This window comes from Burkholderia sp. Bp9016 (genome assembly GCF_003857765.1).
Taxonomy (GTDB): domain Bacteria; phylum Pseudomonadota; class Gammaproteobacteria; order Burkholderiales; family Burkholderiaceae; genus Burkholderia.
In genome coordinates, this window is sequence record NZ_QTPY01000023.1 from 57,672 (window position 1) to 98,628 (window position 40,957).

Sequence of the window (40,957 nt, forward strand, 5' to 3'; positions counted from 1 at the left end):
GATCCTGACTGAGCGCGCGTCGCGCCGAGTGCGATCCGTGCTTCAGCGTTCGGGTTCGCGCGGCGTCCCGTACGCGACGAAATCGCGCTCGACTGCCGTTGCCTGTTCCGGCGCATTTGCACCTGTGGCTGGCGTGCAATCGACAGAAGCCGCAGAAGGTGCGGAAGGTGCGATATGTCCATCGATCAACGCCTGCAACGCGTCGCGTTCGAGCACTTCGCACTCGAGCAACCGTCGCGCGATCCGCTCCAGCACATCGCGACGCTCGCCCAGCGTCGCCGCGACACGCGCATGCGCGTCGGTCAACAGCGTGTGCACTTCGTCGTCTATCATCCGCGCGGTATGCTCGCTGCACCGGCCGTCACCCGCACGCCATCCGCCCGGCATGCCGGCACGCCCGTCGCCGTCGTCGAACGTCGCGAGCCCGATCTTCTCGCTCATTCCATACTGCATCACCATGTGACGCGCCATCGCGGTTGCGCGTTCGAGATCGTTCTGCGCGCCCGTCGACACGTCGCCGAACACGAGTTCTTCTGCCACACGCCCGCCGAGCAGCGCATCGATGCGATCGAGCAGCTCGCTGCGGCGCAGCACGTAACGATCCTCGGTCGGCACCTGCTGCGTGTAGCCGAGCGCCGCCACGCCGCGCGGAATGATCGACACCTTCTTCACCGGATCGCAATGCGCGCGGCTCTCCGCGACGAGTGCGTGACCGGCTTCGTGATACGCGATCGTCAGCTTCTCCTGCGCGTTCATCACGCGGCTCTTGCGCTCGAGGCCGGTGAGCGCGCGATCGATCGCCTCGTCGAAATCGTCCATCCCGATCGCCGGCTTGCCCAGTTCGGCCGCATGCAGCGCGGCTTCGTTGACGACGTTCGCGAGATCGGCGCCGACGAATCCCGGCGTACGCGACGCGAGCTCGCCAAGATCGATGTCGGTCGCGAGCTTCACGCGCTTCACGTGCACGCCGAGAATCTGGCGGCGGCCGTTTACGTCGGGCCGGTCGATCGCGATGTGACGATCGAAGCGGCCCGGGCGCAGCAGCGCCGGATCGAGGATTTCCGGCCGGTTGGTCGCGGCCATGATGATCACGCCGGAGCCGGCCTGGAAGCCGTCCATCTCGACGAGCAACTGGTTGAGCGTCTGCTCGCGCTCGTCGTTGCCCGACATCGGGCCGATGCCGCGCACTTTGCCGAGCGCATCGAGCTCGTCTACGAACACGATGCACGGCGCCTTCTGCTGCGCCTGCTCGAACAGGTCGCGCACACGCGCGGCGCCGACGCCGACGAACATCTCGACGAACGCGGAGCCGCTGATCGAGAAGAACGGCACGGCCGCCTCGCCGGCCACCGCGCGCGCCAGCAGCGTCTTGCCCGTACCCGGCGCGCCGACGACGAGCACGCCCTTCGGGATCTTGCCGCCGAGCCGCTGGTAGCGATCGGGGTTGCGCAGGAACGCGACGAGCTGCTGCAATTCGGCCTTTGCTTCGTCGATGCCGGCGATGTCGTCGAACGTGATGCCGGTTTCCTGCTGCACGTACACGCGTGCGCGGCTCTTGCCCATCCCGGTGAAGTCCTGCAGCCCGCCGCGCTTGCGCAGCATCAGGTTCCAGATGAACACGAACGCGACGAGCGGCACCAGCCACGACGCGAGCGCCGTGATCCAGCCGGTGTCGGACGCGCCGTGATAACGGATGCCGGCGGCGGTCAGTGCATCGATCAGTTGCGGGTCGGTCACGCGATTGGTCGAGAAGCGCCACGGCGTGCCGGCCGACTTCACGGCCTCGACCTCGGACGCCGGCAGCATCGGGCCGGCCTGCGGCATCTTCAGCGTGCCCGAGATCGACGTCGAGCCGATCTCGAGATCGTCGACGAGCCGTGCCGCGACGAGCCGGTGGAAGTCGCTGTACGCGATCATCGTGGACGCCGGCCGCAGCATCAGCAACTGCGCGGCGAACAGCACGAAGAAGCCTGCCGCGATCAGCAATCCCGCGTAGTCGAGTTTCCTGTCCATCGCCTCGGGCCGGCTGCGTGCACCGTACGGCGCGCTGACGCGTGCACGCGCGCCCGGCCGGCACACGGCATCGGCAGCCAGGCGCGCACCGCATGCATACGCGCCATCGTCGCCTCGTTTCGTCGCATGAATGACACCGCGGCGGCACCGTCGGCCGAGCCGCCGGGCGACCTTCTCCAGGGCAGCGCCATGACGCGCCGCCCTTCATTCAAGTCTAGTTCGCGCGCGCGCGTCGCGCAGCGTCCGACAAACACCTTTCGTCGGTACGGCCGGCCGCGGTATAGTCGCATTCGTGACATTTTTATGACAATTGCATAGCGTCGCGCAATCGCCCATGCGGTTGTTGCGTCCCGTCTCGCGTCGCGGCAGGCTGTGCGACGCTGCCGCACATCGAACGACAACCGCCCATTCGAGGAGCACACGACGTGAACGACACCCCCGATCGCCCCGACGACCTTCCCGTTGATCCCGACCGCCGCCGCGTACTCGGCGGCCTTGCCGCGCTCGGCGCGGGCGTCGCGCTCGGCGGCTGCGAGACCGTGCCGGGCGGCGCGCCGCGTTCCGCCGCCGACCAGCGGCTCGACGAAGCACTGCGCCGGCAGGTGCGCCACATCGTCGTGATCTATGCGGAGAACCGCAGTTTCGCGAACCTGTACGGCGATTTCCCGGGCGTGCGCTATCCGCTGAGCGACGTGCAGCCCGCGCATGCGCAGCAGCTCGATCGCGACGGCAAGACGCCGCTGCCGGTGCTGCCGAAGATCTGGGGCGGGCTCGTGCCGCAGGCGCAGGAAGTGGACGGCAAGCGCTACGCGATCGCCGAGCGCGACATCGACCAGTTGCCGAACGCGCCGTTCCGGCTCGCCGACACGCAAGGCAAGCCGCTGCCGAACGGCGTGATCACACGCGACCTGTGGCACCGCTTCTATCAGAACCAGATGCAGATCGCGGGCGGGCGCAACGACCAGTTCGCCGCGTGGGCCGATTCGGGCGGTCTCGTGATGGGCCACTACCGCAATTCGGCCGACACGTTGCGGCTGTGGAATCTCGCGCGGCAATACACGCTGTGTGACAACTTCTTCATGGCGGCCTTCGGCGGTTCGTGGCTCAACCACATGTTCCTGATTTCCGCGCAACCGCCGATCTATCCGGATGCGCACAAGCAACCGCATGCAGGAAAGCTGCTGTCGAAAGTCGATGGCGACGATCCGGCCGGCATGCGCCTGACGCTCGCCGCCGATTCGCCGGCATCCGCACTCGACGGTCCGCCGAAGTTCGTGAGCGACGGCCCGTTGACGCCCGACGGCTACGGCGTCAACACAATGGCGCCGCCGTACCAGCCAAGCTACGTGCCGCCGCCCGACCCGGGCAACGCCGCGTATGCGGACCCGTCGGATCACCGCGTGATCCCGCCGCAGGCTCATGCGACGATCGGCGATCGCCTGTCGGAAAAGAACGTCGACTGGGCGTGGTACAGCGGCGCATGGCAGTACGCGCTCGACCATCGCGATACCGGCACCGTGCCCGATTTCCAGTACCACCACCAGCCGTTCAACTACTTCGCGAATTTCGCGCCGGGCACCGACGCGCGCCGCCGGCACCTGCGCGACGCCGGCCTCGGCGACGAGCCGTCGACCAACCACTTCATCGCCGACATCGACGCGGGCCGCCTGCCGGCCGTCACGTTCTACAAGCCGCAGGGCAACCTGAACATGCATGCGGGCTACGCGGACGTCGAATCGGGCGATCGTCACATCGCGAACGTGATCGAGCACATCCGGCGTGGCCCGCAGTGGGCGAACACCGTGATCGTGATGACGCACGACGAGAACGGCGGCTGGTGGGATCACGTCGCACCGCCGGTCGGCGATCGCTGGGGCCCCGGCTCGCGGATTCCGGCGCTGGTGATCTCGCCGTTCGCGAAGAAGGGCCACGTCGATCACACGCTGTACGACACGAATTCGATCCTGCGCTTCATCAGCCGCGTGCACGGGCTCGCGCCGCTCGACGGCGTCGCCGCGCGCGACAAGGCGTTCGCGTCGCGCAATGCAACGCCGCCGGGCGACCTGACCAACGCGCTCGATCTCGCGTGACGGCGCGATGATCGGCGGACGTCTGCGTGACGTCGGCATCGAACGACGACGCCCCGGTGCAACGCAGCTGCCCGGGGCGTCGTGTTTTTCCGGATGAACTACGCCGCGCTGCGCAACGCGTCGGTCATCGCATGCGCCGCGTGGCGGCCGGCCTGCCGGCCGAAGAACGTCGCGTCGGCCAGCGAGAGCCCCGAGCTGTATCCGGCGCCCCAGCGGGGCAGCCCGCAACTCGTGCGGCCGGCCGCATAGAGGCCCGGCACCGGCGTGCGCGTCGCGTCGAGCACCTGCCCGGTCGGCAGCGTATCGAGCCCGCCCAGCGTGAAATGCGGATAGAACGCATAGTCGATCCGGCAATCGAGCGCGACGAACGGCGGCTCGATCAGCGGCTTCAGCCATTTCTTCGCCTTGTGGAACAGCGGATCGACACCTTCGGCCGCATGGCGGTTGTACACGTCGACGGTCGCCGTCAGCGTGCCGGCCGGCATCTGCAGGTCGCGTTCGACTTCCTCCCAGGTCTCGCCCGCCGCCGCGATGCCGATCCGGGCGATGTCAGGCGGCGCCTGGTAGGTCGCCTGATCGACCAGCAGGTAGATCCGGTCGTCGGCCTGATGGAACGCGTGATGGCCCGTGCGACCGTGATAGCCGTCCTCGTTGATGAAACGCTGGCCGCGCGCGTTCACGAAGATCCCGTGAATCAGCGATTCGGGCGCGTAGAACGGCAGGCTGACGAAGCCCTGGTCCATATGGATCGCCGCACCACCCGCGCTCTGGCCGAGCAGGATGCCCGAACCGTCGTCGCCGGGACTGCCGATCGGTTCGTCCGAGCGCAGCAGTTGCGGCGCGTGCCGGCGCACCATGTCGCGGTTCATCGCAAAGCCGCCGGCGCACAGGATCACCGCGCGGCGCGCGCGCACGCATGCCGTCTCGCCGTATGCGCGCAGTACGACGCCGCACACCGCGCCGGTATCGTCGACGATCAGCGCGAGCGCCCGGGTGTCGTAGCGCGTCGCGACGCCGAGCGCCTGCACGCGCTCGGCCAGCACGCGCATCAGCATCTGGCCGCCGCCCCAGCCCGGCCATTGCGGCGTGTGGCCGCGCGGACACGGTTTCGCGGCGTCGCTGAACGGCCACGCTTCCTCACTGCCGGACCAGATCAGGCAGTCGTCGGTTTCCGGCTCGACGATCCGCTCGGGGATGAACGTGTTCTTGTACGTGAGGCCCTGCGCGACCAGCCAGTCGTGGTGCGCGAGGCTTTCGTCCGCATAGGCGCGCACCTTCGCTTCGTCGGCGTCGCGGCCGCCGGCGAGCATCAGGTAGCGGTACAGGTCCTCGGTTTCGTCGACGAAGCCCGCCCGGCGCTGCGCCGGCGTGCCGCCGCTGCCGCCGAGGTAGATCTCGCCGCCGGACAGCGCGCTCGTGCCGCCGTAGCTCGACGCGCGTTCGACGATCAGCGTGTCGGCGCCGGCGCTCGCGGCTTCGATCGCCGCGCATGCGCCGGCCGAGCCGAAGCCGACGATCACGACGTCGTGTTCTGCGTCCCAGCGATGCACGTCGCGGGCGTTCAGGGGGCGGGTCAGGGAGTATTCGGATGACATGGGCATGGATAGGCGTGAACGGAATGCGTGAAAGGCGATGGTCGGGATGGCGGCTGGCCTGGCTGCGTTGCGCCCGGATAAGAGCGTCGCCACGTCGCGGATGCCGATCCGGGCGGGAGGCGGCACGAATGCGGGCCGCGGCGTGATATCGCGCGGCGGCCGGGCGTCGATCGACGGGAGGCCGGATCGTCGATGCGATCCGGCCGATGCACAGCGAATGCGCGATGCGCCTTCGCGCAGTCCGTCCGCACGCCGCCGCACCGTGTCGCAGCGGGGTCCTTCCGACACGGCGCACGGCCGCGCCGGCCTCACATGCCGCGCAACGCGGCGAAACCGAAGTGCGACGGATCGATCGGCACGCAACCGGTCGGCAGGCCGCTCTGGTCGACCGAGCGGCATTGCAGGATGCCGGCAGCATATGGCGGCGACGGAACGCGATCGACGCCGTATCGCGCCATCGCCATCGCGGCGAACGTGCCCATCGCCAATACGCACAGCTTGCGAGTCGTGAGTCTCATGATCGTCGTCCCCTTCGGTTGACCGCTCCCGCGGTTCGAATCCGGCTCGGTGGCAACAGCACCGGATGACTGCACGGTAGCCAGCGCCGGGCCCGCGGCCATCGTCCATTTCGACTAGGGGCAAACGCGAGGCGGGCATTCGAAGCCGTTGCGCGTCGCAACATCGCGCCCGGGAAATCGTCGGGACGATTGGAAAAGGCCTGGGCGGCGGCGCCGTCGGGACGGGCTCGCCATCCGCCGACAAAGGCCCGATCGCCGCCGCCGCATCGCAGCATAGAACGGTGCACGGACATCGTTCCCGGTGTTTTCCCCGAGCCGCACCCTGCTCCGTATGGACGATGAGGATCGACCGGTCCGGTGCGAACCTGCGCATCGACGTCGCAATGCCGCCGCGTCCGTGTGTGCGGCGCGGCCGCTCTTTCCGTTCATCCACGGAGTACCGCATGACCGATTCGAATTCCCGCCACGCGCTGTACGAGCTCGCGTGCCGTTACGCGCAAGCCGTCGACCGGCGCGACTGGCCACGCCTTGCCGCCCTCTTCACCGCCGACGCGCAGCTCGACGGCCCCGGCTTCCGCTTCGCCGACCGCGACGCGATCGTCGCCGGCATGAGCGCGATCGAGCGCTACGAGACGACCCAGCATCACGTGCACAACCAGCTCGTCACGCTCGACGGCGGCGAGGCCGACGTCGAGACGTACAGCGTCGCGTGCCACGTCTATGTGCGCGACGGCGTGAAGCGCAAGCTCGACTGGGGGCTGCGCTATCGCGACCGCTGCGTGTTCGACGGCGCGGCGTGGCGCTTCGCCGCGCGCACGCTGCACGTCGACTGGTCGCAAGACCTGCCGCTGGAGGGCTGAACGATGCACTCATCACGCCCCCTCGCCGGCCGCACCGCGCTCGTCACGGGCGGCGCAGGCGGCATCGGCGCGGCCTGCGCGCACGCGCTCGTCGCCGACGGCGCAGCCGTCGTATTGATGGGCCGCCGCCGCGACGCGCTCGAACGCACGCAGCGGCAACTGACCGATGCGGTTCCCGGCAGCCGCGTCGCGGTCCACGCCGGCGATGCTTGCGACGAAACCGATCTGCAGGCTGCGCTCGACACCGCGTGGGCGCTCGACAGCCGTCTCGACATCGTCGTGCCGACGGTCGGCGGCGCCGGATTCCGGCCGCTGCTGATGCACGACGCCGAGAGCTTCCGCGCCGAAATCGACCTGAACCTGCAGAGCGCATTCGTTGCGATCCGGCATGCCGCGCCGCGGCTCGCCGACAGTGGCGGCGGCGCGATCGTCTGCATCTCGTCGACCGCCGCGCAAATCAATTTCCGCTGGCTGTCCGCGTACTGCGCCGCGAAGGCCGCGCTCGAAGCGCTGGTGCGCGGCGCGGCCGAGGAACTGGCCGGCGCCAGGATTCGCGTGAACGCGGTACGCCCGGGCCTCACGCGCTCGGAAGCGACCGCACCGATGTTCGCCAACCAGTCGCTCGTCGACAGCTTCCTCGAACAGATTCCGCTCGGCACGCTCGGCGAACCCGAAGCGATCGCGCATGCGGTGCGCTATCTCGCGGGCCCCGAATCGGGCTGGGTCACGGGCCAGAGCTTCGCGGTCGACGGCGGCCATGAACTGCGCACCAACCCGCGCGTCGACGACACGATCGCGCAGATCTACGGCGCGGCCGCACTCGACGCGGTCAAGGCCGGCCGCGCCCCGGGCGCGGCATGAGCGCCCGCCTTCTTTCAACGTCAAAGGAATCCGACAGGACATGAATCGAGTCGCAAACAAGGTTGCGCTGATCACCGGCGCGGCAAGCGGCGTCGGCCGCGCGGATGCGCTGTTGCTCGCCGCCGAAGGCGCGCGCGTGGTGCTGACCGACATCGACGGGGACGCGGGCCTCGCGCTCGCGCGCGAGATCGGCGACGCGGCGCTGTTCGTGCGCCACGACATCGCCGACGAAGACGGCTGGCGGCACGCGATCGCGGCGACGCTCGAGCGCTTCGGCCGCCTCGACGTGCTCGTCAACAACGCGGCGATCTGCCCGGTCGGCTCGATCGAGGACACGAGCCTCGATACGTGGCGCCGCGTGATGCGCACCAACGCGGACGGCTACTTCCTCGGCTGCAAGTACGCGATCGGCGCGATGAAAGGCAACGACACGCCGGGCTCGATCGTGATGATGTCGTCGGTCGCCGCGCTCGGCGGCCTGCCCATGATGTGCGCATACACCGGCTCGAAAGGCGCGGTGACGGCGCTCGCGCGCAGCGTGGCCGTGCACTGCAAGCGCAGCGGCTACCGGATCCGCTGCAACTCGATCCATCCGGACGGCATCTGGACGCCAATGACGCAGGCGCTGATGCCCGGCCTCGACCCGGCCGAGCTCGGCATCGGCAACGATCCGATGGCGCGCATGTGCGATCCGCAGGACGTCGCGAATCTCGTGCTGTTCCTCGCGTCCGACGAATCCCGTTTCGTGAACGGCGCGGAACTGCGAATCGACAACGCGCAACTCGTTTCGTCGCTGTGACGCGACGCGCGACTTTCCCCATCCCAGGAGTGTTCCGATGATTTCATTCACCGGCAAGACCGTGCTCGTCACCGGCGGCGGCGCGGGTATCGGCCGCGCATGCGCGGAGGCGTTCGGCGCGGCAGGCGCGCGCGTCGCGGTCGCCGAGATCGATCCGGCCCGCGCGCAGGACGTGCGCCAGGCGCTCGAAGCGGCGGGCGTCGATGCGCTGGTCGGCACCGTCGACGTGACGCGTCGCGACGAAGTCGAGGCGTTCGCGCGTACGCTCGATGCACGCTTCGGCGGCCTCGACGTGCTCGTCAACAACGTCGGCGATTTCCTGCAGATCGCGAAGCCGTTCGACGACTGCACCGACGACGACATCGCGCGGCTTTTCGACGTCAACCTGCGACAGGTGTTCCTCGTCACGCGCGCGATGCTGCCGTTGCTGCGCAAGCGCGGCGCAGGCAGCAGCATCGTCGGCGTGTCGTCGATCGAGGGCTTTCGCGCGATTCCGAACTGCACCGTGTATGCGTCGTTCAAGGCGGCGCTGACCGGTTTCACGAAAAGCCTCGCGCTCGAACTCGGGCCGGCCGGCATTCGCGTGAACCAGATCGCGCCGGAGACCACCGAGACGCCGCAGGTGCCCGTGAGCGCGATGGTCGCGGCCGAGCATCAAGATCACATTCCGCGCTGGATTCCGCTCGGGCGCTTCGGCGCGGCCGGCGACATCGCGGGCGCCGCGCTGTTCCTCGCGAGCCCGCTCGCCGCATGGGTCACCGGTACGACGCTGCACGTCGACGGTGGCGCCCTCGCCGCGGCCGGCTGGTATCGCGACCCGAACGGCTTCTGGACCAACATGCCGGTCGTCACCGGCAACGGCTTCAATTTCTGAGCAGCATCCGTTCATTTCATGCGGCGCGCGAGCGCCGTCACCGGAGACACCATGAAAATCCTGATCATCGGCGGCACCGGCCTCATCGGCGGCCACGCGGCGCTGCACCTGCACGCGCAGGGCAACCACGTGACGCTCGCCGCGCGCAAACCGCCCGCCCCGGGCAGCGCGCTCGCGCAATTCGACGTGCTGCAGCGCGACTACGTGGCCGGCAACTTCACGCGCGACGATCTCGCGCCGTTCGACGCGATCGTGTTCGCGGCCGGCAACGACATCCGCCACCTGCCGCCGGGCACCGACGAAGCCGCGCACTGGGAACGCGCGAACGTCGAAGCGGTGCCGCGCTTCTTCGCGCTCGCGCGCGAGGCCGGCGTGAAGCGCGCGGTGCTGGTCGGCAGCTTTTATCCGCAGGTCGCGCCTGCGCTGGTCGACAGCGTGCCGTACGTGCGCTCGCGCCATCTCGCCGACGAACGCGTGCGCGCGCTCGCGTCGCCGTCGTTCGCGGTGTGCAGCGTCAATGCGCCGTTCGTGGTCGGGTCGGTGCCGGGGCTGCGCAACGAGATGTTCGCCGCGTACACGGGCTATGCGCAGGGCAAGCTCGCCGGGTTGCCCGTGTACGGGCCGGCCGGCGGCAGCAATTTCATCTCGACGCAATCGCTGTCGGAGGCGATCTGGGGTGCGCTGCAACGCGGCGAAACCGGCAAGGCCTATCTCGTCGGCGACGAGAACCTGAGCTTCGCCGAGTACTTCGCGGCGTTCTTCCGCGCGGCCGGCAATCCGCAGACGGTACCGTCGCTCGACCAGGAGCATCCGCTGCTGCCGGACCTCGCGATCTATACCGGGCGCGGCAACGTCGTGTCGTACGAGCCCGATCCTGCCGATACGGCGCTGCTGCGCTACCGGCGCGGCGATGTGCAGCGCGCGGTGAACGAAGTGGTCGCGCATTGCGGCGCGTAAGCACACGGCGCGACACACGCGAAACAAGGCGCGAAGCGTAAACGACGACGTCCCGCCGCCGGCCATGCATGCCGGCGGCGGGACGTTCGGGTGTCGACTGCGCTACTTCGTTGCGTCGAAGCGGAGCGTCAGCCGCCGATGCGCTGTTCGATCTTGTTCATCGTGTCGGTCAGCTCGGCAGGCAGACGCAGCTTCAGCGTGTCGAACAGCTTCGCGTGCAGCTTCAGCTCCTCGCGCCATTCGTCCGCGTTCATCGACGTCACCGCATCGAACTGCTCTCGCGTGAAGTCGAGTCCCTCCCAATGCAGGTCGTCATACGCCGGCGACACGCCGAACGCATGCTCGCCGCCTCCGCCGTTGCCTTCGAGGCGATCGAGCATCCACTTCAGCACGCGCATGTTCTCGCCGAAGCCCGGCCACACGAACTTGCCGTTCGCGTCCTTGCGGAACCAGTTCACGCAGTAGATCTTCGGCAGCTTCGCGCCCGCGCCTTCGAGCTGCTTGCCAAGCTTCAGCCAGTGCGCGAAATAGTCGCTCACGTTGTAGCCGCAGAACGGCAGCATCGCGAACGGGTCGCGTCGCACGACGCCCTGCTGGCCGACGGCCGCGGCGGTCGTCTCCGAGCCCATCGTCGCGGCCATGTACACGCCTTCGACCCAGTCGCGCGCTTCGGTCACGAGCGGCACGGTCGTCGAGCGGCGGCCGCCGAAGATGAATGCATCGATCGGCACGCCGGCCGGATTCTCCCAGTCGGCGTCGATCGACGGACATTGCGACGCCGGCGCGGTGAAGCGCGAGTTCGGATGCGCGGCCTTGCGCCCCGTTTCCTTGCCGATTTCAGGCGTCCACGGGTTGCCCTGCCAGTCGGTCAGCTTTGCCGGCGGCGTGTCGGTCAGCCCTTCCCACCACACGTCGCCGTCTTCCGTCAGCGCGACGTTCGTGAAGATCACGTTTTCCTTCAGCGTCGAGATCGCGTTCGGGTTGGTCTTCACGCCGGTGCCCGGCGCGACGCCGAAGAACCCGGCTTCCGGGTTGATCGCGTACAGGCGGCCGTCGCGGCCCGGCTTCAGCCACGCGATGTCGTCGCCGATTGTCGTGACCTTCCAGCCGTCGAAGCCCTGCGGCGGAATCAGCATCGCGAAGTTGGTCTTGCCGCATGCGGACGGGAATGCCGCCGCGACGTGATACTTCTTGCCGGCCGGCGAGGTCACGCCGAGGATCAGCATGTGTTCGGCGAGCCAGCCCTGGTCGCGGCCCATCGTCGATGCGATGCGCAGCGCGAAGCACTTCTTGCCGAGCAGCGCGTTGCCGCCGTAGCCGGAGCCGAAGCTCCAGATCTCGCGCGTCTCGGGGAAGTGCACGATGTACTTCACCGGGTTGCACGGCCACGGTACGTCCTTCTGCCCCGCTTCGAGCGGATGGCCGACGCTGTGCACGCACGGCACGAACTCGCCGTCCTCGCCGAGCACGTCGTACACCTCGCGGCCCATGCGCGTCATGATTCGCATGTTCACGGCCACATACGGGCTGTCGGACAGCTCGACGCCGACGTGCGCGATCGGCGAGCCGAGCGGGCCCATCGAGAACGGCACGACGTACAGCGTGCGGCCGCGCATCGAGCCGCGGAACAGCCCGTTCAGCGTCTCGCGCATTTCTTCCGGCGCGATCCAGTTGTTGGTCGGGCCGACGTCGTCGGCCGATGGCGTACAGATGAAGGTGCGGTCCTCGACGCGCGCGACGTCCGACGGATCGGATTGCGCGAGATACGAGTTCGGGCGCTTCGCCGGGTTCAGGCGCGTGAGCGTGCCCTGGTCGACCATCGCCTGGCAGAGTGCGTCGTTTTCTTCCTGCGAGCCGTCACACCACACGACGCGTTCGGGCTCCGTGAGCTCGGCGATGCGCGACACCCAGTCGATCAGCTTGCGATGTTTGACGAATGCCGGCGGAGCGATCAGCGAGCCGCGTGTTGCTTCGGCCATGGTGTTTTGCGACATGGGAATGTCTCCAGATTATTGGGCAGGGATGGGGGTGCGGGGCGAGCCCGCGAGATGAGGAATGCGATCGGAGCGCAGGATGCAGCGACGCGCAAGGCGGGACGCGCGAGCGGAGCGCGTGTCGATGCCGCGATGCGGGCGAGAGAATGTGATGTCTCGAATGAGCGTGCGAACGCGAGTTTCGCCATGCAAGCAACCTGCCGTACAACTCCATGCCGGCCAGCATACCATCGCCGTTATCGGGCGCGCGTTGCGTTGCAACAAGAAACAACTGTGACGCCCTGCCGGCATGGCGCTTGCCGGCAGGTTCTTTTTACTGCGCGCACGCGGTCGCTTTGGGGACGAATCCGCTGGAACGTCCGCCCGGAAAGGGTTTCGCGAAAACGGAAAAAACAGCGCGACGCATTCGTGCGTGCGCACGCGAACCCGCGCGGCCCGAATTAGCGTTTTCGCTATTCAGGCAAACCCCGAATTAGGTTGCGTACACAAACATCCGGCATGAATGCGTTGCGTACGCTACCGCTCAAAACGGCGCGCCCGGCAATCCGGGGTAATACGCGCCCGCCGCCATCCCGCCGTCGACGGACAGTTCTGCGCCGTTGCAGTACGACGCCTCGTCGCTTGCGAGAAACAGCGTCGCGCCCGCGATTTCTTCGGGCAGGCCGACCCGCTGCAGCGGCACGTGCGTGTAATGCTTGTTGACCTCGTCGAGCGGCGCGCCGGCCGGATTCGACATCGCGGTGTTCACGCCGCCCGGATGAATCGAATTCACGCGCACGCCCTGGTGCCCGAGTTCGAGCGCCGCAACCTTGGTGAGTCCGCGCACGCCCCACTTGCTCGATACGTACGCGGCCAGTGCGTTCACGCCGCGCAGCCCGTCCACCGACGAGATGTTGACGATCGAGCCGCGCTTCTGCGCGATCATCCGCGGCGCGATCGTGCGGATGCCGACGAACGTGCCGACGAGATTGATCGACACCGCACGCTCGAAATCGCGTTTCGACAACTCGGTGATCGCGCCGAACATCAGCACCGCCGCGTTGTTGACGAGCACGTCGATGCGGCCGAACTGCTCGACGGCCGCGTCGGCCACGCGCTGCCAGCTCGCTTCGTCGGCCACGTCGAGCCGCATGAAGCGCGCCGCGTCGCCCAGTTCGCGCGCGAGCGCTTCGCCTTCCGCATCGAGCACGTCGCCGATCACGACGCGCGCGCCTTCCTCGACGAACAGCCTGCACGTCGCCGCCCCCATGCCGCGTGCGCCGCCCGTGACGATCGCCACCTTCCCTTCCAGTCGACCCATGTTGTCCTCTTTCAGATTGTTCCGATGCTTTCCGATTCCGGGTTGCCGGCCGCGATGCGCGACGGTGCGCACGCGTGGGCGGCCCGTGTCTGGCGATGCGCGCATCCCGCGCTCGCCGTCATCCCCAGTACGCCTGCCCGCCGTCGAGCGGCAACGTCGCGCCCGTCAGATACGCGGCGTCGCGGCTCGCGAGAAACACGATCGCGCGTCCGATGTCCTGCTCGCAGTCGCCGACGCGGCCGAGCGGGATCGTGCGGAAGAACGCGGCGGCTTCGTCCGGGTTCGCATCGACCCAGCCCTTCAGCCCCGGCGACAGTGCATGCGGCGCGACCGCGTTCACGCGGATGCCGTCGGCGCCCCATTCGCAGGCGGCCGCACGCGTGAGCGCGCGGATCGCTTCCTTGGTCGCCGCGTATGCGCCGTAACCGGACGTATCCCAGCGCACTGCGGCCGACGACGCGAAATTGACGATTACGCCATCGCCCTTCAGATGCGAATGACATGCGCGCATCATCCGTAGCGTCGCGATCGGCCCGGATTCGAGGCCCGCGAGAAAATCCGCGTCCGTCACGTCGAGCAGGCGGCCAAGCGGCACGACCTGCGCGTTGTTGATCAGGATCTGCACGCCGCGAAACCGCTCGACGACCGCATCGACGCACTGCGCGATCTGTTCGGCGTCCATCACGTCGCAGACGAACGGCTCCGCAACACCGCCGCGTGCGCGAATCGCCTCGCACGTCGCGACCAGCTTGTCGCGCGTGCGGCCGACCACGGCCACCGCCGCGCCTTCGGCCGCGAGCGCCTGCGCGACGCCTTGTCCGACGCCCTGCCCCGCGCCCGTCACGAGCGCGACCTTGCCTTCAAGAATGCCCATGCGCGCTCCTTACGCCACGATCGCCGGATGCGCCTGCACGGGGCCGCCGAGCATGTCGCGATACGACGGCGGCTGCTTGCCGTCGAGATCCGCGATGCCGTACCGCAGCGCGGCTTCCGCGCCGACCAGCACCTGCCCCGACAGCGCCATGCGTTGCGGATCGGCGTGGATTGCCTGAATCACGCGGCCGGTGAATTCCGGGCTTTCGGCAACGAGCGAGAATTCCTTGTACAGATCGGGATGCTCGTCCCACACGCGCGTCGTGCGCTCGGTGCGCAGCGGGCCCATCCAGATGGATACCGCTGCAACATCGAACGGTTTCAGGTCGACCGCCATGTCCTTCGCGAACTTGTCGACGCCGGACTTCTGCGCGCCGTAAGCCGCGCCGTGCATGTAGCAGCTCGCGCCGAACGACGACGTGAATGCGATCAGCCCGCTGCGGCGCTTCGCCATCAGCGGCGCCGCGTACCAGCTCGCCACGTAGGCCGAGCGCAGCCCGACGTCGAGGATGTTCACGAGGTCGAGCGACTTCTCCCAGAACGGGCCGGGCAGGATCAGCTGATCGTGCAGATAGGTCGCGTTGTTGACGAGGATGTCGAGCCGCCCGGTTTCGCGTTCGACCCGTTCGAACAGCGCCTTCACCTGCGCGTCGTCCGCGTGGTCGCACGCGACCGCGATCCCGCGGCCGCCGAGCGCGTCGATTTCGCGCGCGGTCTCGTGGATCGTGCCGGGCAGCGGCGCGTCGCCTTGGTTCTGCGAGCGGCCCGTCACGTAGACGGTCATGCCGGCCGCGCCGAGCGCGCGCGCGATGCCCTTGCCCGCGCCGCGCGATGCGCCCGTCACGACGGCGACCGGCGCCTCGTGGGTCTGTGTCATGTTCGATGTCTCCTGGGAAATATTCTCGACCGGCGTCGGGGTGCGCGCGGTCATGCGGCCGGCGGCTGCGCGCCGGCGAACAGCACGCCGGGCGCGTCGCCTTCGTAGCGGGCGGACAGCGTCGACGTGACGACGCAGCGCGTGGCCGCGATCTTCCATTCGCCGTCGACCTTCCGGTATTCGTCGTCATAGGTCGCGCCGAGCTGCGTGAGCGTGCGCGCGTTCGTATCGAGCATCTGGTAATGCAGCCCCCACGTGCCGCGTGCATGCGTGTCGTCGAGCACGGCGATGTCGGGGTTCACGCCGTGGTGCATCTCGACGATGTGCGGGTGGCAGCCGAGCCGCTCGAACACGTCGACGAGCGCATCGCGATGGTCGAACGTGCCGATCCGGCCGTAGTCGATGTGCACGGTGCCGGGCGCGAAACAGTCGCGCATGCCTTGCGGATCCTTCCGGTCGCAGCACGTGAAGTAGCGGGCCTTCAGGCGGCGGATCGCATCGGCGTCCTCGAGCCTGCGCACGCGTACTTCCATTCGTTCGATCGGGGTCATGCCGTCTCCTTGGTCTCGTGTACGCGGATCGAAGCCGCGTCGACGCCACGTTACAGGCGCACGAGATCGCGGCCATCACCTGTTTGGATGAATTCGGTGGTCTGTATCGGCGGGCGCCGACGATGCCATCGCCGCGTTCGTCCGAACAGACGATGCGACGCAGGCGGCTTCGTTCCTACCATCGAACGACACCACCACGAGATATGGCGATGGACGATACGACCCGCACGCTCTTCGAATACGAGCAGATCCGGCAGTTGAAGTACCGGTATTTCCGCGCGATCGACACGCACGACTGGTCGCTGCTCGAACAATGCGTGACCGAGGACTGCGAAGTGCGGCTGCAAGGCGGCCGCTATGCATATGACGGCCGCGACGCATTCGTGTCGAGCCTGCGCGCGCTGATCGGCAAGCCGAGCTTCCTGACGATGCATCACGGCCATCACCCCGAGCTCACGCTGGTGTCCGCCGATCACGCATGCGGCGTGTGGTTTCTCGAGGATCACGCGATCAATCTCGAGGACAACTACCTGGTGCACGGCACCGCGTTCTACGACGACCAGTACGTGAAACGCGACGGCGTGTGGCGCATTCACGCGACGCGCCACGAGCGACTGTTCGAGACCGTCACGTCGCCGATTCCGCCGTCGTTCGCGCTGACCGAGAACCGCTTCGCACCGCGTACGCACGATGCGGCCGCTTCAGCGGCTTCGGCCGAATCGGCCGATTCCACCCTCAACGCTTCCTGAAACCCGGCGGCAGCGCCGCCGATCCTGTCATTCCCTCTGGAGCCGGAGTAATGGAGAAAGTCATTTACGTGTTGTGGCGCGATGCGCAGGTCGCGCCCGATCAGTGGAGCCGCAGCGTGCGCGCGCAGCTCGCGGACAAGCTGCTGTCGCTCGGCGCGCACGGCGTGCAGGCGAACGTCGCCGACGCCGACGTCGCGCCGGCCGCCGCGCTCAAGCAGACCAATACGCACCCGGGCATCGACGGAATCGTCGCGGTGTGGCTCGACAGCGCGAACCCGATGTTCCGGCAGCCGTTCGACGATGCGGTGCGCGCGGTCGTCCCGCACATGGCCGCCTATCTCGTCACCGAATCGCAGCCGATTCCGAACACGCGCTTTCCCGCGCGGCCCGGCGAACGCACGAGCGGCTTCTCGCAGCTCGCATTTCTGAAGCGCCCGCCACGGCTCACGCACGAAGCGTGGCTCGACGTGTGGCATGGCCATCACACGCGCGTGGCGATCGATACGCAGGACAATTTCCTGTACGTGCAGAACGTGGTCGTGCGGGCGCTCACGCACGCGGCGCCCGGCTACGACGCGATCGTCGAGGAATGCTTCCCGGCCGCGGCGATGACCGACCCGCATGCGTTCTTCGACGCAGTCGGCGACGAGGAGAAATTCCAGCGCAATGTGGCGGAGATGATGGACAGCTGCGGACGCTTCATCGATTTCGACAAGATCGACGTGGTGCCGACGAGTCAGTATGTCGTGAAGGCGGTGCGGGGGTAGCGCGACCGTCGCCCGCGCAAAAAAAAAAACGCCAACCCGAAACGGGTTGGCGTTTTGCCTCGTCCATGCCGATTACGAGAACTGGTTCATCGTGTTGTCCTTGCCCGCCGCCTTCAACGCTGCTTCGCCGCTGAAGTATTCCTTGTGGTCGTCGCCGATATCCGAGCCGGACATGTTCTGGTGCTTGACGCACGCGATGCCCTGACGGATTTCCTTGCGCTGCACGCCGGCCACGTAGCCGAGCATGCCCTGGTCGCCGAAGTATTCCTTGGCCAGGTTGTCGGTCGACAGCGCAGCCGTGTGGTACGTCGGCAGCGTGATCAGGTGGTGGAAGATGCCTGCTTCACGCGATGCATCGGCCTGGAACGTGCGGATTTTCTCGTCGGCAATCTTCGCCAGCTCGGTCTCGTCGTACTCCACGCTCATCAGGCGTGCGCGGTCGTACGCCGACACGTCCTTGCCTTCGGCCTTCAGCGCATCGTAAGCCTGCTGACGGAAGTTCAGCGTCCAGTTGAATGACGGGCTGTTGTTGTACACCAGCTTCGCGTTCGGGATCACCTTGCGGATCTCGCTGACCATGCCGCCGATCTGCGCGATGTGCGGCTTTTCGGTTTCGATCCACAGCAGGTCGGCGCCGTTCTGCAGCGACGTGATGCAATCCAGCACGCAACGCGCTTCACCCGTGCCCGGGCGGAACTGGAACAGGTTGCTGGGCAGGCGCTTCGGACGCAGCAGCTTGCCGTCGCGCTTGATGACGACGTCGCCGTTGCCGAGCTGGTCTGCCGACAGTTCCTCGCAGTCGAGGAACGCGTTGTACTGGTCGCCCAGGTCGCCCGGGGTGCTGGTCACGGCGATCTGCTTGGTCAGGCCGGCGCCGAGCGAGTCGGTACGGGCGACGATGATGCCGTCGTCCACGCCCAGCTCGAGGAACGCGTAGCGGATCGCACGGATCTTCGCGAGGAAGTCCTCGTGCGGCACCGTGACCTTGCCGTCCTGGTGGCCGCACTGCTTCTCGTCGGACACCTGGTTCTCGATCTGGATGCAGCATGCGCCTGCTTCGATGAACTGCTTGGCCAGCAGGTACGTTGCTTCCGCGTTGCCGAAGCCGGCGTCGATGTCGGCGATGATCGGCACGACGTGCGTCACGTGGTTGTCGATCTTTTCCTGGATCGCGGCCTTGGCAGCGGCATCCTTGGCGGCGTCCAGTTCGCGGAACAGGCCGCCGAGCTCACGGGCGTCGGCCTGGCGCAGGAACGTGTACAGCTCGCGGATCAGCGCGCTGACCGAGGTCTTTTCGTGCATCGACTGGTCCGGCAGCGGGCCGAACTCCGAGCGCAGTGCGGCGACCATCCAGCCCGACAGGTACAGGTAGCGGCGTTCGGTGCTGTTGAAGTGCTTCTTGATGGAGATCATCTTCTGCTGGCCGATGAAGCCGTGCCAGCAACCCAGCGACTGCGTGTACTTGGCCGGGTCGGCATCGTACGCAGCCATGTCGGCGCGCATGATCTTCGCGGTGTACTTGGCGATGTCCAGGCCCGTCTTGAACTTGTTCTGGGCACGCATGCGGGCGGCGGATTCCGGATTGATGGCATTCCACGCGCTGCCTTGCTTCTCCTTCAAACCAGCCACTGCCTTGATGTCGTCTTGATATTGGGACATGTCTATCTCCTGGGAACGAAGCGCATTTGAGTAAAGATTTCAGCTTGCCCGCCCCGTGTGACGAAGCGAACTGCATGGACTTAATAGTAACGCCGCGCGACGCGCCGTCGGTCAACTCTTATATAAGACATAAGATATAAATTTCTCTTTTTTTTCAATGAGATAAGCACGTCGTTTTGCGATGCAAAACAGGTTTTCAAGCGGCGGAAAGGCCGCGCGACGGGAATTCGGCGCGCGTTTCGCGATATGAAACGGCCTTTCGGCAGTTGGTGGGAAGACAAGCATCGCGATGCATGCTTCCGGCTTTTGCCACCCGCATGACAAAACGTCTATACTTGGACAATCTATCGACAGCGCGGCACGATGCGCCGTCCCCCGCGTATCGCAATGCGCGCCCTCTTGCCCGCAACGACATGAGCGACTACCCCGTTTTCGACGCGCTGTGCGATCTGCTGAATACGTGCGACGCGCGGTTCCGCGTGCTGGAGCATCCGGCCGAAGGCAAATCCGACGTGATCGCCGCGATTCGCGGCACACGCCCCGAACAGGGCGCGAAGGCGATGCTCTGCACGTTCAAGGACGGCGGCGACGCCACCGCGCTCGCGGTGATCCCCGGTCATATGAAGATCGATTTCCGGAAAGTCGCCGACGCGCTCGGCCGCCGCAAGGCGACGCTTGCGCCGCCCGAGCAGGCGGCCACCGTCACGCGCTGTGTAATGGGCGCGGTGCCGCCGTTCGTGTTCGACGCGAACGTGACGCTCGTCGTCGATCCCGCGCTGATCGAACGCAACGACGAGATCGCATTCAACGCAGGCCGCCTCGACCGCTCCGTCGTGCTCGACGCGTCCGACTACGTGCGCATCGCTCGCCCGCTGCTGGCCGACATCACGCGGCCCGAAACCACCGACGCCCCCACGCTCCAGGCCAGCGCATGACCACGCCCCGCAAAACGCCGCAATCGGAACAGGCGTCGCTGATCGAACAGGTGCAGCGTATTGCCGAAGGGCTCGGCGCGATGCTCGCGCCGTTCACCGAGGTCGTCGTGCACGACCTGCGCACGCCCGAGCATGCGATTCTCGCGATCCACAACAATCTGTCCGGCCGCGCGGTCGGCGATCCGGCGACCGAGCTCGGCCTTGCGCGCATCGCCGACGACGGCTTCCCGCAGGTGCTCGCGAACTACGCGAACCGCTTCGCCGACGGCCGCACCGCGAAGAGCACGTCGATCGGGATCAAGGATTCGAGCGGCCGCTACGTGGCCGCGCTGTGCCTGAACGCCGACGTCACGCTGTTCCGCGGCTTCCAGGGGATGCTGAACCAGTTCTGCAGCACGGAAGGCGAACCGGTCGCCGAAACGCTCGACCCGGCCGGCGCGGACGCGATCCGGCAGCGCATCGATGCGTTCGCGACGCGCCTCGCGACCACGCCGCGCGAACTGAAGACCGACCAGCGCCGCGAGCTGATGCAGGCGCTGAAGACCGACGGTTTCCTCGAGGTGCGCCGCGCGATGGAAATCGTGTCCCAGCATCTCGGCGTATCGCGCGCCACCGTCTACAACGATGCGAAATGAACAAGCGCATGCGCACTCCGTTTACCTGTTGACCGACCCTCCCGACGAGCGACTCATGAACACTCCGACCCTCCCCACCTACGACGACGTCGCGGCCGCGGCGGCGCGGCTCGAAGGCCACGCGCACCGCACGCCCGTGATGACGTCGCGCACGATCGACGAAGCGCTCGGCGCGCAAGTGTTCTTCAAGTGCGAGAACCTGCAGCGCATGGGCGCGTTCAAGTTCCGCGGCGCGTTCAACGCGCTGTCGCGCTTCGACGCGACGCAACGCCGCAACGGCGTCGTCGCGTTCTCGTCGGGCAATCATGCGCAGGCGATTGCGCTGTCGGCGCGCATGCTCGGCATTCCGGCGACGATCGTGATGCCGCAGGACGCGCCGGCCGCGAAGATGGCCGCCACGCGCGGCTACGGCGGCAACATCGTGACCTACGATCGCTATGCCGAGGACCGCGAGCAGATCGGCCGCGAACTCGCGCAGAAGCACGGGCTCACGCTGGTCCCGCCCTACGATCACGCGGACGTGATCGCGGGCCAGGGCACCGCGGCCAAGGAACTGTTCGACGAGGTCGGGCCGCTCGACGCGGTGTTCACGCCGCTCGGCGGCGGCGGCCTGCTGTCGGGCACGGCGCTCGCGACTCGCGCGCTGTCGCCGCATGCGAAGCTGTACGGCGTCGAGCCGGAAGCCGGCAACGACGGCCAGCAGTCGTTCCGCTCGGGGTCGATCGTCCATATCGACACGCCGCGCACGATCGCCGACGGCGCGCAGACGCAGCATCTCGGCAACCTGACGTTCCCGATCCTGCGGCGCGACGTCGACGACATCCTGACCGCGACCGATGCGGAGCTGGTCGACTGCATGCGCTTTTTCGCGACCCGTATGAAGATTGTCGTGGAGCCGACCGGCTGCCTGTCGTTCGCGGCCGCGCGCCGGATGAAGGACGAACTGCAAGGCAAGCGCGTGGGCATCGTGATCAGCGGCGGCAACGTCGATCTCGAGGCGTTCTGCGCGCTGGTATCCGCGGCGGCATGACCGCCGCGGCGCGCGGATGACGTCATGAAGCGTCCGTCATCCGTGCGCCACTGCACCTTCACGTCGCGTTAAGTTTCGCGACCTAGACTCATTGCGTGGTCCCGCAGTCAGTCGTGAAGAAGGAGTCACCATGAACACGCACGCGATCGTCGCTGCCGCCCTCGCGGCCGCATCCCTCTCGGCGTTCGCTCAACCGGGCGTGACGTCATCCGGTTTTCCCGCCGTCTCGCCGCGCGACGACGCCGCGCGGCCCGCTCACCGTTCGCCCGCCGCGCTGCCGCACGCCGGCTTCGTGCTCGCGAAGATCGATCAGAACAATACGCCGCCCGATCGGGGCAGCGATCCGTCCGGCCGCACGCGCGGCAGCACGCATATGTAATGCCGTGTGGGCCGGCCGCGTCGGCCAGCCGGCCCGCATCGCGGCATCACCGCATCACCGCATCACAACGACGGCAGCGACGGATCGCGCGCGGCGAGGATGTCGGCAGTACGCCGCTGCAGCGCGCCGTCGATCGTCTCCGGCTGCGGAATCAGCCAGTAGCGCCCGTCGCGAATGCCGTCGAACACCCGCACGGCGAACGTGTCGGGCGTGAGTCCGTGCGCGTTCAGCATCGCGCGCATCGTGTCGACGAAGCCCTGTACTTCCGGCCGGTCGTGCGCGGCGCCGAACGGGTCGTTGAAGATGCCCGTCTGCACCGGCCCCGGCGCGAGCAGCGACACGCCGACCGGCGCACCGAGCATCTTCAGCTCGCCGTACAGCGATTCGGTCAGCGCGACCACCGCGAACTTCGTCGCCGAGTAAGGCGACATCAGCGGGCTCGGCAGGAAGCCGCCCACCGACGCGGTATTCACGATGCGCGCCGGCACGTTGCGCTCCAGCATGCGCGGCACGAAGCTGCGGATCCCGTTCATCACGCCGTGCACGTTGATCGCGAAGCTGCGCTCGAACCGTTCCGGCGTGATTTCCCAACTGAAGCCGGTCGCCATCACGCCCGCGTTGTTGAACAGCAGGTCGACGCCGCCGAAGCGCCGCCACGCGGCGTCGGCCAGCGCGTCGACGGCTTGCGGCAGGCTGACGTCGGTCGGCACGCACAGCACGTCGGTGTCGAGCGTCGCGGCAAAGGCGTCGAGCTTCTCCGGGTCGAGGTCGGCCAGCACGACGCGCATGCCGAGCGCGGCCGCGTGGCGGGCGAGCCCGCTGCCGATGCCGCTGGCCGCGCCGGTGATCACGGCGGTGCCGCCGTCGAAGCGAATCGAGTTCGTCATGTCAGAGTCCTGTCGGGTCGATGTGGGGATGGGCATACGCGGGAATCACGGGCGGCGGCAACGGCGTGCGGCCGTCGAGCGAACGCACCGCGAGCCCCTGCGACAGCGGGAAATGCAGGCTGTGCGCGACGAGGCCCGTGCGTTCGCGCGCCGGCAGGCTGCACAGCGCCAGCGCGGTTTCCGCGAGATACGCGACGTCCTCGGTCGGATAGCCTTCGGGGATATAGCGTGCCGCGCCCGGCGTGCGGATCGCGGTGCTAGGCGCGACCAGGTTCACCGCGATGCCGTCCGCTTCAAGTTCGGCCGCGAGCCCTTGCGTGAAGCGCGACAGCGCGGCCTTGACCGCCGCATAGACGGTCGCGCCGCCCACGCGCGAGAAATCGTCGAACGGCCGCAGCGGCGCGAGCGCCGTGACCGACCCGACGTTGACGATCCAGCCGGCGCCGCGTGCGCGCATCAGCGGAATCGCGGCCTGGGCCAGCGCGAACGGGATGCGCAGATAGTGTTCGATCGTCGTGTCGAACATCGCCATCGGCATCGCGTCGACGCATGCATAGTCGGCCACGCCCGCATTGTTCACGAGGATGTCGAGGCCGCCGGCCGCCCGCGCCGCGCGCGCGACGAGCGTGTCGCGCTCCGCCGCGTTCGACAGGTCGGCGGCGAGCGCGATCGCGCGGCCGCCCGCCTGCTCGATCAACGCGACCGTTTCGGCGAGCGTGCCGGCGGTCGTGGCCGATTGCGTGAGGCTACGCGCCGTCACGACGACGGTCGCGCCTTCGGATGCGAGGCGCTGCGCGATCGCGCGGCCGATGCCGCGGCTCGCGCCCGTCACGAGCGCGCATTTGCCCGCGAGTTGCGCGGTTCTGGGGTCGGTCATGGTGTCTCCGGTGAAGGGGGATTCGGGGCGAAGCGCTCGGTTTCAGCCCGCGATATCCGCAACGTGCAGCACGAACTTGGTTTTCGCGTCGCCCGTTTGAACGAGATCGAGCGCCCGCGCGGCCTGTTCGAGCGGAAAACTGTCGAAGCGCGGCACGCGCAACGCGCGCCGGCCGAGCCGTTCGGCAATCAGGTCGAGCGTCGCGCCGCTGGGCATCCGGCTGTAGGTCATCGCGGTGCGCAGGCCGCGCTTGCCGGCCTCGGCCGCCGTCGCGGCGAGCCGCTCCGCGTCGCCGGCCGCGAGCGTCATGATGTTGACGAGCGTGCCGCCCGGCGCGAGCAGGTCGAGCGCGGCGGGCAGCGTGTCGCCGCCGACCGCGTCGAGCACGAGGTCGACGCCGACCGGCGCCCACGCCCGCACGGCCGCGCCGATGTCCCCGGCGCGATAGTCGATGCCCAGCGCCGCGCCGAGCGATTCGACCGTCTCGCGATTGCGCGCCGAACACGTCGCCGCGACGCGCGCACCTGCCTGGGCGGCAAGCTGGATCGCGAACGTGCCGACCGCGCCCGCGCCGCCGTGAATGAGCACCGTCTGCCCGGCGCGCAGCCCGCCGTCATCGAACAGGCCAGCCCACGCGGCCAGCGCGGGCGTCGGCGTGGCGGCCGCTTCCGCGAAGCCGACTGCGTCGGGCAGGCACACGACCGAGTCGTGGCGCACCGCGACGTATTCCGCATAGGAACCCCAGCGCCCGGCGCCGACGTCGGTCTGCGCGAACACGCGCATCCCGGGCGTGAAGCCTTCGACACCCTCGCCGACCGCTTCGACCACGCCGGCGGCATCGAAGCCGATCACGAACGGGAACGCGATCTGCATGAACGCGCCGAGATAGCCTTCCCGGCATTTCCAGTCGGCGGGATTCACGCCCGCGTACGCAACGCGGATCAGCACGTCGCCGGGGCCCGGCTTCGGCACGGGAACGTCGGCCAGTCGCAGCGCGTCGGAATGGCCGACGCGGTCGATCAGCAAGGCTCGCATGGTGGTGTCTCCTGTATTGATACTTGATATGGCGTATGGATCGGGATCGGTCGCCGCGCGTCACGCCGCCGTATCGGCCAGCAGGCTCGACGCGAGCGGACAGAACGCGTGCGAGATCGCATCGACGGTCCACTCGGGGCTTTCGGCGTCGAACCGACGGTCGACCCAGCCCCAGTGGTATGGATGCAGCAGATATTCGCCGAGCAGATCGCCGACGTGCGCGAATTCCTGTTGCCAGACATGCGTCCACGCGCCCGGCGTCACGATCCGGCTCAACCGCCAGTTGCGGATGCCGGGCATGAACGCGGGCATGCGCAGCAGTTCGCGCTCGAGAGCGGCAACCTGCGTGTCGTCGGCCTGTGGCCGCACGCGCAGCATCAGCGTGCGCCAGACGCCGTCGCGCAGCGCCGGTTCGCGCAGGCCGCCGCCGATCGCGCGGCACCCGGCGCCGTCGATCCGCACGACGCCCGGCAGCCCGGCCAGCGCGGTGAAATCCGTCGCGTGACCGATTGCTCGTCCGTCGCGCAGCACGTCGAGCGTGTAGTCGCCCGCGCCCCAGCATCCGTCGAGATTGCGCTCGAGCGACACACGGGTGGCGCCGTGCAGCGCGTGCGCCGCATCGCGCAGCGCGCGCTCGGTTGCGCCGGTGTCGGCAGTGGCGGAAACGAATACCTGCGCCGTGTCATGCCGCATGGTCGACCTCCGTCAGGGCCGGCAGCGGCGCGTCGGCGTCCGTCATCACGTGGCGGCGGCGCGCGTCGCACAGCGCATCGACGGCGATCCAGAACGCAACCACGTCGGCATCGGTCAGGGCGCGCATCCGGTAGTACGCGGACGCATCGGCAACCTGCCATGTCAGCCACAGCGTGCTCGACTGCCCCGGCACCGCGACGGGCGGCGACACCCAGCGGCCGGCCGCCGTCAGTCCGCGCGCCGCGTGGCCCGGTAAATAGCGGTCGCGCAGCAGTGCAAGCACGTCGGGAATGCGCTCGGGCGCGAGCGTGATTTCGTCTACGATCTGGATCATTCGCGTGTCGTCTCGGGTGGTTCGTGGCGGAATGCGATGCCGGCCGCCTACGCCGTTCCGGCGAGGCCGGAAGCGGCCGGCGTGGATAGCATTCTTGCGTGGCGACGGTCGGCGAGCCCCTATCGGTCCGCTCACCGGCCCCTGTCGCAACGCTCAGATCGGGAGGCAAATGAAACAGCGCGCATTGCCGGCACGCGGCCGCGTGCTGCCGGGCCTCGGCGCACGCCTGCTCGACGAACTGATGCGCAGCGGCGCGCCGTCGGCGCAACCGCACACATTGCCCGCCGTCGCGGTTGCCGCCGCGACGCCCGGCGGCTTTGTCGCGCTATACCGAGACGCGATCGAACGGCTCGAAGCGCAGGTCGCGCGCGGCAACGGTCATCCGCCGATGCGCAAGCAGGAAGTCGACCTGATGTGTCGTTGCCTGCTCAGCTGTGCAACGCTCGCCGATGCGATCCGCTGCGCGGCCGAGTTCTGCGAGATGCTGACACCGCGTGCCGGCATGCTGTCGCTCGCGGTGCGCGACGGCCGCGCGACGTTCCGGATGGATTCGCTGCGTCGCACCCGCAGCCCGGCCGCGTGTCTCGTCGACCTGACCGGCCTGTTCTGCTATCTGCAACTGTTCGGCTGGCTCATCGGGCAGCCGCTGCGGCCTGACGAAGTGTGGCTCGGCCATCCGCGCCGCGACGACGCGATGCCGCTGCTCGGGCTGTTCAATGCACCGGTCGACGTCGGCCGCAAAACCTACGGCTTCGCGTTCGACGCAGCGCGGCTCGATGCGCGTGTGATCCGGCAGCCGGGCGACCTCGACGCATTTCTTGTCGACTTTCCGTTTCGTCTGATCGATGCGGCACCTGCCGTCGTGTCATGGGCGCAGCAGGTACGCGGCTTTCTCGACGCGGCGCTCGCGCGCGAGCAGACGGTGCCGGCGCTCGCGGAGCTGGCGACGTGGCTCGGCGTCAGCTCCGCCACGCTACGGCGGCGGCTGGCGGCCGAAGGCAGCGGCTATCACGTGTTGCGCGAGCAATGCCTAGCCGATGTCGCGCGGCGCTGCCTGCGCGAGTCGGACTGGCCGATCGCGCGGATTGCCGCGCATCTCGGCTTCGGTGGCGAGGAAGCGTTCCGGCGCGCGTTCGTGCGGTGGACGGGTGTGGCGCCGAGCCGGTTCCGGCGCATTTGCGTCGCCGCCGACATGCCGTTTCACCAGACGTGAAGCCCGATTCGCGCGCTCCGGGAGAAAGGATTTTGAAAGAACAAGGCAGAGAGTGACGTTTTTTCGCATCCTCCTTCGCACCGGCAATTGACGCGCCGGAGCGCGCGCCATTACGCTTGCGCGCTGATGGTTCCCAGAGACGGGATCAAAAGGGAACGCAGGAGAGGCCGCGCCTCGAATCTGCGGCTGCCCCCGCAACTGTAAGCGGCGAATCCGCGCCACCGCATGCCACTGGGTAAACCGGGAAGGCCGGCGCGAATGACGACCCGCGAGCCAGGAGACCTGCCATCGACCCGAGGTCCAAGCAGCCGCACCGGGCGGGGTGTCCCGATGCGCCACGCGCCGCCTTTGGCGGTCGCTCGTTGCATGGACGGCCCGACCTCAGGACCCATCCGATGTCCCATCTTCCCGAATCCGCTTCCATGCCGGAAGCGTCGCGCCGACATGCCACCGGCATGCGCGGCGTGTCCGCGCACGTCTGCCGCGTCGTCCTGCGCGACGACCGGCCACGCTGTCCGGTCTCGCGATAAACCCACAAGATCGAACGCGGTACTCGCCGCGCCCCGCTTACGCTCGCTGTACGCAACACCATCACGCTCGCTGCCTTATGAACCTTCGCCACCTCCTTGCCACGTCCGCCGCCACGGCGCTGCTCTCCCCGATCGCCCACGCCGCCGGCGACACGGCGACCCCGCAGCCGCCGCAGACCACGGACGGCGCCGACCTGCCGTCGATCAGCGTGACCGACACGCGCCATCTGCCCGAGTCGTTCGACCAGCGTTATGCATCGACGCAGGTGCTCACGCGCACCGACCTCGACCGGCTGTCGCCGAGCGATCCGAGCATCACGCAGGCGCTCGCGACACTGCCGGGCGTCACCGTCTCGCAGAACGGCGGCCCGGGCTCGTCCGCGTCGGTCAGCATCCGCGGCTCGTCGGCCAGCCAGGTCGCAGTGTTCATCGACGGCATCCGGATCGGCTCGCCGACCACCGGCATCGCGCCGTGGGCGGACCTGCCGACCGAGGCATTCGAGCGCGTCGAAGTGATTTCGGGGCCGGCCGCCGCGTCGTTCGGCGCGAACGCGATGGGTGGCGTCGTGCAACTGTTCACGCGCCGCGCGGCCAACCAGCCGAACCAGACCACCGTGTCGTTCGGCGGTGGCTCGAACAAGACGTTCGACACGCAGCTGCGCACGTCGGGCACCGTGCCGTCGACCGGCCCGCTCGCGGCACTGGGCGGCCTCACGTATTCGCTCGGGCTGCACGACTACAACACGGCCGGCATCGACGCGACGCGGCCCGTGTTGCCGTACCACGAGGACGGCCGCAATCCGTATCACGCGCAGGACCTCGATGCGCGCCTCGGCTACGCGCGCGACAACTGGTCGATCTCGACGTTTGCGCTGTATCACCGCTCCGACCTGTCCTATGACAACGCCGGCTATGCGAACCGCCAGCTCGATCATCAGCTGACGACCGGCATCGCATTCCATCTCGACATCACGCCCGATACGCAATTCGACCAGTCGTTCGCTTATGCGAACGACCGCCAGTTCCTGTACGCGAGCGCCCCGACCATCCCGACCGACCAGATCAACTCGCAGCGCATCACTTCGTCGACGTCGCTGACCCGTCAGGAGCACGGGTTCCAGCTGTTCGGCCTGCCGCTGTCGGGCGAGACGAAGCTCGCCTACGACTTCACGCGCGAACAGGCGTTCCTGCCGATCGATATTCCGGACGGCGTACCGACGCGCAACGACTCCGCGTTCTCGCTGCATCAGTCGGCAACGCTCGGCAACGTGACGATGTTCGTCGCGGGCCGTCATGAAATCATCGCCGGCCAGTCGGTAAACACCGGCAACGCGGCCCTGTCGTGGGCGATCACACCGGTGTACACGGCGCGGGTGTCGTACGGCAACGCGTTCCGCCTGCCGGCCTTCAACGACCTGTACTACCCCGGCTACGGCAATCCGGACCTGAGCCCGGAGCGCAGCGATTCGATCGAGGCCGCGCTCGACGCGAACACGTCGTACGGCACGTTCACCGCCGCGATCTACGACACGCGGGTGCACAACCTGATCGCGTACAACCCCGCGACGTTCTCGCCGATGAACATCGGCCGCTCGCATATCCGCGGCATTGACCTGTCGTACAAGGGGACGATTGGCCGCTACACGCCGGTCAGCATCGCGATCGGCCTGCTGGACCCGCAGGACGAGACCAACGACAGCTGGCTCAACCGCCGGCCGCGCCAGACGGTCAGCGTGAGCGTCGACCACACGTGGGACGAACTGCACCTGCACGCGCTGAGCACGGGCGCGTCGCTGAACTACGGCGGCACGACGTTCGACGACCCGGTGAACACGACCTACCTGCCGTCGTACCTGACGGTGAACCTGCGCGCGTCGTACAGGATCAACGCGCACCTGACGGTATCGGCGACGCTGTCGAACCTGTTCGACCGCCAGTACATGACCGCGTACGGCTACAACACGCTCGGCCGCACCGCGTTCGGCAAGGTCAGCTACACGTTCTGACGCCCGGCTGCCCACGCATCGGCGCCCGCGATCACGGACGCCGATGCGGAGCCGTTCAGATGGATCGAATGCGTTCGCAGCGAACCGCAGTCGACCTTCACGACCCCACGACGCCGCGCACGCCCGCAATCAACTGGATCGCGCCGAACCCCGCGATCACGACGGCCGACACACGCGACAGCCCGTGCATGAACGCGCCGGACATCTTCGTGCGTAACGCGGCGGTCGCACCGCTCAGACACAGCCACCACGCCGCCGACCCAGCGAACACGCCGGCGACCATCGGCGCGACGGACATCCGCATCGCGCCTTCCCGAGCCGCCGACAGCGGCCCAAGCGCCGCGAAAATCCCGATGAACGACACGATCGTCATCGGGTTCGACAACGTCAGGCCGAACGTCGTCAGGAAGTCGCGCAGCACGGTCGTACGCGGCCCGTCGCGCTGCACGGCCGCCACGGCCGGTGGCTGACGCGCGATGGACCACGCCAGCCACACGAGGAACGCGCCGCCGCCGATTTTCAGCGCGACGGTCAGCATCGGGAACGCCGTGGCGATGCCCGCGACACCCAGCGCGCCGAGCAGCCCGTAGATCGCATCCGCGCAGGCGGCCCCGATGCCGGTGGCGAACCCTGCGCGAAAGCCGCGGGTCAGGCTGCGCTGGATGCACAGCATGCCGATCGGGCCGACCGGCACCGCGATCGACAAGCCGATCACGACGGACTTGATGAACAGCATGGCCGACTCCTCGTGTCAGGCAAGGGGGATACCGGCATCGTAGGGAAAGTCCGATCGCCGCTGAAGCCGGTTTTTAAGGAAAAATGGCTGTTTTACCTTAAAAACTCCACCGCCATGGACGATCTGGACTGGAAGATACTTGCGCTGCTGCAGGCCAACGGCCGCATCAGCTACACGGAGCTGGCACGTCAGGTTCATCTGTCGGTGCCGGCGGTGACCGAACGCGTGAAGCGCCTCGAATCGATCGGGGTGATCGACGGCTACACGGCGCGGGTCAATCCGGCCGCGGCCGGCTACGCGGTGAGCGCGCTGATCGGCATCACGGTGCCGCAGCCGGCCAAGGCGAAATTCCTGACGCTGCTGGAGACGATTCCCGAAGTGGTCGAGTGCCATCACGTGACCGGCGCGGATTCCTACGTGATGCGGTTCGTGGCCACGGGCATGGCGCACCTCGAACAGCTGATCGAGCGCATCAACCTGTACGGCGAAACCCGCACGTCGATCGTGATGTCGACGCCGCTGCCGGCCCGCGGGCTCGCGCGCCCGGCTGCGGCGATCAAAGGGATTCGGGGGTGACAGGACACCCCGCGCTACGCGATGCTGTGCAATGCCCCCTTGCACGAACCGGACAACCTGCCATGTCAGTCATCGGACTCGATCATTACAACCTGCGCGCCGATCGGGCGACGCTCGATACGCTGCGCGATTTCTACGTGAACGTCGTGGGCCTCGAACCCGGCTATCGGCCACCGTTCCAGAGCGACGGCTACTGGCTCTACGCGGGGGCGCAAGCGATTCTCCACCTGTCGGAAACGCGGCCCGGCGAGGTGCGGCCAGCGCACGTCGTCAATACGTTCGACCATATGGCGTTTTCCTGCGCGAACGCCGCCGACATGGAGCGGCGCCTCGACAACGCGCAGGTCCAGTACGCGCGCCGATACGTGCCGCTCACGCGCCAGCTCCAGATCTTTTTCAGCGATCCGGCCGGCAACGGTGTCGAATTGAATTTCTCCGAACCCGACTGCGATTCCGGCAACGGACCGGGTTAGCACGCGGTGTTCGGGCCGGCGATTCGTTCGCGCCGGCCGGGCGCGCTGACGATCAGTGCGGATCCGTCACTTGCCGGCCGCTGCGCCGAGCAAGCCGCCGACGAGCGACGTGACCGGCGCGAGCGGATTGCTCGTACCGCCCGACGTTGCCCCGCCACTCGTACCGGTGCCGGGACCGTTGTGCACGGTTGCCGGTATCCCGCCGACCACGCTCGTCACCAGGCCCGAAATCGGCACGGCGCCGTTTGCGCCGTTCGGATTCACGAGGCCGCCGGCGTTGGTAACAGTATTGCCGACCGCCCGAACCAGTTGCCCGAGATCGCCGACGACCGGCTGCGACGAGGCGGCCGACACCTTGGTTCCGGCCGACGTAATCGCCCCGCCGACCTGTCCAAGCAGGCCGGCGACCGGCTGGCCGAGACCGGTCGCCGTGCCGACCTGTTGGGTCAGGCTGCCGGCCGTCGTCACGAGAGGCGTGATCGCCGACCCGGCCAACTGGGTCGCCTGCTGCACCGGCCCCGACGACACGGTCGAGCCGACCGTAGCGCCCGCGGACTGCAGCCCCTGGGCTACCGTGTCGAGCAGGCCGCCAACCGGCGTCGTGATGGGGGCGAGCGGCGACAGCGGGCCCGCGCCGAGCGCCTTCACGGTCTCGGCAAGGCCCAGGACGGGATTGCCCGTCGAGCTGACGACGGTGCCGAGCCCGGTGACCGTCTTGCCGACCGGGTCCGGCGTGATGCCGATCTGGCCGATCCCCGCGCTCACCGCGTTCGCCGAGTCGCGGATGATCGAGCCCACGCCGGTGATCGTGGCGCCCGGGCCCGCGGTCACGCTCTTGCCGACACCCGGCAGACTCACTCCGCCGAGCGAGGTGCCGGCGTCCATCACGACCTGGCCAACCGTGCTGACGATGCCGTTCGTGCCGGGCGCGCCGCTGGTACCCCAACCGCCGCTCGTCGTTCCGCTGGTCCCGCTGGTCCCGCTGGTCCCGCTGGTCCCGCTGGTCCCGCTGGTTCCGCTAGTTCCGCTGGTTCCGCTAGTTCCGCTGGTTCCGCTAGTTCCGCTCGTACTCGTGCCGATGTTATTGCCGGCCACGGTCGGCGCGGTGATGTCGCCGCCGCCGCACGCGGCCAGCATACAAGCCGCGGCGATCGCGGCGAGCGCAACGCCGGTTCTGGTGAAATGGTGATACATGGATGCCCCCGTCGGTTTTTCAGATCAATGCATTCGACAAGCATCACCCGTGCCACCAAGGTCGCCATCGATGCAATCCCGCGATCGCCGCGCACCGGGCCCCGCCGGCGGCCGTCCCCACGCGGGACGTACGGCATGCGATCGGAAACCCGCCGGTTCGGCGAGCCCCGCGCCGCTCCCGGCGTTCACGTAACACGGGGGCACGTTACGTAGCACCGGCACGGAACGGTGACGACACCCGCAATGGCGTCGCGTTGATCGTCACGGGCTCGACGGTCATTCACGTGACGAATCGGGGCGGCGCAACGTTCGCGCTCGCGAAAGTGTCGTCACGCCCGCGGTTTCCACTGAGCGCGTGACGGCAGCGTCATCGCCGCCACGCCCGCGACGGCACATCCGAGCCCCAGCCACGCCAACGCGGACAGCGATTCGCCGAGCAGCGCGATGCTGATCGCCACGCCGACCGGAACGCGCAGATACGCTTGCGCCGTCGTCCCGACCGAGCCGAGCGTCCGGACCAGCCGGAAGGAGACGACGAACGCGAACGCGGTCGACAGGACGGCGAGCGGCTGCCACGACGGCTCGAGCGTCCGTGGTCGGTCGACCGCGATGCTGGCGGGCACCAGCGGCGTCGCTGCCGACCACGAGCGAGCCGACGGCCGGCGCGGCCGGCGACAGTCCGTTGAACGACCGGCCGTAGATCGCGGCACCGGCATAGCACACCGTCGCGGCGACGATCGCCGCCGGAAACCGCTGCGGGATTCGAGCGTCACTGCCGCTTCACGAGCCGCACGATCGTCAGCGTGCCGTTCACGCGCTCGACCCGAACCCTGACCTTGTCGCCCACGCGAAGCGACTCGATCATGGCCGGATCGCCGGCCTTGAACGTCATCGTCATCGGCGCCATCCCGACGTTCCGGAGCGCGCCGTGCTTCAGCGTCACCATCCCGTGCGCGGCATCGATACGCTTCACTTCGGCATCGGTCAGTGCGGTATCCGGCGCCGACAGCTTCGTGTCGCCCATGTTCATGTCCGACATGCCGCCGGCCGCGCAAGCCGGCATCGCAACAGCCGTCAGTGCACCGACGGCGGCGGCAGCAACGCATCGGATCTTCATCGACAATCTCCAGGACGCACCGCGGATGCCTTCGTGTCTACCGGAGCCAGCACCTGCACCTGCGTCGCAGCATGAACGTCCCCGCTACACGAGCAGCGTCGCGACGGCCCACGCCATCAGCACGACACCCAGCGCGCGGCCGATACGCTCGCCGCCCGGCAGCACCTTTTCCGCAAGCACGAACAGCGACAACGCGATGATCCACACGACGTTCATCACGCCGCCGACGAACAACAGCGCCATCAACAGCCAGCAACACCCGACGCAATATGCGCCGTGGCGTACGCCGAGCAGGAAACTGCCGGACACGCCGGGGCGCCAGTACGTGGTAAGAAAGCGCACCGGCGACCGGCATTGCCGCAGGCATGCCTGTTTCAGCGGCGAGAACTGATAGATGCCAGCCAACGCGAGGACGAACGCGGACAGCGCGGCGCTCTTCGACCACAGCATCATCCCCGAGATCAGGCCGGCGGGCTGCAGCAGCATCTGAAGCACGGCCGCGCCGACCGAAAACGCGAGCCAGGCGACCAGGTAGCCGGCCAGCAGAAACGCCGACGTGAGCGCCGAACCCGTGCCCTGCGCGCCGTGATGCCGCAGCACGCGCCGGTACAGCAGCACGAGCGGCGCCGCACCGGGCGTCATCATCGCGATCATCATCACCCACCACATCAGGATCACGGTCGGCAGCGACGGATCCATGGCGCCCATGTCGTCGGCCAGCCGATGCGGGAACAGCGCGAGCGTCGTCATGTCCAGCGCCGACATGCCGGTCCCGGCGCCCGTCCACAGGTAGGCCCAGCACGCGCCGACGAGCGCGGCCATGCCGAGCAGCGTGACGACGCGCTCACGCGCGAGAAAATCGCCGACGGGGTTCATGCCGTCGCGCGATGCCGGACCACCCCGTGATTGTTCAGGTGCAGCCGTGCGAACTGCGCATAGGTCCGCTCGAAGTCCAGTTCGATGTGACCGTGCGAGTGGCCGGTGCCCGAGCCGATCTCGGCCAGCTCGTACTCGAAACCGTCGGGCAGGTCGATCCGCACGCGGTGTTCGGCGCCCGTCACCGGATTGACAATCGGTTCGCCGACGACATCGAGCACGCCGTCCACGTGAATCCGGCCGCGCCTCGCATCGACATCGACGTCGAAATCGATCTTCGCGAAGATCGGGTCGAATGCCTGCTCGAGCGTCGACGCGAACACCGAGAACATCGTCGCGAACGGATCGGTATCCTGACCGGTCATGATCTTCAGCACGGCGTCGCACTGCGCCGGATCGACGCGCTCGTCGACGATCGGCTGACACTTGCCGTGGCCCTCGTGCACCGCGCCCGGCCACTTGAACACCACCGCGATCCTGACGCCGTCGAGCACCACGTCGCCATAGTGGCCGCTGTCGATCGAAATCGCACCCATCGCCTGGCAATGGCCGTTCGTCGGCAGCGCATTGAACTGGCACGGGCAACCGTACGAGCAATTGCAGTTCATCAGCTCGGTTCCCTGAATCTCCCACGGCGTCATGGCGTCACCTCGCGCGGTCGGCGATACATATCACGCTTCGAATCTAGTGCACCGCGCGGGGAAAGCAAGGCGGCACGAGCCGCGAAACCAGGCCACCGGCATCGCGCCGCGACACGCGCAGCATGCGCTGGATGCGTTGCCTGAAGCAACCGTGATCCGACGAATGCCGACGGCCCCGCCGTGCCGCGTAAATGCGGGAATCCCGCACCGGTCCTGGTTCATACTGTCTGGCAATCGCCGATTCTCCGACCGTCACTGCTGCCCGGATGCCCGCCATGCGCGTTCACGGTGCGTTGCTGTTCCTCGTCGGCACCCTGCTTACCGCGGGCGGGTACGGTGCAACCTTCCTGTTGTCGACGCGATTTCGCGCGATCGGCGGCAGCGATCTCGATACCGGCGCCGCGCTGGCCGCCGCCACGGTCGGCACCTTTGCCGGCCTGGCGGTGGTCGGCTGGTTCTCGCGGCAGGTCGGCGCCGCGCGGATCGCCGCGCTGTCGTCGCTGTGCATCGGCGCCGGCATCGCCGGCTTCGCGCTCGTCGGTCACCCGCCGTTCGCCGATCTGCCATCCGGCTTCCTGGTGGGGTTCGGCTGGGGCGCGTTTCATCTGGCCGCGCCGATGTCACTGGCCGAACGGACCAGCGGCGCCGATCGCGGCATCTGGTTCTTTCGGGCGGCGACCTTCCAGATGACGGGGATCGGCGCGGCGCCGGCGTTCGCGGCATATGCAATGCGCCTGCTCCACTGGTCGATCGCCGACACGCTATACGCGCTCGGCGCGCTGTGCGCGCTCGCGTCGTTGATGCTGGAGATCTTCGGCCGCATGTGTCCGTGCCCGCCCGCATCCGCGGCCGGCGGCCGATGGGTGCGCGATATCGGCGCCATCTCGCGCACGCGCGCGGCCGCGCCGATCGCGATGATCGCGCTCGGCACCTGCGTGTTCTCCGGGCTGATGACGTTTCAGATGTCGTTCGTGCAAGGCACGCAAGCGCACCCCGGCACGTTCTTCAGCCTGTACACGACGACGGTGGTGATCGCGCGCTGGCTGCTCGGCCGCTGGGTCAGAATGGCGCGCCCGGAAACCGCCATCAAGAGCTTGCTCGCGATGATGCTGCTCGGCACGCTCGCGATGTTCGGCGCGTCCGCGCATGCGTCGTTCCAGTCGGCCGCGGCCGTGCTGCTCGGCGCCGGCTACGGTCTCGCGTATCCGGTCATCCAGGCGCAGGCGGTCAACGATTGCGCGGACGCGCAACGGCACGGCGTGCTGACGTGGTTCGTCGCGGCGTATTTCATCGGCGCATTCGGCTTCCCGTCGCTCGGCGGATGGGTGATGGTGCACGCGGGCAAGGGGGTACTGCTGATGCTGATCGCGGCGTGCGGTCTCGTGGCGCTATCGCTCGCGATCGTGCATGACAGGCCGGTGCCGGTGCGTACGCAATAGGCGTGCCGTTATCCGGTTTTCTTCGGCGAACGCGCGACGGTGAGCCATCCCATCACCGCACCCGCGACCCACGCGCAGGTCAGCATCAAGTCGAAGTCCATCATCCCTTCGAAATTCGCGCTGTTCTCGAAGCTGCAACGCTGACGGCCGAGGAATACGATGCAGCCGCTGACGACCCACTGGACATGCATGAATATGTGATAGACGGCGAAAGCCGACGTGATGATGGCGATGCGCAGGCGTATATTCGTTTTCATTCGGCGCCGGAGGCGGTAGGCTGGTCTGAAGCCGATCTTATGACAACGATGCCGCATCAGGCAATCGATCGCACACGGATCCAGCGGCCTGCGTGGGCGACACCGAATCGCCATTGGCATAAACCCCGAGAGAACCGATGACTGAACCGCACACGATCGCGCTGATCGTCGATCCGGAATGCGGCGAGCGGATTCGCGAAGTCGCCGCCGGCGCCCGGCACACGTGGGTCGTGACGAGCGACGCGAACGATGTGGTCGTCGAGCGGATCTGGCGCGAATCGCGCATTGCATGCACGTCCGGCGCCGAAGGCGGTGTCACGAGGTTCGATCGCCACGGCGACGACCCGGAAAGCTGGTGCGATTCGATACTCGATGCGATCGAGGACCACCACGGCAACCTTGCTCTGCAGCACGGATACACGGCGCTCGATGTCCATGGCGTTGCACTTTCGGCCCGGCTTCGCTCGGCGCTCGTCGAATGCGGCTTTTCCGTCTTCACACCGACGAACGAAGGCTTTGTCGCCGGCAAGTGACGACATGCCTGCGCTTACGCTTCGTCGATCTGCCTGAGCGTCTTCAGGCAATCCACCGCCAACTGCTGATACACCCGCGTACCGTTCGCCTTCGCGGCGATCTCCGCGTCGCTCAGCCGTCGCACCACGCGCCCCGGCACACCCGCGAGCAGCACCCCTGCCGGCACGTCGTAGCCGGCCTTCACGAATGCGCATGCAGCGACGATCGTCGTGGCCCCAATCGTCGCGCCATCCATCACGACCGCGTTCATCCCGATCATCGTGTCCGGTTCGAGCGTCGCGCCATGCACGATCGCGCCGTGGCCGATGTGGCTGTTCACGCCGAGCCGGCACGTCTCGCCGATGCCGACGTGCAGCACGCAGCCGTCCTGCACGTTGCCGCCCGCCTCGACGACGATCGCGCCGAAATCGCCGCGCAGGCTCGCATGCGGGCCGATGTAGCAGCCCGCGCCGATCGTCACGTCGCCGATCACGACCGCGCTCGGATGAACGTACGCGGACGGATCGACGCGCGGACGCATCCCGTTGAAGTCGAACAGCGGCATCGTCACAGCACCGCGGCCGCTTCGGGCACGAGCGTGAACAGGTCGCCGACGACGCCGTAATCGGCCACGCTGAAGATCGGCGCGTCCGGATCCTTGTTGATCGCAACGATCACCTTCGAATCCTTCATCCCGGCCAGGTGCTGGATCGCGCCTGAAATACCGACCGCGATATAAAGCTGCGGCGCGACGATCTTGCCGGTCTGGCCCACTTGATAGTCGTTCGGCACGTAGCCGGCGTCGACCGCGGCGCGCGACGCGCCGAGTGCCGCCTGAAGCTTGTCCGCCAGCGGCGCCAGCACCTTCGTGTAGTTTTCACCGCTGCCCAAGCCGCGGCCGCCCGACACGATGATGCTCGCCGACGTCAGCTCCGGACGGTCCAGCTTCGTCACTTCCCGGCCGATGAACTGCGATACGCGCGCATCGGCGGCCGCTTCGATCTTCTCGACGGTGGCGCTGCCGCCGTCTGCCGCCACCGGATCGAAACCCGTTGCACGTACGGTGATGACCTTGATCGGGTCGCTCGACTGCACCGTCGCGATCGCGTTGCCCGCGTAGATCGGGCGCTCGAACGTGTCGGCCGACACGACCGCCGTGATCTCGGAGATCTGCGCGACATCCAGCTTCGCAGCGATACGCGGTGCGATGTTCTTGCCATAGGCCGTGGCCGGCACGACGATGTGCGAGTAGTTTGCCGCGATGGTCAGCACGGTCGCTTCGACGTTCTCGGCAAGACCGTCTGCGAGTTGCGGCGCATCGGCCAGCAGCACCTTGCCGACACCCAAGATCTTCGCTGCCGCATCGGCTGCCGCCTTCGCGTCGTGGCCGGCCACCAGCACGTGAATGTCCCCGCCGACGAATTTGCCGACGTCGGCCGCCGCCGCCACCGTGTTCAACGTCGCGGCCTTGATCGGCGAAGCGCCGCCCGCCGATGCTGCGTCGTGCTCGGCAATTACCAGAATCGTCATGTCCTTGCGCTCCCTCTTACAGCACCTTGGCTTCGGTCTTCAGCTTCTCGACCAGCGTCTTCACGTCCGGCACCTTCACGCCGGCTGCACGCTTCGGCGGCTCGACCACCTTCAGCGTCTTCAGACGCGGCGCGACGTCCACGCCCAGCTCTTCCGGCTTCACCGTTTCCAGCGGCTTCTTCTTCGCCTTCATGATGTTCGGCAGCGTCACGTAGCGCGGCTCGTTCAGGCGCAGATCGGTCGTCACGACTGCGGGCAGTTGAAGCGACAGCGTTTCAGCACCGCCGTCGACTTCGCGTGCAACCGTGGCCTTGCCATCTGCAATCGTGACCTTCGACGCGAACGTCGCCTGCGGCAAGCCTGCGAGCGCCGCCAGCATCTGGCCCGTCTGGTTCGAATCGTCGTCGATCGCCTGCTTGCCGAGGATCACCAGTTGCGGCTGTTCCTTGTCGACCAGCGCCTTCAGGATCTTCGCGACCGCCAGCGGCTCGACGCTGTCGGTCGATTCGACGAGGATCGCGCGATCCGCGCCGATCGCCAGCGCTGTGCGCAGCGTTTCCTGTGCCTGCGCGACACCGACCGACACGGCCACCACCTCCGTCACGACACCGGCCTCCTTCAGCCGCACGGCCTCTTCCACCGCGATTTCATCGAACGGGTTCATCGACATCTTCACGTTCGCGATGTCGACGCCCGTGCGGTCGGATTTCACGCCGACCTTCACGTTCGCATCGACCACGCGCTTCACTGCCACGAGCACTTTCAACTGCCTGTCTCCTGTTTCGTTGCAACGGCCGCGGCGTGTCAGCGCGCGGTATACCCGCCGTCGATCACCAGCTCCGCACCCGTCACGTAGCGGCCTGCCGGCGACACGAGATACAGGATGCCTGCCGCGATGTCGCGCGGGCTGCCGATCTTCGCCATCGGCACGTGGGTCTGCATGTACTCGAATGCGCGGTCGGGATCCTGGCCCATCTGGCGGAACGCATCCTCGAGCATCGGCGTGCGGATGTAGCCGGGATGCACCGAGTTCGCGCGGATGTTCTTCGCCGCATACAGCATCGCGTCGACCTTCGCCATCATGCGCACTGCCGCTTTCGATGCGTGATATGCGGGCACGTCGGGGCCGCCGACGATTCCGTACATCGACGACAGGTTCACGATCGAGCCGCCACCGGCCGCTTCGATGTGCGGAATCGCCGCACGCGTGCACAGGAACACGCCGTTGACGTTCACGTCCTGCACGCGCTGCCATTGCGCGAGCGTGAGCTCGTGCGTCGGCACGTTGTGCCCTTCGATTCCCGCGTTGTTCACGAGCACGTCGAGGCGTCCGAAGCGCGCGACGATCTCGCCGAACACGCGCGACACGTCGGCCTCGTGCGTGACGTCGAGCGACCAGAACGCCGCGTGGCCGCCCTGTGCGCGAATCTCCTCGACGAGCGCTTCCGCCGGTTGCGACAGCACGTCGAGAATCGCGACGCTCGCGCCGGCCGCGACCAGCGTGCGGGCCGTTTCGGCGCCGATGCCGCGCGCGCCGCCGGTGATCGCGGCCACCTTGCCGCGCAGGTCGAACAGTTCTTCGATGAGTTTCATCATGTCTCCGTGGATTCAGGCGGGGGGGGGGGCGGGGGGGGGCGGGGCGCGGGGGGGGGGGGGGGGGTTGGGGGGTTTTTTGTGGGGGGGTGAAAATTAGAATACCAGTAATAATTGAGGG

General features: G+C 67.8%; 44 protein-coding genes and 1 riboswitch (1 of these 45 running past the window's edge). Of the genes, 19 read left to right on the forward strand and 25 right to left on the reverse strand.

From position 1 onward, the window contains the following. Positions 1-8, forward strand: partial view of a hypothetical protein gene (locus DIE13_RS33025; RefSeq protein ID WP_175760021.1) — the end only. The gene continues 274 nt to the left of window position 1, outside the view; only the last 8 of its 282 coding nucleotides appear in the window; the start codon falls outside the window, past its left edge; it ends in the stop codon at positions 6-8. Positions 9-42: 34 nt separating this feature from the next. On the opposite strand, the gene ftsH is transcribed toward DIE13_RS33025, so the two are convergent. Then, a complete protein-coding gene (gene ftsH, locus DIE13_RS25180) occupies positions 43-2,013 on the reverse strand; it encodes an ATP-dependent zinc metalloprotease FtsH (RefSeq protein WP_124829807.1) in 1,971 nt (656 codons plus the stop codon). A 425-nt stretch (positions 2,014-2,438) separates the two neighbouring features. Between ftsH and DIE13_RS25185 the strand changes: the two genes are divergently transcribed. Then, on the forward strand, positions 2,439-4,103 hold the full coding sequence (locus tag DIE13_RS25185) for an acid phosphatase (protein ID WP_124829808.1): 1,665 nt from the start codon (positions 2,439-2,441) through the stop codon (positions 4,101-4,103). Positions 4,104-4,201: 98 nt separating this feature from the next. On the opposite strand, the gene DIE13_RS25190 is transcribed toward DIE13_RS25185, so the two are convergent. Both DIE13_RS25190 and DIE13_RS25195 read right to left on the reverse strand, forming a co-directional pair. Beyond that, positions 4,202-5,698, reverse strand: coding sequence for an FAD-dependent oxidoreductase (locus DIE13_RS25190; RefSeq protein ID WP_124829847.1), 1,497 nt, complete (start codon positions 5,696-5,698; stop codon positions 4,202-4,204). 308 nt (positions 5,699-6,006) lie between these two features. Next, positions 6,007-6,216 carry a hypothetical protein gene (locus DIE13_RS25195; RefSeq protein WP_124829809.1) on the reverse strand — a complete coding sequence of 70 codons (210 nt, stop codon included), beginning with the start codon at positions 6,214-6,216 and terminating at the stop codon, positions 6,007-6,009. 443 nt (positions 6,217-6,659) lie between these two features. On the opposite strand from DIE13_RS25195, the gene DIE13_RS25200 reads away from it, so the two are divergent. The 5 genes from DIE13_RS25200 to DIE13_RS25220 are packed head-to-tail and all read left to right on the forward strand — an operon-like array spanning position 6,660 to position 10,567. Then, the gene (locus tag DIE13_RS25200; protein WP_124829810.1) at positions 6,660-7,076 is read left to right on the forward strand and encodes a nuclear transport factor 2 family protein; all 417 of its coding nucleotides are present in this window, start codon (positions 6,660-6,662) and stop codon (positions 7,074-7,076) included. A gap of 3 nt (positions 7,077-7,079) precedes the next feature. After that, positions 7,080-7,937: an SDR family NAD(P)-dependent oxidoreductase gene (locus DIE13_RS25205; protein WP_124829811.1), complete on the forward strand. Its 858-nt coding sequence runs from the start codon at positions 7,080-7,082 to the stop codon at positions 7,935-7,937. A gap of 40 nt (positions 7,938-7,977) precedes the next feature. After that, a complete protein-coding gene (locus DIE13_RS25210) occupies positions 7,978-8,736 on the forward strand; it encodes an SDR family oxidoreductase (protein ID WP_124829812.1) in 759 nt (252 codons plus the stop codon). Positions 8,737-8,773: 37 nt separating this feature from the next. Next, positions 8,774-9,610 carry an SDR family NAD(P)-dependent oxidoreductase gene (locus DIE13_RS25215; protein WP_124829813.1) on the forward strand — a complete coding sequence of 279 codons (837 nt, stop codon included), beginning with the start codon at positions 8,774-8,776 and terminating at the stop codon, positions 9,608-9,610. A gap of 51 nt (positions 9,611-9,661) precedes the next feature. Further along, complete coding sequence (locus DIE13_RS25220; protein WP_124829814.1) at positions 9,662-10,567, forward strand: NAD-dependent epimerase/dehydratase family protein; 906 nt, start codon at positions 9,662-9,664, stop codon at positions 10,565-10,567. 128 nt (positions 10,568-10,695) lie between these two features. On the opposite strand, the gene DIE13_RS25225 is transcribed toward DIE13_RS25220, so the two are convergent. The 5 genes from DIE13_RS25225 to DIE13_RS25250 form a co-directional block, all read right to left on the reverse strand. Next, positions 10,696-12,561 (reverse strand): phosphoenolpyruvate carboxykinase (GTP), encoded by a 1,866-nt coding sequence (locus DIE13_RS25225; protein ID WP_124829815.1) that lies wholly within the window; start codon positions 12,559-12,561, stop codon positions 10,696-10,698. A 523-nt stretch (positions 12,562-13,084) separates the two neighbouring features. After that, positions 13,085-13,861 (reverse strand): glucose 1-dehydrogenase, encoded by a 777-nt coding sequence (locus DIE13_RS25235; protein WP_124829816.1) that lies wholly within the window; start codon positions 13,859-13,861, stop codon positions 13,085-13,087. 118 nt (positions 13,862-13,979) lie between these two features. Continuing rightward, a complete protein-coding gene (locus DIE13_RS25240; protein ID WP_124829817.1) occupies positions 13,980-14,735 on the reverse strand; it encodes an SDR family NAD(P)-dependent oxidoreductase in 756 nt (251 codons plus the stop codon). A gap of 9 nt (positions 14,736-14,744) precedes the next feature. Further along, complete coding sequence (locus DIE13_RS25245) at positions 14,745-15,611, reverse strand: SDR family NAD(P)-dependent oxidoreductase (RefSeq protein WP_124829818.1); 867 nt, start codon at positions 15,609-15,611, stop codon at positions 14,745-14,747. A 50-nt stretch (positions 15,612-15,661) separates the two neighbouring features. Continuing rightward, complete coding sequence (locus DIE13_RS25250; protein ID WP_124829819.1) at positions 15,662-16,162, reverse strand: nuclear transport factor 2 family protein; 501 nt, start codon at positions 16,160-16,162, stop codon at positions 15,662-15,664. 209 nt (positions 16,163-16,371) lie between these two features. Between DIE13_RS25250 and DIE13_RS25255 the strand changes: the two genes are divergently transcribed. Next, positions 16,372-16,911 (forward strand): nuclear transport factor 2 family protein, encoded by a 540-nt coding sequence (locus DIE13_RS25255; protein ID WP_124829820.1) that lies wholly within the window; start codon positions 16,372-16,374, stop codon positions 16,909-16,911. Positions 16,912-16,961: 50 nt separating this feature from the next. Then, entirely contained in the window at positions 16,962-17,678 is a 717-nt protein-coding gene (locus tag DIE13_RS25260) for an EthD domain-containing protein (protein WP_098552016.1), read from the forward strand. Positions 17,679-17,750: 72 nt separating this feature from the next. Here the strand turns inward: DIE13_RS25260 and DIE13_RS25265 are convergent, their stop codons facing one another. Continuing rightward, positions 17,751-19,337: an isocitrate lyase gene (locus tag DIE13_RS25265; RefSeq protein ID WP_124829821.1), complete on the reverse strand. Its 1,587-nt coding sequence runs from the start codon at positions 19,335-19,337 to the stop codon at positions 17,751-17,753. Between the two features lie 413 nt (positions 19,338-19,750). Between DIE13_RS25265 and DIE13_RS25270 the strand changes: the two genes are divergently transcribed. The 4 genes from DIE13_RS25270 to DIE13_RS25285 all read left to right on the forward strand — a co-directional run bounded on the left by DIE13_RS25270 (position 19,751) and on the right by DIE13_RS25285 (position 22,316). Beyond that, complete coding sequence (locus tag DIE13_RS25270; RefSeq protein WP_124829822.1) at positions 19,751-20,272, forward strand: YbaK/prolyl-tRNA synthetase associated domain-containing protein; 522 nt, start codon at positions 19,751-19,753, stop codon at positions 20,270-20,272. Next, positions 20,269-20,907, forward strand: coding sequence for a transcriptional regulator (locus DIE13_RS25275; protein WP_124829823.1), 639 nt, complete (start codon positions 20,269-20,271; stop codon positions 20,905-20,907). Before DIE13_RS25270 ends, DIE13_RS25275 begins: the two co-directional genes overlap by 4 nt. A gap of 55 nt (positions 20,908-20,962) precedes the next feature. After that, complete coding sequence (locus DIE13_RS25280; protein ID WP_124829824.1) at positions 20,963-21,937, forward strand: threo-3-hydroxy-L-aspartate ammonia-lyase; 975 nt, start codon at positions 20,963-20,965, stop codon at positions 21,935-21,937. Between the two features lie 130 nt (positions 21,938-22,067). Next, on the forward strand, positions 22,068-22,316 hold the full coding sequence (locus DIE13_RS25285; RefSeq protein ID WP_124829825.1) for a hypothetical protein: 249 nt from the start codon (positions 22,068-22,070) through the stop codon (positions 22,314-22,316). A gap of 62 nt (positions 22,317-22,378) precedes the next feature. Here DIE13_RS25285 and DIE13_RS25290 read toward each other — a convergent pair whose 3' ends face one another. Genes DIE13_RS25290 through DIE13_RS25310 form a run of 5 tightly spaced genes read right to left on the reverse strand, consistent with a single transcriptional unit; the run spans position 22,379 to position 26,142 of the window. Then, positions 22,379-23,203 carry an SDR family NAD(P)-dependent oxidoreductase gene (locus DIE13_RS25290; RefSeq protein WP_124829826.1) on the reverse strand — a complete coding sequence of 275 codons (825 nt, stop codon included), beginning with the start codon at positions 23,201-23,203 and terminating at the stop codon, positions 22,379-22,381. A 1-nt stretch (position 23,204) separates the two neighbouring features. Beyond that, positions 23,205-24,080, reverse strand: a complete 876-nt coding sequence (locus DIE13_RS25295; protein ID WP_124829827.1) for an SDR family NAD(P)-dependent oxidoreductase — start codon at positions 24,078-24,080, stop codon at positions 23,205-23,207. A gap of 42 nt (positions 24,081-24,122) precedes the next feature. After that, the gene (locus DIE13_RS25300) at positions 24,123-25,115 is read right to left on the reverse strand and encodes an NADP-dependent oxidoreductase (RefSeq protein ID WP_124829828.1); all 993 of its coding nucleotides are present in this window, start codon (positions 25,113-25,115) and stop codon (positions 24,123-24,125) included. 60 nt (positions 25,116-25,175) lie between these two features. Continuing rightward, positions 25,176-25,808: a Dabb family protein gene (locus tag DIE13_RS25305; protein WP_124829829.1), complete on the reverse strand. Its 633-nt coding sequence runs from the start codon at positions 25,806-25,808 to the stop codon at positions 25,176-25,178. Next, the gene (locus tag DIE13_RS25310) at positions 25,798-26,142 is read right to left on the reverse strand and encodes a hypothetical protein (RefSeq protein ID WP_124829830.1); all 345 of its coding nucleotides are present in this window, start codon (positions 26,140-26,142) and stop codon (positions 25,798-25,800) included. Before DIE13_RS25310 ends, DIE13_RS25305 begins: the two co-directional genes overlap by 11 nt. 169 nt (positions 26,143-26,311) lie before the next feature. Between DIE13_RS25310 and DIE13_RS25315 the strand changes: the two genes are divergently transcribed. Continuing rightward, positions 26,312-27,355, forward strand: coding sequence for an AraC family transcriptional regulator (locus DIE13_RS25315; protein WP_124829831.1), 1,044 nt, complete (start codon positions 26,312-26,314; stop codon positions 27,353-27,355). A gap of 110 nt (positions 27,356-27,465) precedes the next feature. Further along, a riboswitch (cobalamin riboswitch) is annotated at positions 27,466-27,660 on the forward strand. 302 nt (positions 27,661-27,962) lie between these two features. After that, positions 27,963-29,891, forward strand: a complete 1,929-nt coding sequence (locus DIE13_RS25320) for a TonB-dependent receptor domain-containing protein (protein ID WP_124829832.1) — start codon at positions 27,963-27,965, stop codon at positions 29,889-29,891. A 97-nt stretch (positions 29,892-29,988) separates the two neighbouring features. Here DIE13_RS25320 and DIE13_RS25325 read toward each other — a convergent pair whose 3' ends face one another. Beyond that, the gene (locus DIE13_RS25325; protein WP_124829833.1) at positions 29,989-30,627 is read right to left on the reverse strand and encodes a LysE family translocator; all 639 of its coding nucleotides are present in this window, start codon (positions 30,625-30,627) and stop codon (positions 29,989-29,991) included. A gap of 114 nt (positions 30,628-30,741) precedes the next feature. Between DIE13_RS25325 and DIE13_RS25330 the strand changes: the two genes are divergently transcribed. Both DIE13_RS25330 and DIE13_RS25335 read left to right on the forward strand, forming a co-directional pair. After that, positions 30,742-31,203 carry an Lrp/AsnC family transcriptional regulator gene (locus DIE13_RS25330; protein ID WP_124829848.1) on the forward strand — a complete coding sequence of 154 codons (462 nt, stop codon included), beginning with the start codon at positions 30,742-30,744 and terminating at the stop codon, positions 31,201-31,203. A 62-nt stretch (positions 31,204-31,265) separates the two neighbouring features. Continuing rightward, the gene (locus tag DIE13_RS25335; protein WP_124829834.1) at positions 31,266-31,676 is read left to right on the forward strand and encodes a VOC family protein; all 411 of its coding nucleotides are present in this window, start codon (positions 31,266-31,268) and stop codon (positions 31,674-31,676) included. Positions 31,677-31,742: 66 nt separating this feature from the next. On the opposite strand, the gene DIE13_RS25340 is transcribed toward DIE13_RS25335, so the two are convergent. From DIE13_RS25340 to DIE13_RS25360, 5 genes are all read right to left on the reverse strand, one after another. Continuing rightward, positions 31,743-32,870, reverse strand: a complete 1,128-nt coding sequence (locus DIE13_RS25340) for a collagen-like triple helix repeat-containing protein (protein WP_124829835.1) — start codon at positions 32,868-32,870, stop codon at positions 31,743-31,745. A 329-nt stretch (positions 32,871-33,199) separates the two neighbouring features. Then, positions 33,200-33,493 carry an EamA family transporter gene (locus DIE13_RS25345; protein WP_208450225.1) on the reverse strand — a complete coding sequence of 98 codons (294 nt, stop codon included), beginning with the start codon at positions 33,491-33,493 and terminating at the stop codon, positions 33,200-33,202. 146 nt (positions 33,494-33,639) lie between these two features. Continuing rightward, entirely contained in the window at positions 33,640-33,987 is a 348-nt protein-coding gene (locus DIE13_RS25350; RefSeq protein ID WP_124829836.1) for a copper-binding protein, read from the reverse strand. An 84-nt stretch (positions 33,988-34,071) separates the two neighbouring features. Then, positions 34,072-34,863: a DUF2182 domain-containing protein gene (locus DIE13_RS25355; RefSeq protein ID WP_124829837.1), complete on the reverse strand. Its 792-nt coding sequence runs from the start codon at positions 34,861-34,863 to the stop codon at positions 34,072-34,074. Further along, positions 34,860-35,504: a DUF1326 domain-containing protein gene (locus DIE13_RS25360; RefSeq protein WP_124829838.1), complete on the reverse strand. Its 645-nt coding sequence runs from the start codon at positions 35,502-35,504 to the stop codon at positions 34,860-34,862. Before DIE13_RS25360 ends, DIE13_RS25355 begins: the two co-directional genes overlap by 4 nt. A gap of 275 nt (positions 35,505-35,779) precedes the next feature. Between DIE13_RS25360 and DIE13_RS25365 the strand changes: the two genes are divergently transcribed. Beyond that, positions 35,780-36,943 (forward strand): MFS transporter, encoded by a 1,164-nt coding sequence (locus tag DIE13_RS25365; RefSeq protein WP_124829839.1) that lies wholly within the window; start codon positions 35,780-35,782, stop codon positions 36,941-36,943. An 8-nt stretch (positions 36,944-36,951) separates the two neighbouring features. Here the strand turns inward: DIE13_RS25365 and DIE13_RS25370 are convergent, their stop codons facing one another. Then, a complete protein-coding gene (locus tag DIE13_RS25370) occupies positions 36,952-37,200 on the reverse strand; it encodes a hypothetical protein (RefSeq protein ID WP_124829840.1) in 249 nt (82 codons plus the stop codon). Between the two features lie 137 nt (positions 37,201-37,337). On the opposite strand from DIE13_RS25370, the gene DIE13_RS25375 reads away from it, so the two are divergent. Continuing rightward, positions 37,338-37,733: a hypothetical protein gene (locus DIE13_RS25375; protein ID WP_124829841.1), complete on the forward strand. Its 396-nt coding sequence runs from the start codon at positions 37,338-37,340 to the stop codon at positions 37,731-37,733. 14 nt (positions 37,734-37,747) lie between these two features. Here the strand turns inward: DIE13_RS25375 and DIE13_RS25380 are convergent, their stop codons facing one another. The 4 genes from DIE13_RS25380 to DIE13_RS25395 are packed head-to-tail and all read right to left on the reverse strand — an operon-like array spanning position 37,748 to position 40,836. Beyond that, a complete protein-coding gene (locus DIE13_RS25380; protein WP_124829842.1) occupies positions 37,748-38,278 on the reverse strand; it encodes a transferase hexapeptide repeat family protein in 531 nt (176 codons plus the stop codon). A 2-nt stretch (positions 38,279-38,280) separates the two neighbouring features. Further along, positions 38,281-39,243, reverse strand: a complete 963-nt coding sequence (locus tag DIE13_RS25385) for an electron transfer flavoprotein subunit alpha/FixB family protein (RefSeq protein ID WP_124829843.1) — start codon at positions 39,241-39,243, stop codon at positions 38,281-38,283. A 16-nt stretch (positions 39,244-39,259) separates the two neighbouring features. After that, positions 39,260-40,009, reverse strand: a complete 750-nt coding sequence (locus tag DIE13_RS25390) for an electron transfer flavoprotein subunit beta/FixA family protein (protein WP_124829844.1) — start codon at positions 40,007-40,009, stop codon at positions 39,260-39,262. Between the two features lie 38 nt (positions 40,010-40,047). Further along, positions 40,048-40,836 carry an SDR family NAD(P)-dependent oxidoreductase gene (locus DIE13_RS25395; protein ID WP_124829845.1) on the reverse strand — a complete coding sequence of 263 codons (789 nt, stop codon included), beginning with the start codon at positions 40,834-40,836 and terminating at the stop codon, positions 40,048-40,050. Between the last annotated feature and the right edge of the window lie 121 nt (positions 40,837-40,957).

Bases quoted from the DNA above. Each gene is read 5' to 3' on its own strand.
- ftsH (WP_124829807.1), bottom strand. From the start codon at position 2,013: ATGGACAGGAAACTCGACTACGCGGGATTGCTGATCGCGGCAGGCTTC.
- DIE13_RS25190 (WP_124829847.1), bottom strand. From the start codon at position 5,698: ATGTCATCCGAATACTCCCTGACCCGCCCCCTGAACGCCCGCGACGTG.
- DIE13_RS25195 (WP_124829809.1), bottom strand. From the start codon at position 6,216: ATGAGACTCACGACTCGCAAGCTGTGCGTATTGGCGATGGGCACGTTC.
- DIE13_RS25200 (WP_124829810.1), top strand. From the start codon at position 6,660: ATGACCGATTCGAATTCCCGCCACGCGCTGTACGAGCTCGCGTGCCGT.
- DIE13_RS25205 (WP_124829811.1), top strand. From the start codon at position 7,080: ATGCACTCATCACGCCCCCTCGCCGGCCGCACCGCGCTCGTCACGGGC.
- DIE13_RS25210 (WP_124829812.1), top strand. From the start codon at position 7,978: ATGAATCGAGTCGCAAACAAGGTTGCGCTGATCACCGGCGCGGCAAGC.
- DIE13_RS25215 (WP_124829813.1), top strand. From the start codon at position 8,774: ATGATTTCATTCACCGGCAAGACCGTGCTCGTCACCGGCGGCGGCGCG.
- DIE13_RS25220 (WP_124829814.1), top strand. From the start codon at position 9,662: ATGAAAATCCTGATCATCGGCGGCACCGGCCTCATCGGCGGCCACGCG.
- DIE13_RS25225 (WP_124829815.1), bottom strand. From the start codon at position 12,561: ATGTCGCAAAACACCATGGCCGAAGCAACACGCGGCTCGCTGATCGCT.
- DIE13_RS25235 (WP_124829816.1), bottom strand. From the start codon at position 13,861: ATGGGTCGACTGGAAGGGAAGGTGGCGATCGTCACGGGCGGCGCACGC.
- DIE13_RS25240 (WP_124829817.1), bottom strand. From the start codon at position 14,735: ATGGGCATTCTTGAAGGCAAGGTCGCGCTCGTGACGGGCGCGGGGCAG.
- DIE13_RS25245 (WP_124829818.1), bottom strand. From the start codon at position 15,611: ATGACACAGACCCACGAGGCGCCGGTCGCCGTCGTGACGGGCGCATCG.
- DIE13_RS25250 (WP_124829819.1), bottom strand. From the start codon at position 16,162: ATGACCCCGATCGAACGAATGGAAGTACGCGTGCGCAGGCTCGAGGAC.
- DIE13_RS25255 (WP_124829820.1), top strand. From the start codon at position 16,372: ATGGACGATACGACCCGCACGCTCTTCGAATACGAGCAGATCCGGCAG.
- DIE13_RS25260 (WP_098552016.1), top strand. From the start codon at position 16,962: ATGGAGAAAGTCATTTACGTGTTGTGGCGCGATGCGCAGGTCGCGCCC.
- DIE13_RS25265 (WP_124829821.1), bottom strand. From the start codon at position 19,337: ATGTCCCAATATCAAGACGACATCAAGGCAGTGGCTGGTTTGAAGGAG.
- DIE13_RS25270 (WP_124829822.1), top strand. From the start codon at position 19,751: ATGAGCGACTACCCCGTTTTCGACGCGCTGTGCGATCTGCTGAATACG.
- DIE13_RS25275 (WP_124829823.1), top strand. From the start codon at position 20,269: ATGACCACGCCCCGCAAAACGCCGCAATCGGAACAGGCGTCGCTGATC.
- DIE13_RS25280 (WP_124829824.1), top strand. From the start codon at position 20,963: ATGAACACTCCGACCCTCCCCACCTACGACGACGTCGCGGCCGCGGCG.
- DIE13_RS25285 (WP_124829825.1), top strand. From the start codon at position 22,068: ATGAACACGCACGCGATCGTCGCTGCCGCCCTCGCGGCCGCATCCCTC.
- DIE13_RS25290 (WP_124829826.1), bottom strand. From the start codon at position 23,203: ATGACGAACTCGATTCGCTTCGACGGCGGCACCGCCGTGATCACCGGC.
- DIE13_RS25295 (WP_124829827.1), bottom strand. From the start codon at position 24,080: ATGACCGACCCCAGAACCGCGCAACTCGCGGGCAAATGCGCGCTCGTG.
- DIE13_RS25300 (WP_124829828.1), bottom strand. From the start codon at position 25,115: ATGCGAGCCTTGCTGATCGACCGCGTCGGCCATTCCGACGCGCTGCGA.
- DIE13_RS25305 (WP_124829829.1), bottom strand. From the start codon at position 25,808: ATGCGGCATGACACGGCGCAGGTATTCGTTTCCGCCACTGCCGACACC.
- DIE13_RS25310 (WP_124829830.1), bottom strand. From the start codon at position 26,142: ATGATCCAGATCGTAGACGAAATCACGCTCGCGCCCGAGCGCATTCCC.
- DIE13_RS25315 (WP_124829831.1), top strand. From the start codon at position 26,312: ATGAAACAGCGCGCATTGCCGGCACGCGGCCGCGTGCTGCCGGGCCTC.
- DIE13_RS25320 (WP_124829832.1), top strand. From the start codon at position 27,963: ATGAACCTTCGCCACCTCCTTGCCACGTCCGCCGCCACGGCGCTGCTC.
- DIE13_RS25325 (WP_124829833.1), bottom strand. From the start codon at position 30,627: ATGCTGTTCATCAAGTCCGTCGTGATCGGCTTGTCGATCGCGGTGCCG.
- DIE13_RS25330 (WP_124829848.1), top strand. From the start codon at position 30,742: ATGGACGATCTGGACTGGAAGATACTTGCGCTGCTGCAGGCCAACGGC.
- DIE13_RS25335 (WP_124829834.1), top strand. From the start codon at position 31,266: ATGTCAGTCATCGGACTCGATCATTACAACCTGCGCGCCGATCGGGCG.
- DIE13_RS25340 (WP_124829835.1), bottom strand. From the start codon at position 32,870: ATGTATCACCATTTCACCAGAACCGGCGTTGCGCTCGCCGCGATCGCC.
- DIE13_RS25350 (WP_124829836.1), bottom strand. From the start codon at position 33,987: ATGAAGATCCGATGCGTTGCTGCCGCCGCCGTCGGTGCACTGACGGCT.
- DIE13_RS25355 (WP_124829837.1), bottom strand. From the start codon at position 34,863: ATGAACCCCGTCGGCGATTTTCTCGCGCGTGAGCGCGTCGTCACGCTG.
- DIE13_RS25360 (WP_124829838.1), bottom strand. From the start codon at position 35,504: ATGACGCCGTGGGAGATTCAGGGAACCGAGCTGATGAACTGCAATTGC.
- DIE13_RS25365 (WP_124829839.1), top strand. From the start codon at position 35,780: ATGCGCGTTCACGGTGCGTTGCTGTTCCTCGTCGGCACCCTGCTTACC.
- DIE13_RS25370 (WP_124829840.1), bottom strand. From the start codon at position 37,200: ATGAAAACGAATATACGCCTGCGCATCGCCATCATCACGTCGGCTTTC.
- DIE13_RS25375 (WP_124829841.1), top strand. From the start codon at position 37,338: ATGACTGAACCGCACACGATCGCGCTGATCGTCGATCCGGAATGCGGC.
- DIE13_RS25380 (WP_124829842.1), bottom strand. From the start codon at position 38,278: ATGCCGCTGTTCGACTTCAACGGGATGCGTCCGCGCGTCGATCCGTCC.
- DIE13_RS25385 (WP_124829843.1), bottom strand. From the start codon at position 39,243: ATGACGATTCTGGTAATTGCCGAGCACGACGCAGCATCGGCGGGCGGC.
- DIE13_RS25395 (WP_124829845.1), bottom strand. From the start codon at position 40,836: ATGAAACTCATCGAAGAACTGTTCGACCTGCGCGGCAAGGTGGCCGCG.